Raw genomic sequence first — 57,328 nt, 5'->3', positions numbered from 1 at the left:
CCCGGGGTATCGAGATCCGCCCGTCGGACAGCCATGCCGGGCCTCAAGCGGAGGCCTTGGCGCCACCGTCCGTGACCGGTTCGACGAACCGGTGCAGCTTGGCCGGGTTGCCGCGCCAGATGGAGTAGGGCTCCAGCTCCTCGCCCTTCATCACGAAGGCATCGACATCGGCCACCGAGCCTTCGCCCATCACGACGCCGTAATGGACAAAGGCGGACGGTCCGAGCGTGCAGCCCTTGCCGATGCGGATATAGTCGGACTTGAACGCACCTTCTTCCAGCGAGTGGGCCTGGATGACGCAGCCCTCGTTGAGGGTGACGTCGTCGCCGATCTCCACCAGGGAGCGTTCGGTCAGGTTGGCGCCGCCGTCATAGACGCGCTTGCCCACCTTGACGCCCAGCAGGCGCAGGATCATCGGCCGGAAAGGCGTGCCGCTGAACAGGCGCACGATCGGCGAATCCGCAAGCTTCCAGTGGCGTTCATGGCGCCAGAACGTGACGTCGTAGATCGTCGTCATCCGCGGCTTCAGCCTGCCGAAGCCGAGGCTGGCCCGTTCGACCAGTATGTAGAACGGAATGGTGATCGCGGACGTCAACAGCACGGCGACGAAGAGGGCGACCTCGGCCCATTCGGTATAGTAGTTCAGGGCGCGATCCCAGATCGCCAGCGTGGCGAACAGCATGACCCACTGGGCCGCCACGAACAGCAGCACGGTCACCAGATTGTGCAGGTTCTTGTGCGGGATGCGCTGACGCCGGTCTTCCTCGTCGATGCCGGCGATAAGCTCCTTGTCGCGGTTCACCATGCGGGGGATTTCGAAGGGAGGCGAGCCCAGGAGCCCGACATTCTCGCGCAACGGCCCGTCGACCGGAATCATCACCTTGGTGCCGAGCAGGCAGTTGTCGCCCGTGCGTCCATCCGGCGGATAGTAGATGTTGTTGCCGAGATAGTTGCGTTCGCCGATCTTCGTCGGCTCCAGCCTGAAGGCGGTGGCGGATTTGTGCATGTTGATCATGAACAGCCCGTCCGACACCATGGTCTGGGTGCCGATCTCGCACAGAAGCGGGTTTTCGTGCTGCTGGTTGGAGCCGAAGTTGGAGCCGGTCTGCACCACCTTGTTCAGCTTCCAGCCGATGGCGCGCATGTAGTGCACGATCGCCGAGCTGTCGCCGAACAACAGCCCGAGCACGCGGGAATTGCTGGTGAATTCGGCTACGGTCTGCAGCCAGTAGCGGAAACCGTAAAGCGTGTAGGTGCGGCCTGGCTTCAGGATCAGGTTCGTCAGGCGCGGTATCAGCGTCGCGGCGAGGAAGGCCGCGGCGATGTAGCCGAAGAGCGTGACCGTGGTGCCGATCGCGACCACGCCGATCGTCTCCTGATAGTCGTCGCCGACATTTTCCCAGTAGCTGTGGAACAGCAGCGGCAGGGGGGTGACGATGGCAAACAGGCCGACCAGATGCGCCGCCTCGAAGAGGAAGCGGCGGATGTTGGACGGGTTGACGTTGCGCATCTTGCAATAGTCCGCCGTGGTCGGCACGGCCGGCGACCCATGCCAGTGCTCGCCGTCGGGAATGCTTTGCCCGCGCTGCAGCGAGGAAGAATGGCCGAGCTGGCCGCCGTCGCCGATCGAGGTGTCGATGTCGATCGTGCAGCCGACGCCGACGAAGGCATCGCGGCCGATGGTCAGCGGCCCGGTGTGGATGTAGCCGGACTGGGCGCGGTAGCCGAGGATCATCGATTCCTTGCGCAGGATGGTCCGGGCGCCGATGGAGATCAGATCGGTGCAGACCGGCACGGAGCGGGATTCGATGACCGCGTTCTTGCCGATCCTGGTTCCCAGCAGCTGCAGATAGAGACTGTAGAGCGGGCTGCCGCGGAACAGGACGACCGGCGCCGAGCGGATCAACGTCTTGACCACCCAGAAGCGATAATAGCGCAGGCCCCAGATCGGGAACGCCTCGGCCTTCCAGCGGCCGACCAGCAGCCATTTGGCGGCGACGGCGAAGCCCGATATGCCGAAGAACACACCGGCTGAAAGCGCCACGCAGCGCAGATAGAGCTGGACCGGGTCGTCGAGCGCGTCATAGACCCAGTTGAGCCCGTGATTGACCGCCCAGAGCGCTAGATAGCTGTAGACCCCGTAAAACAGCAGCTGCGCCATTCCACAGGTCCAGTAGGCGAAATTCGATGCCTGGCGGGTGAGGACGGGCTCGTTGGTGGCCGTCGTCATCTCTTCCGGCACGCGCAGGTGCTTGGCCAGGCGCGCCACCGTCGGGTAGAGATAGATGTCGCGCATGGAGGTCGTGGCCCATTCCTTCCTGGTGCGCACGCGCGCGCAGAAATGGGCCATGAGCAGCGAGTTGGCGCCGAGATCGTCGAAGAAATTGTCCTCGACGGACACGTCGTCGAATTTCAGCACGGCGCACAGCGCATCGGCCAGGAAGCGCTCGTCGTCATTGCCGGGCGCCACCATGGTGCGGCCGGCCGAAAGCCGCACGCTTGTCGGCTTCGGCAGCTGGCGCAGGTCGACCTTGTTGGAGACCGTCATGGGGATCGCCGGCAGTTCCTCCAGATAGGAGGGCACCATGTAGTCCGGCAGGCGCCGCTTCATCGTCTGGGCAATGTCGGCGCGCGACAGCGGCGGCTGGCCGGCCTTGGGCGCGTAATAGGCAACGAGCTCGACGCGGCCGGGCTCGATCTCCCAGGTGGTGACGGCGGCCTGCGCGATCTCCGGCTGATCCAGCAGCACCGCCTCTATCTCACCAAGTTCAATGCGATAGCCCCGGATCTTCACCTGGGTGTCGATGCGCCCGTTATACTCGATCTCGCCATTGTCGTTGATCCGGCCAAGGTCGCCGGTGCGGTAGATGCGTTTCGACGGATTGTTCGGCAGGCCGACGAAATCGGCGATGAACTTCTGCTCCGTCAGGTCCTGCCTGTTGAGATAGCCGACAGCGAGCCCGATGCCGGCGATGCCGATCTCGCCCAGTTCGCCGGGCTCGGCGAGTTGCGGCAGGGACGGGTCGAGGATGACGATCGAATAGGTGGGCAGCGGCGCGCCGATGGTCACCGGGCTGTCCGGCGTCAGCGCGCCCATCGTCGCCGTGACGGTCGCCTCGGTCGGGCCATAGGTGTTGAGGATCTGCCGTCCCGGCTTCGACCAGCGCACCACCAGATTGTGCGGGCAGGCCTCGCCGCCGACCAGCAGCGTGCGCAGGCTGGGCACGTCGCTGGTCATGGACGACAGCAGCGTCGGGCTGCAGGCCATGCAGGTGATGTCATGATGGCTCAGGAAATCCGCGAGCTCCTCGCCTACCAGCGGCAGCTGGCCCGGCGCCGGCACAACGGTCGCGCCGGCGGCGAACGGCACCCAGATCTCCTCGGCCGAAAAGTCGAAGGCGATGGTCATGCCCTGGTAGACGCGGTCGCCCGGCTGGTATCCGTAGGAAGCGGCGGCCACCCGTATGAAGTTGACGAAGCTCTGGTGCTTGATGACCACGCCCTTGGGCCGGCCGGTGGTGCCCGACGTGTACAGAATGTAGCAGGTGTCATCGGATGACGCCGCCGCAGGCGGTGGCAGCGGTGCGTCGGACCGTGCGGCAATCTCGGCTGCGGCGCTGTCGATCAGCACATAGGGGACGGGCAGAAGTTCGGCCCGCGACGCGTAGGCGGCGATGGTGACGGTCAGCCCCACGCTGGCGTCCTCGATGATGAGCGACATGCGCTCTTCGGGAAAGGCGGTGGCCAGCGGCACGAAGGCCGCGCCCGCCTTCATCACGCCGAGCAGGGCGACATAGGTTTCCGCCGACCGGTCGAGGATAAGCCCAACCCGGTGACCGGGCCGCACGCCGCGTTCGATCAGCAGGCGCGCGAACTGGTTGGCGCGCTTGTCCATTTCTTCGTAGGTCCAGACACGCCCCCCGGAGATCACCGCCGGCAAGGTGGAGAACGTCGCGGCGAGCTGTTCGAAGACCGCATCGAGCCGCTCACCGGGCTGACCCTGCCGGGCGAAATCGGCGCCCGTCAAAATCTGGGCGCGTTTATCCGTGCCGGAACCGGAGGCAATCCTTACAAGTGCATCGACGCTGTCCAGGCGAGCCCCTTCGGGGTCTCCGCCCGATCTCTCCCTGTCCAGTTCGGCGACATCGACACCGTGATCCATTTCCAAAACTTTCTCGTCCTGACCGAACAGGCACATCTCGCTCATGCCGCCGCGCCGACAGGCATTCGGCTGTGCCGCCGCTGCAATTTGACCGTTGTTGATGGAGGTGGAATGACTGGCGCTTCCATCATGGAAGAGCCTGGAATTCCGACCGGCGATCGATGACCGCCGAGTCGCACCCCTCTTTGGCCGGCCCGATATCACATATTCGGCGCTCTGTCTTCACATGTTCGGGAGCAGGGCAAGGAGCATATCGCCTCGGCGCTGCCGGCGGCGCGCGACATGCCGAACAGCACCCCCATCCTTCCGTTCGAACCTCGTTGCATTGCCCCGTACCAAACCCCGTTCGCCCGCGCGGCGGCCAATTTCCGGTCGCTGAGGGATGGTTATGCCATCCGATCTTTTCGCCAGTTTTTCCGAACTGTTGAATATTGTTTCTGGATTGTGTCTGGGCGCCCTCTCCGCATGGCCGCTGCCACCAGATTCCAGCCTTCCAAAAAAATCTCGCCGCAGCCGGGAATAAAGCGCGGTCTTGCCGGGTCTTCCCTACAGCGGGGCCATTTCAGCGACCCGCGTCGAGGAAACGGGACAAGGAACTTACCGAATGACCAAGCTCGCTCTCAGCGTGGCTGCGATGCTGCTTGCCTCGAGTTCGGCCTTTGCCGGCGGCGCCCATGGCGCGCAATCAGCGGCGGAGGGCAGGGGCCTCCGCCATTTCCATCCGTGACAGCCACCACTCACCTGAGGAGATCCCAATGTTCAGCATGACACGCCGCACAGTGCTTCAGTCCGCCGCCGCCGCTGCCGCCTTCGGCCTTGCCGGCAAGCTTGAATTCACCCGCCCAGCCTCCGCCGAAACGTTGGTGGAACCCAGCGTCGGCTTCTACAAATACACGGTCGGCGACATCGAGGTCACCGCCGTCTATGACGGCATCTGGCGCAAGCCGCACGACCCGGCCTTCATCAAGAATGTCTCGGTCGACGACACCAAGGCGGCGCTCGCCAAGGCGGGGCTGACCACCGACTTCATGCCCATTCCGCTCACCGTCGTGGTGCTCAAGATGGGCGGCCGGCTGATCATGATGGATGCCGGCTCGGGCGTCGGCCAGTGGCAGACCAATGCCACGCATCTGCCGGCCAACATGGCGGCCGCCGGCATCGACTACAAGGCGATCGACACCATCATGATCTCGCATTTCCACCCCGACCATGTCTGGGGCCTGATGGAGAAGGGCACCAACGCGCCGGTGTTCCCCAATGCCGAGCTGATCGTCAACGCCACCGAATACAATTGGTGGACCGACCCCAGCCGGCTGGCGAAACTGCCGGAAGGCCGCAAGCCGGCGGGCAAGCGCATCGCCGAAAACTTCCCCAAATGGAAGAACTGGAAGTTGGTCGAGGATGGCGCCGAGGTCGCGCCCGGCATCCAGATCATCGCGGCACCCGGCCATACGCCAGGCCACTCGGTGTACCTCGCCAATTCCGGCAAGGAGCAGTTCATGGTCTCGGCCGACACGATGTATGTGCCGGCGCTTCTCGCGCCGCATCCGGAGTGGCAGGGCAGCTACGACCAGGATGGGCCGACCGCCATCACCACGCGTCACAAGATCATCGACCGGGTGATCGCGGACAACATCCGCGTCTGCGGTTCGCACTTCCCGTTCCCGGGCACCGGCGTCTTCGTCAAGGACGGCGGTGCCTATGGCTTCACCCCGGTTCAAATTTGAAACCGTTTGGAAACCCTACTCTGGCGGCGCCAGAGCGAATTTCGAAACGGTCTCGCAACCCCAGCACTCAATCAAAGCGAGAAAGACAATGAAACGGTCTCTTTTGGGCAGAAACGCCCTGTTCGGCCTGCTCGGCGCCATTGCCGTGCTGACCGTCGTTCCCGTCGCCACGATCATGCCGGCCTATGCGGTCGATGACATAGAGGGCGCCGATGCGCCGGACCTCACCGCCGTCAAGGCCAAGATCGACGCCAAGGACTACAAGGGCGCGCTGGCCGACCTGCGCGATCTCGCGCAGGACAACCAGCAGGCCGATGTCTACAATCTGCTCGGCTTCACGCTGCGCAAGACCGGCGACACCAAGACGGCGCTGACTTACTACGGCAAGGCGCTGGAGCTGAAGCCCGACCACAAGGCGGCCCGCGAATATCTGGGCGAGCTCTATGTCGAAACCGGCGACATGGACAAGGCCAGGGAGCAACTGGCATCGCTGCAAAAACTGTGCCCCGCCGGCTGCGACGAGCTTTCCGACCTGCAGAAGGCCATCGACACCAAGGTGACGAAATAGCAGCGGCCTTTCTCTCCCCTCGCGGGACCACTTGCGGGAGGGGATAGGGGTGGGGGTACTCGTAGGGCGAAAGCCTTGGCCCATATGCGATTGCCCTGCCCAAGGACGTGGGGGAGAAGGCGGCCGCGAAGCGACCGGATGAGGAGGCCTTGGCGCCGACGCCAGTCCCCACAAAGTTTGGGCGCTCGTGGCTGGCGCCCATTGCCGGAGCCGGCATCCTCTCCCTCGCGCCGGCTCCGGCCCTTTAGCAAAAATGGAGGCTGACCATGATACCGACCGAATCCGCCGCGAGGCTGCACGGCCTCGTCACCAAGCTGTACCTGCGGGACGCGGCCCTGCTCGCCGGCCGGCTGCTGCTTGCCCTCATCTTCCTGCATGAGGGCGCCACGCTTGCCACCCATTTCGACGCCGCCGGCAAGGCGATGGCAGCGCTTGGCGTCGGCCTGCCGCTGTTCGTTGCCACCATCGCGCTGCAACTGGGGGCAGGGCTCTCCATCGCATCCGGCCTGCTGACGCGGCTGGGGGCCATCGGGCTCGGCCTGTTCTGCCTGGCCACGGCCACGCTGTTTCACACCAACCTCGCCAGCCAGAACGAGCTGCTGCATTTCGAAAAGGACCTGGCGATATCAGGCGGCATGTTCGTGCTGGCCACCGCCGGCGCCGGCAGGATTTCGCTGGACTGTCTGCTGGCCCTCTATCTAGGGCAGCGGCAGCGCGACAAGGACATGGTGGCGGCATTGCTGGCGCCCCGACGTCATCAAGGGCCAGGATAGTTGCTTCGGATTGCCAGTTGCCGAAGTCGGCGCTGCCCCTCACCCGCCTGCCGGCGTTCGTTGCTCGAAAAGCCAAGCAGTTGGCTTTCGTCCGCTGCGCGGACCACGCCTCATCTCCCCGTATAGTGACGGGAAGAGGGGGCTGGCCGGCGTTTGCAGCACGCACTTTGCTGGAACCAGCCTTGATGCTCCGCATTTTATGAGCGAGGGCTTACGGAGGGTGACGTGAAAGCGATTTTTGGACTGGTCTGCGGCTTCGTCTTGACTCTTGCCGTTTTCGGCAGCGGGCTGGGCTTCGCCGCCTGGCTGCTTGCCGCCAAAGCCCCGCATGAGGCAAGGCCGACCGTCAGCGTGTCGGAGCTGTGGACAAGAAACGCGCGGCCGGTGGACAAGGCGGCGCAAAATCTCGAACGCGTGCCGGCCGACCAGCCCGCGCCGACTGACCTGGCCCCCAAAGAGCCGGCGCCCGACCCGACCGTGACAAGCGCGGTTCCGCCGGCAGCGGCCGAAAGGCAGGCCGCGCTGCCGCCGTCGCATGTCCAATGGTGCGCCAGCCACTACCGCTCGTACAATCCGGACGACAACAGCTACATGTCCTACAGCGGACGGCAGCGCACCTGCAGCTCGCCCTATCTCGATGCCGGCGACCAGTCCGCGCAGCCTTCGGCCGAAGTCAGCTATGTCGAGGCGGGCGGCACCGGTTCGGCCGCCGCGACGGAGCCTTCCGCCGACCATGTCGATAGCTGTTTCAGCCGCTACCGCTCCTACCGGCCGGAGGACAACAGCTACCAGCCATATTCGGGCGGGCCGAGACGGCAATGCGAGTAGCGGGTCCGAAGGCGATGAAAGGCGCCGGCGCCTTCCCGATCACGCGGATTTTTTGGATCGTTCGCCTCGGCGCGGCGTTCATTCCCCACACGGTGGAGGAAGTGATATGAGCGACGACAGGAACGACAGGATCCGCGAGCGCGCCTACCAGATCTGGCAGCGCGAAGGCGGCGTGCATGGCGACCACGAGCGGCACTGGCACCAGGCCGAGATGGAGATCGACAGGGAGGCCGCGCTGCCGCTGACCGCCGACGACGCATTGCCTCAGACCCGCGAGATCGCCAGCTCGGACGTGCTGGCGGTGGAGGATCTCGCCATGCGCACCGGCATATCGGGCGACGAGGCGCAGGCACTGCTCGACCGCCTGGGCAGCGACCGCGCCGCGATCGAACAGGCCGCACGCAGCCTCGAGGCGAAGAAGCGCGCCGGATCCTGACGCCTTTTCACGCAATTCCGGGCGGACAGGCGCCGCGCACGGTTCCCCGAATTGCTGAAGCAGGCCATGAAAGCGCGGTGCCGCCGGGCAGCCTGGCTGACGGACGAAGCCTGCCTGGACGGCGTCATCGACATAGGCGACAGCTCCTTCACTTGCATCGGAACCCTTGGCCGCCTCGGAGGTTCACCCTGTCCCCCAACCAAGGAGATTGAAGTCATGGACCACACGAACCACGTCAGGCTGAGCCCGGCCGAACTGACCGCGGACACGCTCGAAGGCGCCACCATCTACGGGCCCCGCGACGAGAAGATCGGCTCGGTCGACCATCTGCACGGCAGCCAGGTGGTCATCGATGTCGGCGGCTTCCTCGGCATCGGCGCCAAGCCGGTCGCCGTCGCCGCCAGCGAGCTCGATTTCATGCGCGACGAGGACGGCGATGTCCACGCCGTGACCAACTGGACCAAGGACCAGCTGAAAAAGATGCCCGAGCACCGCGACTGACAATCTGAAGGCCCGGCGACGACCGGGCCGTTCGTCTTTTCGAAGAGGAGAGACCGATGATCAGGAAACTCAAGGACGGAAAATACCGGCTTTATTCGCGCAAGAAGGATGAGAAGACGGGCAAGCGGCGGAACCTGGGCACGTTCGACACGCGCGAGGCGGCGGAGAAGCATGAGAAGGAGGTGCAGTATTTTAAGCGGCATTGAGGGAAATTGCCGAAGCGGCAGCAATGCGCCTCAAGGTGCAGGCCGACCTTCCGGAACGAGCGGAACGACCAGCGGGGTACAGCGGGACCACCGGCTCGAACCAGCTCATCTCGAAAAACGAGGCGGCACGTTTTTCCATGGCACGCCATCCCGGCCCATTTCATAGCCTTTTTCGAACAGAGCCCGCATGAACTTGTTCTCGAACGGGGTTTTCGGCTCATCTGTGAAGTCGGCCGGAACGTCTATGAAGTTGTAGGCGATGCCGTCGCGCCTGGCGATGGCGTAAAGCCTGTAGAGATCGCCGATCCCTTGCGTCTTGATGAGGGACGAGACCGCCTTCTCCGCGATGTCGGGCAGTGTGGCCTTCACGATCCCCGGCACCGGCGTCGTTCGGCCGTTGCGGATGATATAGAGGCGCGCCTTGACCCGGGCGTGGAACGTCCGATCGAGTTCACGCATGCTCAAGCCGGCGGGCATTAGAAAGACCTGGTTGCTGGTGCCGCCGTCGACGTGCATTTCGTGGTACGTTTTGCCGGAGGCGGTCACTTGCAGCTCGACGGGAGGGAATACCCCTGGAATGGCGGTCGAGGCCAGCATGACTTGCTTGAAGAGCTTCAGCCGGTCCGGGCGACGGCTCGCCGCGATAGCGCCCATGTCCCAGATCACGGGCCGATCCGCATCAAGATTGGTCGTACCGATGAAGAGCCTGCGTCCCTTGCCGGACTCCCGAGCGATCTGATCGAGCATGTCCTCGGTGACTTCTTCGTCGAGCATTTTGGCAAGGGGAGCGTTGCTTGTGATCGAGGCGCTCGACAGCACGCCGATGAAGCTGTGCTCGGTGTAGATGTTGGCGTCCTTGATCGTCGTGAAGGCATGCTTCAGGCGATCGTCATAGGCCGGGCCAAGGAACGCGAAGGGCGCGATCAACGATCCGGTGCTGATGCCGGTGACGATGTCGAACCTGGGCCTGGTGCCGGCCTTGGTCCAGCCCGCCAGGATTCCAGCGCCGAAGGCACCGCTGCTGCCGCCGCCCGAAATGGTAAGCGCGTCGAGCTCTCGCAGCTTGATGGAAGGGTCGGCCTTTGCCGCCTTGATTCTCTCGTCGCGGAACGCGATGAGACGATCGGGCGGGAAACTTTCGTCGGAATCGCCCCAGACGCGTATGTCTCGGGGATAGCCGCTCACTTCGGCGGCAGCCATGCGTTCTACAGGCACGCCATCGCGTGGATAGGCGGCGATGCAGCCTGTGAGTTGAATTGCACATAGGCAAAGCAGGATGATCCTCAGCATAGCTATCGGGGCCTGACGTGGTTTCTTTTCAAGCTAAGGCGAAGCTGCGAAAAAGCTGTTCGCCTCCGAGCACGGCGAAGGAGACGACGGTCATCAGCAGGGCGCGGTGGAAACGCGCCTGTTTGATCTCCCTTACGCGTGAGGTCTTCAGCAATTCAGCAGCTATCACCGAGGTCCAATCGGATTGCAGGGCCAGGTGGACCAGGTCGCGCACACCGGCGAAGAATCCAGGATCCACATAGTAGACGGGCGGGACGGCGCAGGCACCGGCCACTTTGCGGTTGAGTTCCTTGTCAGCCCGCCTGCGGCTCGGATAGAGCACTTGCCCGAACTGCACGATCGGCATGATGACGATCCCCCAGACCGCCACGTAAAACAGCGGCCCGAGCGGGGCATGCGACGGCAGCAGGTCCCCGAAGCGCAGGATCAGGTTGAGGGCGAGGATGTAGCCCACGCCCACAATCTGCGCCTTGGTGTCGTAGGAACGCGCCACCGACTGCGCCTCCTGCAGCGCTGCGGCCAGCATCTTGTCGACATATTCGCGCGTCGTCCCGTCGGGTTCCGCGCACCTGACGGCATCGGTCGTGAGAAAGCGGTCAAGGAGAGTAGGGCGTGTTTCCAGCATGGCTGCCTCCTTTATCGATCCGACAAGGCCAGGATCGGGATTGCGTCGGCGCTGGGCTCGGGCGCCGCCAACGGCTCGTCGCTTTCCCGGATTCCGTTCACCATCACATAAAAGGCTGGCAGGAAAACCAGCGTCAGCATGGTGGCGACGGCGAGCCCCCCGACGATGGCGTAGGCCATCGGCCCCCAGAAGACGTCGTGCATGATCGGGATCATGCCGAGAATCGCCGCGGCCGCGGTGAGCATGATCGGCCGGAACCGGTGGACGGTGGCATCGATCACCGCCTTCCACGGTTCTATTCCTTGAGCCCGCTCATGCTCGATCTGGTGCACCAGGATCACCGAGTTGCGGATGATCATGCCGGCGAGCGCAATGATGCCGAGCGTCGCGATGAAGCCCATCGGGGTGCTGGTGGTCAGCAGCGCGATGGCAACTCCGATCAGCCCGAGAGGCGCCACGCTGATAACCATGGCGACCTGCCGGAAACTGCCGAGTTGGACCATCAGCACCGTGAGCATCAGGGTGATCATCAGCGGGAACTGGGCCAGCAGGGCAGCGTTGCTGAGCGCGGTCTTTTCCACCGTGCCGCCGGTCTCGATCGACGTTTCCGCCGGCATCGACTTGGAAAGCGCCTCCAGCGCGGCGGCAACGTGCTGGTGCACGAAGGCCGGCTGCAGTCCCGGCAGCGGCTCTGCCTGGACTGTGATCGTGGGCAGGCGCCGGCGCCTCCAGACATAGCCTTCATCGAGGTCGTATTTGAAATCGGCGAGCTCCCGCAACGGAACGGATGCGCCCGTCGGCGTGGTGATCTGAAGGTGGCGCAGGGCTTCGATGCTGGAACGCTCGTCGTTCTGGGCGCGTGCGACCACGTCGACCAGGTAGATGGAATCGCGCAGTTGCGTGACCGTCGAGCCGTTGAGCACCCGGTTGAGGGCCTGGGAAAGCTGTTCGGAGCTAAGCCCCGCCTGCCGAACGCGGTCCTGGTCGACGACGATGCGCAACGTCTTGTTCTTCTCGCCCCAGTCGAAGTTGACGGTCTGCACGAGGCCGGAAGCCCGCAGGATATCGGCCACCTGCTCGCCATATTTCCTGGCATCGTCGGGAGTAGGCGCGCTCACCCGGTATTGCACGGGCCAGCCGACCGGCGGCCCCAGTTCCAGGCGCGAAATGCGCGCGGTCACGTCCGGAAAATTGTCGGCGAACAGCGCCTGCAGTTTGGCCTGCACACGATCGCGCGCCTGAAGGTCCTTGGCCACGACCACGGTCTCGGCCATGAAGTCGTTGTCGAGCTGCACATCCAGGGGCAGGTAGAACCGGATGGCGCCGCCGCCGACATAGGAGGAGAAGTGGTCGATGTCGGCGTCACCCGCAAGCGCCTTCTCCAGCCGTTTGGTTTGCGTCTCGGTAGCGGTGATGGAGGCATTCTTGGGCAGCGTCATCGTCACCAGCAGTTCAGGCCGGTTGGAGGCCGGGAAGAACTGTTGCTGGACGAAGCCCATGCCGTAAAGCGAGAGGCCAAAGGCAACGAGAGATGCGGCGATGGTGAGAAAACGGTGCCGCATGGTGAACGCCAGCAGGCGTCGGAACAGCCGCATGAGTGGCCCTGGCTCCGCCGCCCCATGCGCTTTCATGTGCTTGGGCAAGAGGGTCAGCCCGAGCACCGGCGCGAAGAGGACGGCCACGAACCATGACGCGATGAGCGCCACGCCTATGACGGCGAACAGCGAGAAGGTGTATTGCCCGGTATTGTTGTCCGCGAACCCGATCGGCAGGAAGCCGAGCAGCGTGATCAGTGTTCCCGTCAGCATCGGGAAGGCGGTGGACGTATAGGCAAAGGTTGCCGCCTTGATCTTCGGCATGCCTTCTTCGATCTTGGAGATCATCATCTCGATGGTGATCATGGCGTCGTCGACCAGAAGGCCGAGAGCGATGATCAGCGCACCAAGCGAAATGCGCTGCAGGCTGATTCCCGCCGCTTCCATGAACGCGAAGACGATGGCGAGGACGAGCGGGATGGACAGGGCGACCACCAGGCCGGCGCGCAGGCCGAGGCTGAGGAAGCTCACCACGAGCACGATGGCGACCGCTTCGAGGAGGGCCTTGGTGAATTCGCCGATGGCCTCACGCACGACCTCGGGCTGGTCCGAGACCAGATTGAGCTCGATGCCGACAGGAAAGCGCTGCTTCAGCCGCTCCGCCACCGCGTGCAGTCCCTTGCCGAAGTCGAGATTGTTGCCGCCGTCGCGCATGTTGATGCCGATGCCGATGGCCGGCTTGCCGTTGACGCGAAACATCTTGCTGGGCGGATCGCTATAGCCGCGCTGCACCTCGGCGATGTCCGAGAGCTTGTAGAAGCGCCCGTTCACGGAAAAATTGAGCTTGGCTATGTCGCCGGGTGCCAACAAGGAGCCGGTCATGTCGACCAGCATGTTCTCGCTGGGCGTGTTGATGATTCCGGAAGGCACGACGGCATTCTGATGGGCGATCGCCGTCAGCACGTCATCGAGGCTGAGCTTCAGGTTGGCGAGCTTCTGCGGTGAGAAATTCAAATAGACCTTTTCGTCCTGGTCGCCATAGATGTCGACCTTGCCTACGTCTGGAGCACGCAGGAATTCGGCCCGCGCGGTCTCGGCGAAGTCACGCGCCTGACGCGGGCTGAAACCGTCATAGGTTATGCCGTAGATGGAGCCGAAGACGTCGCCGAACTCGTCATTGAAGAACGGCCCGACCACGCCTTGCGGCAGGGTCTGACTTATGTCGCTGACCTTCTTGCGGACCTGGTACCAGATGCCGGCGAGGTCGCGCTTGCGAGTGGATTCCTTCAGGTAGACGAAAATCGTCGCCTGGCCCGGCTTGGTGTAGCTCTTGAGGTAGTCGAGGTTCGGAGTTTCCTCGAGCTTCTTCTCGATCCGGTCCGTCACCTGCTGCATCGTGTCAGCCGCGGTGGCCCCGGGCCAGTTTGCCTGGACCACCATGGTCTGCACCGTGAAATCCGGGTCTTCCTGACGACCGAGACGCTCGTAGGAGGTGATACCAGCCGCCACGCAGACGAGCATCAGGAAGACGACGATCGAGCGGTTGTGAACGGCCCATTCGGAAAGGTTGAAGCTGGCCATCACTCGACCTCCGCATTGGGCTTGACCACTTCGCCGTCAGCCAGCGAGTTCACGCCGGCGACCACCACCTTGTCGCCCGCGGACAGTCCCTCGCTCACGGTGACGGAATTTGCATCGAACTGCAGCAGTTGGACCTTGCGACGCTCGACCTTGTCGTCTTTGCCGACCACCCAAACTTGCGGCTCGTTTCCCGACTGCAGCAGCGCGCTCGGGGGAAGTGTCGCAACCATGTGACCCTGGTCGCTTTCGACCCGACCGACGACGATTGCTCCCAGCCGCATTTGCGGGGGCGGAGCAGGCATGGCAACCTTCACCTGATAGGTGCCCGTGGCGCTGTCGGCCTCGGGCGAAATCTCGCGGACCGTGCCGGTCACCGCGATTTCAGGGTGGGCCTGAAGCGCAACGTTCACCGGCATGCCAAGGCTTGCCCTGATGATGTCCTCGCTGGCGACGGCAAAGACGGCTTCGCGCTCGTCATTGCGCGAAATCTCGATCACCATCTGTCCGGCGACCACCACCTGGCCGGGGTCCGCGCCGGTCGCGGTCACGATGCCATCGTCGGGCGCCTTGAGCTCCGTATAGGCGAGCTGGTTCTGGGCGATGCGCAGATTGGCGTCGCTCGCCTGAACTTGTGCCTGCGCGCTCCGCAGCGACTTCAGCGCGTCATCATACTGCGAATGCGTGGCGAAGCCCTTCCCGAGCAGGAGCCGAAACCTTTCCTCCTGGGCGGCGGCCTGGACGAGCGCGGACTTGGCCGCGTCGAGGTCCGCCGCCGTGGCGGTCACCTTGTTCTGGTAATCCACCGCGCTCAGTGTCGCGAGCTTCTGGCCCTTCTTGACCGTTGCGCCGGCGTCGACATCGCGTGAGACGAGCCTGCCGCCGACCTCGAAGCCAACCTGGCTGACATAGCGCGATTGGATGCGCCCGGCGCCTTGCGCCACCAGCATGAACTTGTGGGGCGTCACCACCATCACGCGCGCCGTTCGTGGCGCTGCCGGCGCCTCGGCCTCCTTTTGTGAACAGCCGGCAAGACAAAGGCCGGCGATGCCGGCCAAAAGGGAAAGACGCCACGACAGGCGCATGGAAGCCTCCGCTCGAAAGATCGGGTTGCAGGGAACTGGAAAGGCGAGCCACGGGCCGAACTGAGTGGCTCATTTCGATTTAGACTAGTAAGTCAAATCGACTATCTAGTCAATATGAGTTACGCGCAATCGTGCCATGCAAAAAGGCCATGGCGAATGGAAGGCCACTTCGAACGAGATGGGAAGCGAGACCCGCCCAGGGCGCCAAGCCCATCAACTGGCCGACGTCCGCAACGCTTCACGGCCCCCATGTCTCGTCGCCGGCTTGGTTCCAAAGTCTTGGCTACTGCATGGACCATCCGTGGCTGACCACCAGCGACTGGCCGGTCAGCGCGCTAGACGGGAAGGCCGCGAGAAACAACGCTGCTTCCGCCACGTCCTGAACAGTCGTGAACTCGCCGTCGACGGTCTCCTTCAGCATGATGTTTTTGACGACTTCCGCTTCAGATATCCCGAACTCGCGGGCCTGCTCCGGAATCTGCTTTTCCACCAGCGGCGTGCGAACGAAACCGGGGCAGATCACATTGGCACGAACTCCATGCGCGGCACCCTCCTTCGCTACGACCTTAGCCAGGCCGATCAGGCCATGCTTAGCTGTCACGTAAGCGGCTTTGAGCGGCGATGCTTCCTTGGAATGTACCGATCCCATGTAGATGATGCTGCCGCTGTTCTGCTTGTACATCTGCCGCAAGGCGGCGCGGGTGGTCAGGAAGGCGCCATCGAGGTGGATGGAAAGGAGTTTCTTCCATTTTGCGAATTCGAATTCGACGAGTGGGCCGACGATCTGGACACCGGCATTGCTGACCAGGACGTCCAACCGGCCGAAGGCCTGGATCGCTTGGCCCATGCCGATTTCGACTTGCTCCTCATCGCCGACGTCCATCGCGACTCCGAGCGCACGTTTGCCCGTGGGATCGATCTCAGCCGCGGTCCTTTGGGCCGCCTGCCGATCGAGATCCGCGATGACCACCATTGCCCCCTCACTGGCAAAGGTGAGTGCAATTTCCCTGCCGATGCCGCTGGCGGCGCCAGTGATCATCACGACCTTGTCCATAAGACGGCCGTCCGGATTTGCATGCTCGACCGACAACGTTTCATTCAGCGAATGCATGGGTTTTTCCTTTGCTAAACATTGGCTTCGTGTCGGCAAGATAGTCATGGACCACCGTGCCGAGCGGCAGCGTCAGATCGGCAACGATGTGCATCGCCGATACCACTTCGAGAACCGGCAGCTCTGCCACCGGGGCCAGCGCGTGCGACCAAAGATCGAGCGATGCCGGGCCGTGCCAGGCTTCCTTGAGATCGATGTCTTCCAAACGGTATTCGACCAGCTCACAGATGCGCGGCCTGCCGTCGACATGGGGGATGATCTTGAGCAGGAAATTGGGTCCGCTGAGTGAGGTCCTTACGGAAGCGGGTTCGGCAGCCCGATGCTTGTAGCCCATCGTTGCGGTGGCGACGCGGACCGGGCCGTAGTCGAGCGTGCCCACAAGAGTATCGGTCTCCACGCGGAGCGTGGGACTGGCCAGCTTCTTCGGGAAACCCCACAGTTCGCGGCCACCTGCGATCGGCGGGTGATCGTCAAGAAACATGCAATGGGTGTAGCTGCCATGGCGGCCGCGAAAGGAGACAGGAATGACCTGTCCACTTTCCGTGTAGTCGCCAAAGCCCGAAGAGTCGGGCATGCGTATGAACTCGAACTTCACCAACGGGTCGGGCACATCAAGCGGTTCCGGCACAAGCTCGCGCAACTTCCTCGGATCCGTCCGATAGGTGATGATCAGATACTCGCGATTTCGGAAACGATATGGACCGACTGGATAGGCGGGGTTGGTCAGAGGCATGGCAAAGGCCGTTTCCCTGACAGCGTCTTGGTTCATGGCTGGTGTTCCTTGGGTGAAGCGGTCTGCTGGGTTTCAGGAGAAGCCCGTTTGAGCTTGGAGGATTGGAGCACGATCTCGATCGCGCAGCCGCGTCGCGACCGCTACTCCTGTCCGTCCTCGGCGAGATCGTACGTGCTGACTCCCTCCAGATTGTCCGGTCTGCCCAGTGCCTCTGGCTGACGCAGCGTGCGCACCGCGTCGTGGTAACCGGCTTGCCAATGGTCCTCCATCGACAGCCTGGAAAACTCGTAATCCTTCGAGTGCGTCTCGTACTGTCTGGACCGATAGATCAGGTGAACCAATTTGTAGACCTTGTGGTCGGCAAGGGAGCTCAGCATGGTGGCTTCATCGCTGCCGAGCAGGTCGGCGGGAAGCTTTGCGAGTAAGCCCGCAAGCGCGTGCCGGGACCGCTGCTGCTGCTTGAACTGCTCGGTGTTGGCGCGCGTGCGGCTGGAATACTGGATTTCCTTCTGCCTGGTCGCCACGTCGGCAAGATTGCGAGGAAAATCACCTTGGGCGCTCCATAGGTCCACCTGGAAGGCGAGCGTGTCCTGCCGAGGCCCGTTCTCGGCCACCCATTGCAACGGAGTGTTCGAGATGAGGCCGCCGTCCCAGTAGAACTCCCCCTCGATCTCAATGGCCGGGAAGCCTGGCGGGAGCGAGCCGCTGGCCATCACGTGCTCTGGACGGATCGTATGGGTTTGATTGTCGAAGTAGACGAAATTACCCGTGCACACGTTGACTGCGCCTGCGCTGAAACGCATGCCGCCTGCGTTGATCCGGTCGAAGTCGACGAGCCGCTCAAGCGTGCTCTTCAGGTGGGTGGTTTCGTAAAAGCTTGTGCCCTCGATTGCTCCACCCGGGCGGAGCCAGGGAGCGGGTTGCCGGAGGCTGAAAAAGCCCGGCGCGCCGGCGATTGCCGCGCAGGCTGCGCTGAACTGATTGAAGATCGCGCGGGGCAGGTCGCCTTTGGGAGCCAGCGCGTCCACAGCGGTAGCCCAGTCGAGCAGAGGGTTCGCCGTAATCTCGCGCCAGAACGCACGTAGCTTTGAGACCCGTTCGGAAGGCGCGTTACCGGCAATGATTGCCGCGTTGATGGAGCCGATGGACACGCCGGCAACCCAGTCCGGATGAATGTCGGCTTCCGCAAGAGCTTCATAGACTCCCGCTTGGTAGGCCCCGAGCGCGCCTCCACCTTGCAGCACCAAGGCAATGCATTCGAACGGCAGCGGCCTTGATTTGAAGTGCTGGGACTGAACATTCATTGATGCCATTCCTTATTGTCAGATACGCTTGTGTTGCGAACACCGGAGCTCGAGCTGCTGCCCGGCTCGCTGGGCAAGTTTCGGATTGTACAAATGCGTCAAATCGACTATTTGGTCAATATGAAATTTGCGTAATGGTGCAATGCAAAAAAGGCAGGACGGATGGCAAAGGTTGATTTGGCGCGCAGGGCGGAGATCGGACGGGAGAAGCGGGAAAGAACGCGTACGCTGATCTTGGATGCCGGGATGATGCTGATGGGAGAACGGCCTCGCGAGGCCGTTACGATCGATGCCGTGGTGGAGGCAGCCGGGATAGCGAAGGGTACCTTCTACTATCACTTCCAGAGCATCGACGAACTGGCCGCGGCTGTAGGGGAGAAACTCGGCGAGAGCTTCGACGCGGTGCTGACGGATGCACGCCTCGCACTTGAAGATCCTGTCAAACGCTTGTCTTTCGCCTTCGCGAAGTTCCTGGAAAAGGCGATCTCGGACCCAAACTGGGCACGGCTGGTCGTTCAGAGTTCTCAGTCGCGCGCCGAGTATGCGCGCGGTATTCGAGCGAATCTGAAGGCGGATATTACCCAGGCAATAGCCCAGGATCGAATGAGCATACGCGACGCGGAGCTCGCGGTGGACATCGTCACGGGTATATGGCTGCAGGTGACGCGAGGCATCCTCGATCGTGGCCCCCGGCCCGAATTGACGCAACTGACCATCGAGGCGGTACTACGGGCGCTCGGCGCATCGCGGTCGGACCAGCAGAACGCCTGGAAACAATGGGCATGACCGCACGCGCGCCACACTGGAAAGGCGACTTTCCAGCCAATCTCCCGAAAGCGGACGTTCCGCTTTTTCTCTGGCCCAATGAAGACATTCGCGGCGTCATAGGCAGGCATGCGGTACCGGCACTCGGCCGACCTTGAATTCTCTCCCTGGCTGCCAAGTTGATCGCCTCCATTAACCATTTGTTAACCATTCGGCCGGCACCCTTTAACCATTGAGTAAGGATTCGCCAGCCGTGACCTTTGCCGCCCCCCTCGAGGCCAAATCCATTCGTTTCCGCGCCCGCTCCTTCGTCGCGTTCACGCTGACGCCGGAGGCGCCGATTTCTGACTGGCTGGAGGGGCTGGATCACTGGATCGGCAATTCGCCGGGCTATTTTTCCGGCCGGCCGGTGGTGCTCGATCTCAATGTGCTGAAGCCCGCCGTCGAGGATATCGCGCTGCTGGTCGCCGCGCTTGGGGCGCGCGGCATCCGTGTCTATGCCATCGAGATGGAGGGTGCTTCGCTCGGGCCTGACCTGCCGCCGCTGCTGGCCGGCGCCAAGGAGGCGACGGCGGAGGGGCTGCTTGGCCGGGCCGCGCGCAAGGCGCGGGCGGAAGAGCTGGAAGCGGCGGCCGCCGAGGCGCCGGCCCGGGCGGAACCGTCAGGGCAAAATGCGGTCCATGCTGAGGCCTTGCAGGCCTCGCAGGACGAGATGGCGGATCCCGCGCTGGCAAGGCTCGAAGCGGTCCGGATCGAACCGGCCCGGACGGCGGTGGCCCGGACGGAGGCGGCAACAACGGATGCGGCCGGGACCGAGGCTCCAAGGGTGGGGCAGGGTGCTGTCCAGATGCCCCCCGAACCCGCCGCTGGCACGCTGATGATCAAGGCGCCGATCCGTTCCGGACAGTCGGTCTTCCATCCGCACGGCGACGTCATCGTGCTTGGCTCGGTGGCGTCGGGTTCCGAGATCGTCGCCGGCGGCTCGATCCATGTCTACGGCACACTGCGCGGCCGGGCGATCGCGGGCTCGGAAGGCAATATTTCGGCGCGCATCTTTTGCCGCAAGAACGAGGCGGAGCTGCTCGCGGTCGACGGCTGGTACACCACGGCCGAGGAAATGGAAGGGGTGTCGCGCGGCAAGGCGGTGCAGGCCTTCCTCGAAAACGATGCGCTGTGCGTGTTGCCGCTCGGCTGAGGCCGGCTCCCGAGGCGCAAGCTTCGGGCCGGCTTCGCGTGCGAGTGTCGGCGGTTCTGATCAGGCGCCGTGCTGGCCACGGCGAAACGAAAACATAAAAACGCCAACGGAGGCTGGATTTATATGGGCAAGGTAGTGGTGGTCACTTCGGGCAAGGGGGGCGTCGGCAAGACGACCTCGACGGCCGCACTCGGCGCTGCCGTGGCCAAGACCGGCAAGAAGGTGGCGCTGGTCGACTTCGACGTCGGCCTCAGGAACCTCGACCTCATCATGGGCGCCGAGCGGCGCGTGGTGTTCGACCTCGTCAACGTCATCCAGGGCACCGCCAAGCTGTCGCAGGCGCTGATCCGCGACAAGCGGCTGGAGACGCTCTATCTGCTGCCGGCCTCGCAGACGCGTGACAAGGATGCGCTGACCGAGGAGGGTGTGGCCGAAGTCATCGCCCGACTGCGCCAGGTGTTCGACTATGTGTTCTGCGACAGCCCGGCCGGCATCGAGCGTGGCGCGCAGCTCGCCATGCGCTTCGCCGACGAGGCGGTCATCGTCACCAACCCGGAAGTGTCGTCGGTGCGCGATTCCGACCGCATCATCGGCCTGCTCGACGCCCGCACCATGCGCGCCGAACAGGGCGAGCACATCGCCAAGCACGTGCTGGTCACGCGCTATGACGCGGCGCGCGCGGCGCGCGGCGAGATGCTGTCGATCGACGACGTGCTCGAGATCCTCTCGGTGCCGCTGCTCGGCATCATTCCCGAGAGCCAGGACGTGCTGAGAGCCTCCAACCTCGGCGCGCCGGTAACGCTCTCCGAACCCACCAACGCCGCCGCCAAGGCCTATCTCGAAGCGGCCCGGCGCCTGGAAGGCGAAGACCTGCCGGTAATCGTGCCCTTCGAGCGCAAGGGCTTCCTCGACCGGCTTCTCGGAAGGAGGGCCGCATGAGCATCCTCGACCTCTTCAAGCGGCGCACCAGCGCGCCGGTGGCGCGCGAGCGGCTGCAGGTGCTGCTCGCCTATGAGCGCCGCAGCCGTGGCCAGCCCGATCTCGTTTCCGTTCTGCGCGAAGAGATTCTGGCTGTCATCGCCAAGCATGTGCAGATCGACCAGGACTACATCCAGGTCTCGATGGACCGCGGCGAGACCATGTCGACGCTGGAAATCGACATCCAGATCCCCAACAAAAGCGCCGTGCCGCTGGCGATGGCGGGGTAAAAACGCCGCGCTTTTTCCTCGCCCCACGCCAGAGGGGGCGAGGAACCCAGATTCGCCGGGGCCCGGCACCGCCGGCATTCGTCCAGATCAGTTCAGCGAAAATCTCGACCTGAAGCTCTCGGCGGCGTTGCGGTTGGGATAATCCTGATCCGGTATCGCAACGCCGAGATGGCTGCACAGCGGTTCCCAGCCATCGCCGAGTGCATGGACCAGCAGCCGCTCCGGTGCAACCCTGGCGTACACCGCACGGACATTGGCCTCGTAGCAGGCAATGGCATGCGCCCGATCGCCGGGCCGCCCGCCGAACACCTGCCTGGCGATCAGGGTAACGCCCAGCGATTCCTGATCCACGCTTTGCTTAAGTGCCGCCACGATCGTTTTTTCAAAACTCTCCCACCAGCTTTCGGCCGAGCGGTAGGTCAGGATCACTCTGGCATCCGGATAGAATTCGATCAGTTCACGCCAGTAGTACGCCGAGGGCCAGTCCAGACAGGAGGCATATCCCGAGAGCAGCTGGTTCCAGTCCGGCGCGGCACCTTGGGCCAGCGCACGCCACATCCGTTTCTGCTCCTCGTTGCCCATCACTTCATGCATGTGATGACAGGGGCCGAAGCCGAGAATGGCCAGCGCCTCGCGCATTGAATCCGTGCCCGTGCGGCCGAAGCCAGTTCCGATTACCTTGATCGACATCTCCGCGCGCTCCCATTCGATCCGCAAGCCGTTGCCGGGAGCATATCAGTCCGCACGCCGAAGATGCACGAGAAGTAGACGCCGGTCGCCATCGGCTTCGGGCGGGGCGAACGGCGCCGACGCTCACGCCACCTCAAACATCACCGTCTGTGCCAGTCCGCCGCCCGTGCGGTTCTCCAGCGTGACCGTGCCGCCGTAGCGCTCGATGATTTCCTTGGCGATGGCGAGGCCCAGTCCGGCGCCGGGAATGGATTGCTGGCGGCCGGGGTCGACGCGGAAGAAGGGCTCGAAGGCCTTGTTGATGAGGTCGGACGGAATGCCCGGGCCGTTGTCGAAAATAGTCAGGACCGCGCGCCTGTTGGTGACGGCAAGGGTGATGGTGCAGGCCTTGCCGTGGGTGGCGGCGTTGACGATCAGGTTGCGCAGCGCGCGGCGCAGGCCGAGCGCGCCGGCACGGATCGAGACCTTGTCCAGATGCCCGATCGAGACGGCATGGCCGAGCGAGGCCATTTCGGCTGATATGTCGCGCACCATCTTCTCCAGGTCGATCGGCTCGACGGCATCCTGGTTCACCTCCTCGCGCACGAGGCGGATGGCGCTGTCGGCGATGCGGTCGAGCTCGTCGAGGTCGTGGAGCCATTTGTCGCGCTCCTCGTCGAGGAATTCTGCGCGCAGCCGCATGCGCGTCATCGGCGTGCGCAAATCATGGCCGGCGGCGGCGACCAGCCGCATGCGGCTTTCCATTGATGTCTTCAGCCGCGACGAGAGTTGGTTCAGCGCGTGCGCCGTCGCCTTGACCTCGGCCGAACCGACTTCCGGCACCGCGGCCAGCATGCCGTCGCTGCCGATCTTGGAGACGGCGGCCTCCAGCATTTCCAGCGGCCGGATCAGCACGGCGGTGAAATAGACCGAGACGGCCGTGGCGCCGGCCACGATCAGCGAGATCCAGCCGGCCAGCACCAGCCATTCGCGCCGCGGCGGCTTGAGGTGCGGCACCTCCATGATCGCCCAGCGGCTGTCGGGCAGTTGCACCGATGCGATCTGGCCGGGTTGGTCCGGCTTCGCGCTGATGATGGCCAGCAAGTCGAGGCCGCGGCGGTGCAGGATGTCGTTGAGCATCGCCGTTTCCGCACGATCGACCTTGCCGCCGGCCGGACGCTCGGCGAACTGCACCCGCAGCACGTCCGGAATGGGCCCCGGCAGCAGCCGCGCAACGAGCTCCATCTGCTGGGCGACCCACGGCACGGTCAGTTCCGGCGGCGGCCCGCCGCCGCGCACGCTGAGCACGGCCGCTGTCGCCAGGCCGACGACGCCGACGATCGAGATGACCAGCAGCAGGATGAGGCGGCGGCGCAGCGAATTCACGCCTGCGCCTCCACCGCCTCGACGCGCGCGGTGAGTTGGTAGCCGCCATTGCGCACGGTCTTGAACAGCGGCCCGTCGCCGGTATCGGCGAATTTGCGGCGCAGCCGGCTCATCAGCACGTCGACCGAGCGTTCCAGCGGATCACGCTCGCGCCCCTGGGTGAGATCGAGCAGCTGGTCACGCGACAACAACCTGCCGGGGCGGTCGAGGAAAACCTGCAAGAGATCGAACTCGGCGCCGGTGAGGTCGATAAGCTCGCCTCGGGCATCCGTCACCTTGCGGGTGTCGGGCTCCAGCCGGTAGCTGGCGAAGCGGTAGATGCGCGGGCGGGGGGCCGGCGCCTCTTCGGGCACCGCGCGCCGCAGCACGGCGCGGATGCGGGCGATGAGTTCGCGTGGGTTGAAGGGCTTGCCGAGATAGTCGTCGGCGCCGAGTTCCAGGCCGATGATGCGGTCCACATCTTCCTTCAGCGCCGTGAGCAGGATCACCGGGATCTGCGGCTTGCGGTCGCGCAAGGCGCGGCAGATGTCGAGCCCCGAACCGTCCGGCAACATGACGTCGAGCACGACGAGGTCGAACTGGCCGGAGGCCAGCTTCTGCTCGCACTCGCGCCGGTCCGCCGCCACCGAGACGCGGAAACCCTGGCCGTCGAGATAGCGGCCGAGAAGCGTCCTGATCTCGCGGTCGTCGTCAACGACAAGGATGTGGGGATGTGACTGCATGATCGTGCCCTTGCTCGACCGTGATTATAGGAAGAGCGCGCGCGAGCGGCATGGAAAATTGCAACGCAATGTTGCCAGCGGGCCGCTGGAAACATTCGGAAACAAATTGCCCCGTTGCGGAAACCTTCGGCAACATGCCGACGCGAAGCGGACAAACAGCCTTCCTATCGTCATGGCCATCCGATGCATGAGAGAAAGGAACACCGTCATGCGAAGCAGACTTCTTGCGCTCGGCCTGTTTTCCGTCGCCGCTATCCACCCCGCTCTGGCCGCCCAGCCAGATCCCGACGGCGCCCCTGGTGGGCCGCCAGCCATGGCTATGCAGGATGGGCCTGACCACGGGCCGATGGCCTTGTGCGGCCAGAACGGGCCGGGCCCGCAGGGCTTTGGCCCGCATGGGCCGATGCGGCACGGTCCACGGGGTTGGGGTCCGCAGGGTTGGGGCGGGCAGGGCTTTGGCCCGGAAGGTTTCGGCCCCCGCCGCATGGGACTGCCGCCGGATTTCATGCTGGCGGCCCGGCTGGCGGTGCTGGAGACGCGCGTCGGCATCCGCAGCGAGCAGCTCGACGCGTGGCGCGACTATACCAGCGCGCTGCAGGCGCTGCTTGCGCGTCACGATCATGGTCCTGGCGGCTCCGAGGCCAAGGGCCCCGATGCGGGTCCGGGCGGCAAGGCCGATCCCTTCGCCTTCCAGGAGAGGCTGGCCGACGACGTCACGGCGCGCTCGGCCTCGGCCGCCAAGCTGAAGGATGCGATCGCCGTGCTGCGCGCCAAGCTCACGCCCGAACAGCTCGAAATCCTCGCTTCGGCGGAACGCCCGCATGGACCACCCCCCGGTCCCCTGGGCGGCCCGCCGGATGACGCAGCCGGCCAAGGCGGCCTGCCCAATGATGGCCCGCCGCCGCCCCAGCCCGGGAACGGCGGATAATCCTGGCCGGCCGCGCCGGCCGGCCCGGTGTCCAACCCGTTCTCGGGCCGGCCGGTCTTGTGGATGGCGGTCCTGTACCGCCGTCCACCCTTCGATACCCCAATGGAAGCACGGCAATGTGGGAAGCCCTGATGATGCTGCGGCTGATCGCGTCGGTCAGCCCGAAATTCTCGCTCGGCCGCGCCGGCCGCCGGGCGGCACCGCCCGGGCGCGGCGTGCCGCTGGCCCTGCCGGCCGATACGCTGAAGGGCGCGATCCGCCTGGACTTCGCCGCCTGGCGCCTGTCGCTGCCAGTCTCGCGGCCCCACCGCCACGGACACTATCGCCGCAAGATCGCGCAGGGCGCCCGGCAAGGTGCTTGGCATGTCGTCGATCATCGGCATAATGCCATGGATGGGCATCGCGGCCGCCAACTCGAAATTCATCGGGTGTTCTCTGGCCGAGAAGAAGGAGCGCAGCATGAGCCGCTTCGAAGTTTTGTTCGACGCCGTACCGGCGTGGCCTTTGCCATGACATCGGGCGCCATGACATCGGGCGCCGTGGCACCGATCGTCACCACATCGCTCGCCATCGCCGGCACTCTCGTCGATCCTTTCAACCCCACCTTCGCGGACAGCCAGACGGCGACCGAAACTCCAGGGAAAGATCCAGGCCATGCCGATCCAGTCTAATCATCCGCGCCGCTTCGCCCCCTGGACGGTGGCGCTCACTGCCGCCCTTCTGCTGGCGGCATGTTCGCAGGAGCAGGGCAAGACGCCGGCCGGCATGGGTGGCGTGGGCAAGCCGGAGGTCGGCGTCGTCACGCTGCATCCGCAATCGGTCGCTATCACGGCCGAATTGCCGGGACGCACGGCGGCTTCGCTGATCGCCGAGGTACGGCCGCAAGTGGACGGCATCATCCAGCAGCGCCTGTTCGAGGAGGGCGCCGAGGTGGTGGTGGGGCAACCGCTCTATCTCATCGACCCGGCCAGCTACCAGGCCGCCTACGACAGCGCCGTAGCGGCCCAGCAGAAGGCGGAAGCGGCGGTGCCGACCGCGCAGGCCAAGTTCGACCGCTACGCCGGGCTCTTGAAGCAGAACGTTGTTTCCAAACAGGATTATGACGATGCCGCCGCCACGCTGGCGCAGGCCCAGGCGGATGTGGCTTCGGCCAAGGCCAGCGTGGAGACGGCGCGCATCAGCCTCGATCGCACCTCGATCACCGCGCCGATCGCCGGCCGCATCGACAAGTCCACGCTGACGCCGGGCGCGCTGGTCACCACCAATCAGGCAACCGTGCTGACCACCATCCGTTCGCTCGACCCGATCAATGTCGACGTTACGCAGTCGAGCACCAATCTGCTCGATCTGCGCCAGGCGATCACGGAAGGGCGGCTGAAGTTCAGCGGTCCCAATGTCAGCGTCAAGCTGAAGCTCGAGAACGGCACCATCTACGCGCAGACCGGCAAGATGGAATTCGCCGGCGCCAATGTCGACCAGACGACCGGCACCTTCGCGCTCAGGGCCGAGTTCCCCAATCCCGATCGCCTGCTTCTGCCGGGCATGTATGTGCGGGCACTCGTCGAGGAGGGCGTCGCCCAGAACAGCTTCCTGGTGCCGCAGCGCGCCGTCACCCGCAACACCAAGGGCGAGGCGACCGCCATGGTCATCAACGCGCAGGGCAAGGTCGAGACGCGCGTGCTCGCGGTGCGCAACAGCGTCGGCAACAACTGGCTGGTGGATTCGGGCGTCGGCGACAACGATCGTGTCATTGTCGAGGGCCTGCAACTGGTGCGGCCCGGCGGCGATGCGACGGGTGTCGAAGTGACAATCGACGAGGCGACCGGCGAGATCAAGGATCGCGGGCAGACATCGGCCGCATCCGCCCCCTCCAAGATGGCCAGCGCCGGCCAGCAACCGGCGCCCGCCGCCTCGACCGGAAACTGAGCCGATGTCCACATTCTTCATCAACCGGCCGATCTTCGCCTGGGTGATCGCCATCGTGATCATGCTGGGGGGCCTGCTCGCGCTCACCACGCTGCCGATCTCGCAATATCCGCAGATCGCGCCGACCACGGTCAACATCAGCGCCACCTATCCGGGCGCGGACGCCCAGACGGTGGAAAATTCGGTGACCAAGGTCATCGAGCAAGGCATGACCGGCATCGACAATCTCGATTACATGACGGCCACATCGACCTCGACCGGTTCGGCCTCGATCACGCTGACCTTCACCAGTGCCGCCAATCCCGACACCGCCCAGGTGCAGACGCAGAACAAGCTGCAACTCGTCCAGTCGCAGCTGCCGCAAGTGGTGCAGAGCAACGGCATCACCGTCTCCAAATCCTCGACCGGCTTCCTGATGGTCATCGGTTTCGTCTCCAGCGACGGCAAGATGAACTCGACCGATCTGGCCGATTATATCGACGCCACCATCAACGACACGCTGAAGCGCGTCGAAGGCGTCGGCTCGACGCAGCTTTTCGGCTCGGGCTATGCCATGCGCATCTGGCTCGATCCCGACAAGCTCGCCAAATATGCCTTGATGCCGAGTGACGTGGCGGCCGCGATCCAGGCGCAGAACACGCAGGTCTCGGCCGGCCAGCTCGGCGGCCTGCCGGCGCGCAAGGGCCAGGAACTCAACGCCACGGTGACCGCCAAGAGCCGGTTGCAGACCGCGGAACAGTTCCGCAACATCATCCTGAAGAGCCAGACGGACGGTTCGCTGGTCCGCCTCAACGATGTCGCCACGGTCGAGCTCGGCGCCAAAAGCTACACGACGCAAGCCCACTACAACGGCAAGCCGGCGGCCGGTGTCGCCATCAATCTGGCGACCGGCGCCAACGCCATCAACACCGCGGAGGCGGTGCGCTCGACGATCAATCGCCTGAGCTCGACCTTCCCGCAAGGGGTCGAGGTCGTCTATCCCTACGACACCTCGCCCTTCGTGCGGCTTTCGATCGAGGAGGTGGTCAAGACGCTGGCCGAGGCGATCGTGCTGGTGTTCCTGGTGATGTTCATCTTCCTGCAGAATTTGCGGGCGACGATCATCCCGACCATCGCCGTGCCGGTCGTGCTGCTCGGCACGTTCGGCGTGCTGTCGCTGTTCGGCTATTCCGTCAACACACTGACCATGTTCGCCATGGTGCTGGCCATCGGCCTGCTCGTCGACGACGCCATCGTGGTGGTCGAGAATGTCGAGCGCGTCATGCAGGAGGAAGATCTGTCGCCGAAAGAGGCGACGGAAAAATCGATGAACGAGATCACCGGCGCGCTGGTCGGCATCGCCACCGTGCTTTCGGCCGTGTTCGTGCCGATGGCTTTCTTCGGCGGTTCCACCGGCATCATCTACCGGCAGTTCTCGGTGACCATCGTCTCGGCCATGGTGCTGTCCGTGCTGGTGGCGCTGGTGCTGACACCGGCGCTTTGCGCCACGATCCTGCGGCGGCCGAAGAACCATGCGACGCAGACCGGTCCATTCGGCTGGTTCAACCGCATGTTCGACCGCGGCACGACAGCCTATCGCGATGGCTCGCATGGCATCATCAACCGGTCGTGGCGCTTCCTCGCCGTGTTCCTGGCCATCGTCATCGGCGTCGGCTGGTTGTTTGCCCGGCTGCCGAGTTCGTTCCTGCCTGAAGAAGACCAGGGCATCCTGATCACCAGCGTGCAGCTGCCGGTCGGCGCCACGCAGGACCGCACCGAGCGCGTGCTGGCGCAGGTGACCGACCACTATCTGAAGGACGAAAAGGACGCGGTCGCGGGCGTCTTCACCGCATCGGGCTTCGGCTTCGGCGGCGCCGGGCAGAATGTCGGCATCGCCTTTGTGCCGCTGAAGGCTTTCGACCAGCGCAAATCGCCGGCCATGGCCGCGCAGGCGATCGCCGGTCGCGCCATGGGCGCGTTCAGGAAGATCAGGGACGCGCAGGTCTTCGCGCTTGCGCCTCCGGCCATCCAGGGCTTCGGCAACACCAATGGCTTCGACTTCTACCTGCAGGATGTCAACGGCGCCGGTCACGACGCACTGATCCAGACGCGCAACCAGCTTCTGGGCCTCGCCGCGCAGAGCAAGTTGCTTGCCAATACCAGGCCCAACGGCCAGGAGGACCAGCCGCAATTCTCCATCGACATCGACCAGGAAAAGGCAAGCGCGCTGGGCGTCAGCCTCGCCGACATCAACAACACGCTCTCGACCGCCTGGGGCAGCAACTACGTCAACGATTTCATCGATCGTGGACGGGTGAAGCCGGTCTATTTGCAGTCGGACGCCAACTTCCGCATGCAGCCGGAAGACCTGGACAAATGGCAGGTGCGCAATCCGAGCGGCGACATGGTGCCGTTCTCGGCCTTCGCCTCCAGCCACTGGACCTTCGGCTCGCCCCGGCTCGAACGCTACAATGGATCGGCCGCGGTCGAGATCCAGGGCGCCGCGGCGGCCGGAGTGAGTTCGGGCGCGGCGATGGACGAGATCGACAGGCTGGTCGCCCAACTGCCGCCCGGCTATTCGCATGAATGGACCGGGCTGTCGCATCAGGAACGGCTTTCGGGCAACCAGGCGACGTCGCTCTATGCGATTTCGGCGCTGGTTGTGTTCCTGTGCCTTGCGGCACTTTATGAAAGCTGGTCGATCCCGTTCGCGGTCATGCTGTCGGTGCCGATCGGCATCTTCGGCGCGCTGCTGGCGGCAAGCCTGTTCGGCCAGACCAACGACGTCTATTTCAAGGTCGGCCTGCTGACCACGATCGGCTTGGCTGCCAAGAACGCCATCCTGATCGTCGAATTCGCGATCGAGCGGCAAGCGGCGGGCATGGGGCTCGTCGAGGCGACGCTGGAGGCGGCGCGACAACGGTTGCGGCCGATCCTGATGACGTCGCTGGCCTTCATCCTCGGCGTCACACCGCTCGCGATCGCCAGCGGCGCCGGCTCCGGCGCGCAGAACTCGGTCGGCATCGGCGTCATGGGCGGCATGATCGCGGCGACCGTGATCGGCGTGTTCCTGGTGCCGCTGCTGTTCGTGACGGTGCGACGCATTTTCAAGGGCAGGGCGGCCAAACAAGATCCCGGGCAGGATACCGACGAAACGCCGGTGACGGCCACCCAGCAATAGGGAAACGTCCCATGACAGGTTGAAACGTGGCCCGGTGCCACGGGCACCTCATTTCGCCTGTGATATCGGAACGGCTTTGTCGACAGCAACAAGCCCGAAATCATCGACATCAAGACCGGGCCAAGGCTGGCCGACCAACTCGTCACGCAGTGACTAAAATGTGTAAGCCGAAGCATCAGATGTTCGTTTATAGTATCGTCGAGGCCATGAAATGTCGCGCACCTACGATCTTGCATCCGATGTGATCCGGCGTGTCTACGAAAAACGGATAGACGCGCCGGCTATCCTTGATGTAGCCACCGAATTTCCGAACGCGGCGAAATTCACCAGTGCCTGGCGCGGCATCCGCGACGAAGCGCTTGCCGTGCGACTGAACAAAGTGCCGCGCTTCCACGACATCATGCCGGAGCAGGCCGAAATCTCGGCCAATGACGGTCTCGACTGGCGCATGTTCGTGCTCAAGGCCTATGACCTCGCGGTGCCGGAGAACCTCGCACGGATGCCGGTTCTTGCGCGGCTGCTGGCCGAATGCCCGGAAGTCAAATCGGCGGCGGTTTCGTTCCTGGCACCGCGCAAACACATCCCCAGCCATCGCGGGCCTTTTCGGGGCATCATGCGATTTCACCTTGGCCTGGCCATTCCGCGGCAGGCGGATGGCCGCCCGGCAACCGTCATGATGATCAATCATCAGGAGAGGCGGATCACCGACGGCGAGGGCATGCTGTGGGATGACACCTACCCGCACGAGGTGATGAACAACGCCGATGAGGCCCGGGTGGCGCTGCTGCTCGACGTCTGGCGCCCAAGCATGCCGCTGGACATGGAAATCCTGTCCCGGCTGATCCTGCTTGGCGTGCAGGCCGGGATGCGCCGCAGGGGCGTGTCATTTGCCGGCTGAGGCGGCGGCTGCAGGCTGTTCGCCTCGCGCACCGGTCCTGACCCCATCAAGCCGTTTCCGCTGCCTCACGACAGGCGGGCCGGTTCGGCCTATCCCCAGGCCGCCAGGGAGCTGACGCCCGCGGCATGGAGGATAGCATCAAGTGACATTGACCCCGGTTGCCCGTCGCGAAGCGGCGCCCTTGCCCGTCGCGGCGCTGATGGGCGCCATGGTGTCGATCCAGATCGGCGCCACCTTCGCCAAAACGCTGTTTCCGGTCATCGGCGCGCAGGGCACGACGACGCTCAGGCTGGTCATCGGCGCGCTGATGCTGATCGCGGTGCTGCGGCCGTGGCAGGTGCGGCCGTCGCGCGCCACCCTGCCGTGGCTCATCGCCTATGGCGTGACGCTTTGCGCGCTCAACCTGCTGTTCTATGCGGCACTCGCCAGGATTCCGCTCGGCGTCGCGGTGGCGCTGGAGTTTTCCGGGCCGCTTCTGGTGGCGACGCTGACCTCGCGGCGCGCCAGCGACTTCGCCTGGATCGCGCTGGCCGTGGCCGGCATCGTCCTGCTTTCGCCCTTTGTCCACTCGCTGCAGCCGCTTGATCCGACCGGGGTGATGCTGGCGCTGGCGGCCGGCGGCTTCTGGGCGCTCTACATCGTGCTCGCCCAGAAGGCGGGCGCGGAACTCGGCTCGCGCACCACGGCCTATGGCATGGCTATCGCCGCGGTGCTGGTGCTGCCTTTCGGCGTGGCTGAGGCCGGAACGGGGCTGCTCGCGCCGTCGATCCTGGTCAGCGCGCTGCTGGTCGGCCTGTTCTCCAGCGCGCTGCCGTTCTGGCTCGAGATGGTGGCGCTGACCCGGATGCCGGCCCGCATCTACGGCACGCTGACCTGCCTGGAGCCGGGACTGGGCGCACTCGCCGGCTTCCTGTTCCTGCACGAGAGCCTCACCGTGCCGCAACTCGCCGGCATCGCCGCCGTCATCGTCGCGGCCGCCGGCACCGCGCTGACATCGAAGCCGCCGGTGCCTTCGCCGGAGTAGGATCGACTGACGTGCCGGCTCAGGCTGCAAAAGCCGGCCCTAATCAAAGAGACATGATGTCACACTTTTCGGCATCATGCTCTGGGTCAGAACCGCAGGCCCAGATTGATCTTGGCGCCCTGGTCGACCGTGCCACCGCCGAATTGCCCGGTATAGGAGAGGCCGAGCGTGGCATTGGCCGACATGTCGAGGTCGAGACCGGCCTCGACTACCGCCGCGTCCCTGGCGACAGGCACGCCGGCGATGGTGAAGGCGTCTCCGCCCGCGAAGGCGAAGCTGGACGTCGGCGCGACATCGCCGAAGGCATGGCGCCAGCCGAGCATGCCGCGCGCGGTGGCGTCGACGCCGCCAAGCATGAAGCCCGTCGAGCCTCGCAGGCCCAGCGTGGTGAAGGTGGCGTTGGTGCTTGTGCCGGCGCTGGTCAAAGCCGACGCACCGTCCGTTTCGGTGAAGCCGTCGGTATGCAGACTGACATAGGCCAGATTGGCGAAGGGTTCGACCTTGAAGCGCCCGGCATCGGCCTTGTAGGCGAATTCGCCGAACGCTTGCGCCGTGCCGGCATCGTAATCGGCCGAGAGCTGATCGGCAAAACCGTCGAAGGCGACGGAGCGCCTTGTCGAGAGGCTGCTCCAGCTGTAGGCCGCGCCGCTGCGGAAGGCGATGGCACCCCAATTGGTGCCGCCATAGAGGCCAAGATGATAGCTGTCGCTCTTGCCGGAGGCGTTGCGGGCGTCCGCATCGAAAGAGGAATGGCTGTAGCCGCCGATGAGGCCGACGCGCCAGCCGCCGACCAACGTGTCGGCGCCGGCCAGCAGGCCGCCGGTCGAGCGGTCGAAGGCGGCGGCGTTACCATCGCTGTCCTTGTTGCCCCACGAACCAAAGGCCTGGCCCCAGACGGCGAAGCGATCGGTGTCGGCGGCGACCATCTCCGGTCCACCCTCGCCATAGGCCATGACCGGCAGTGCCGCCGCACCACCATCGCCGAAAGCCGCGGCGATGCGATTGCTGGCGGCGTCGCGGACGAAACGGCTGTCTTCGAGCAGCATGCCCTTGGCCGAGGCATGGATATCACCCGAGAGCTGGTCGAAGGCTGCCTGGGCAGCGGTTTCGCTCGGCAGGCCCATTATGGCATCAAAGAGCGGATTGCCGCCGCCAAGGCTTTCGGCGCCGCCGCCGGTGGCGATCTGGTTGGGCGTCAGGCCGACCGAGGCGAAAGACTTTGCCTGCACCACATCGAGATAGACATGCGTCGGGTCGTAATTGGCGACAAGTCCGATGAAGGGGCCGGCCCCGCTGAGCGTGTAGGTGCCGATGACGCCGGTATCGGCCTGCAGCACGGTGTAGTGTGTGCCCAGCACATAAGGCGCGGCATCCGTCTTGACCACGTCGAGGACCGCGCCGGCGGCGATGGTCGCCGTGCCCGTCGCCTGGACGAGGTCGGACTGGCCGGTCGATGTCAGTTCGACCTGGTAGGTCGAGCCCGCTGCCTGGTCGATGCCGCCCGCGACGTCGAGGGTGCCAATCGAATTGCCCGGTGCGATGATGCCGCCCGACTGTACGACGATGCCGCCAACCGTACCGTTGCCACCAAGTGTGCCACCCGCAACTGTTACCGCCGAATTGGCCAGCGAGCCGTTCACCGCCAGCCGGCCACCCGTGACGTAGGTCGCACCTGTGAAGGCGCTGGAATCGGCGGTCAGGCTCGTCGTGCCGGCGATCTGGTTGATCGTGCCCGCGCCGTTGATCGCCGACGCGAAAGTGTAGTTCGTGTCGGTATGATTGAAGTTGATTGCGCCAGCACCCGGTCCGAACTGGACACTTGCCGCATTGAGCGCGCCCGCGGCCGCCGCGGGCGATCCGCTCGCCGCGCCGATGTTCAACGTGCCGACAGAGCCCGCCATGACGGCGATGTTGACCACGCCGCCGGCCGACACCGTGCCGCCATTCGCGATCGTCAGCATGCCAGTGCCGCTGATGCCGACATTGAGATCTCCGCTATTGGTCCAGGTCGAGCCGGTGCCGTCGACATTAGCGGTACCGGTGACCCCGGCATAAAAGCCCAGATAGCCATCGGTGTCGGCGATCTTGCCGCCATTCGAGACGATCAATGAGCTCGTGCCGCGCTGACCGACAATAAGAAGGCTGCTGCTGGTCCAGCTTGAGCCCGCGCCGCTAACGATAGCCGAACCCGTCGACCCGACATCAAAACCAAGATAGCCGGCATTGCTGGTGACGGTACCACCGTTCGAGATCGCCAGCGTGCCGGTGCCGTAATCGCCGACAACCAGCAATCCGCTGTTGGTCCATGTCGAGCCCAACCCGTCGACGAATACCATGCCGGTCGAGCCTGCTTTCGCGCCAATGGTCCCCGCGTCATTGCTGACGGTGCCGCCATTCGAAATCGTCAACGTGCCCGTGCCGGCGTCCCCGACAAAGAGGCTCGACGCGATGCTCCAGATCGAACCTATGCCATCGACCGTCGCCGCGCCGGTCGAGCCCGCTTCGGCGCCGACAAAGCCGATGTTGCTGCTGACGAGGCCGCCGTTCTGGATCCTCACTATGCCAGTGCCGTAATTTCCAACGTAGAGGCCGTCCGTGTCGCTCCAGGTCGATCCGCTTCCGGTGACCGTAAGGGTGCCGCTCGAACCGGGATTGACGCCGATGTAGCCCGACGCAGCGCTCACTGCGCCGCCGTTCTGGATCATCAGCGCGCCGTCACCGAAATAGCCGATGGAGAGAAAGCCGGAATTGGTCCAGTGCGAGCCCGCGCCTTCCACCGTCGCGGCGGCAGCCGGGCTGAAATTGGCGCCGATATAGCCGTTGGTGTTGCTCACCATGCCACCGCTCTGGACCGTCAGCGTGCCGGCGCCGTCCCAGCCGACATAGAGCTCGCCGGAATTGGTCCAGGACGAGCCGGCGCCGGCGACTGTCACAGCGCCGGTCGTGCCGGATTTGGCGCCGACGATGCCACTGTCGTTGCTCACCGCGCCGCCGTTCTGGATCGTCAGCGTGCCGGCGCCGCCCCAGCCGACAAGGAGATTGCCGGAATTGGTCCAGGACGAGCCGGGGCCGGTGACCGTCGCTGCGCCATTGGAACCGGCCTGCTCACCGATCGAGCCGAAGGAATTGCTGACAGCGCCGCCATTGGAGATCGTCAGCGTGCCGGTGCCGGCATCGCCGATGAAGAGCGCCCCGCTGTTGGTCCAGGTCGAGCCGGCTCCGTCGACCGTCACGGTGCCGGTGCCCAGACCGTAGCCGACATGACCCATGGTGTCGCTCACAGCGCCGCCGTTCGAGATCGTCAGGGTGCCGGTGCTGTTCGTACCCAAGGCAAGGAAAAGGTCGGAACTGTTGCTCCAGACCGAGCCTGCTCCAACGACGCTCACCGTGCCGCCCGCGTTCGAAACGTAGCCGAGATAGCCGGCCGTGTCGGAGAGGGTGCCGCCGTTCGTAATCGTCAGCGAGCCTGTGTAATCGGCAATGGTGCCGACAAACACATAGTGCGCGGCTGCATTCGGCGCATTGACCACCGCCGGATGCGGGAACGTGGCATCGAGAGTAACGTCGTCGCTCGATGTCGGAACAGCGGCGGGGTTCCAGTTTCCGGGGGTAAACCAGTTCGTGGAGGCGGCGCCGGTCCAGCTATCGGCGGCCGATGCGGAGATCGACTGGCCAAGGCCGATCAGCGCCGTCGAAGCCAACGCCAGATATTTCAACGCCTTCATCTTGCGGCCTTCAAATCCATTCTGCGGCATTCAATCCCCTGACCTGGCAGTCGTTGCACCCTGAGGCTGACATGTCATCGGCGCCCGGCTGTTGTCTTGGGCAGGGCAGCACTGGAATTGGACTGGAGTGAAATGCCGTGCCTTTTCCGCGCACTGTGGCCGTTTGGTCCCATCGATCGCCGCCGGCGCCATGGCTTTTCGGCCTTTCAAGGAGAGGGAATCAGACATGGCGCGCCGGTTTGCCGGTTGCCGGAGGGTGCCCAGGTCTATCTGGCCCCGGTCGGCGTGTGGCCGAAGCGGCGACGGAAGCAGCGGTTGAAATAGGACACATCGCTGAATCCGCTTATCATGGCGATGTCGCTGACCCGCATGTCGTCATTGTGTCTGTGCGAAAGCATCTTGTGGGCTCGCTGCAAGCGCAGTTCAAGAACGCGTTCGGTAAAGCTGGTGCCCGTCTCCTGAAGCAGATCGTGGATGTAGCGCGCCGACAGGCCGAGTTCTTGCGCGACACCTTGGGCGGAGATGCCGGGGTCGGCAAAATTGTCGGCGATCTTGGCCAGGATCGCCTGCAGCCTGGCGGCGCGCAAGCCGCGAAGGCCGGCCAGTTCGGCAGCCTGACCTTTCGCGCCGGTCAGCAGGCCAATCAAATCGACGATCGTCTCCGTCGCGTGGGCTATGAGATCGGGTGAGCCGAGCGGGCGGCCGGTTTCAAGAAGCAGGCAATAGCGCTTGAGAAGATCGAGGGCTTCGTTGTCGGCGCCGATCTTCAACGCCAGCTTGTCGTCGATCTGCGGGAAGGCCTTGGAAAGGATGGCGCGCGGGACCACCACATTCGCCCACACATTCCTGTCCGCACCACCCATTTTCAGCGCTTCCGACGCGGTGACCAGGACGGCTTCTCCCTGACCGATGCCATATTCGCGGCCGACCTGAGCCCCGGCCAACACGGTGTCGGCCTTGTTGATCAGCAGCAGATAGCCGTCATTGTCGTCTTCGGCGATGTTGCTCGCCTTCCTCGTCGCATGCTTGATGGTTCCAGACATCTGGCCAAGAACGAGCGGCCCGACAGCCGTGGCTTCGATCGCGGCTTCGAAAGGCAGGTTTTGCGATATGCCGTACTCGACCGACCATATTTCCGCGACATGAATGTCTTGCCAGAGGGAAAATCGTTCGCGTTCGTCAAGATGTGATGGCAATTGAGCCGATGAAAACACCGTCTTTCGTGACAATGTAAGACCTCAACAGAGCACCCAGTTTCAAAAAAATCGAACGCGATGCTTTCCATTGTGAGAATAACCGGCAACAGTGGCCGCTTGGCGTTCAATTGATCGAATTGAACCTTTAATTGACAGCGACCGCGCCTGGCGTCATCCGAAAGTATGACGCCGCAAGATCCGCCAGCGGCGGGATCGGGGGCATGCTTGGAGGCGTGATGGAGAGACCAAGCAGCGAAGTCCTTTCTTCGATTATCGGCGATATCTATGATTGCGTTTTGAACCCCGACGGCTGGGCCGGGGTGATGACCCGGATCACAACGGCTGTCGACGCCGCCTATACCACCATCGCGCTTGCCAGCACCGACGGCAATCACGGCCGCTTCGCGGCCCAATCGCCCTGGGATCCGGAGCAGATGCGCGTGCTCCAGGATGACTATGACTTCGACACGATTCCGGGGCTGAAGGCCGCGGTCGTCGGCGACGTCGACACCCCTGTCGCCACGCTGTCGCGGATGAGCGAGGCCGAACTCCAGCAGACGCCGTTTTTTAAAAATTGGGCCAAACCGCAGGGATTGCGTGAGGGCTGTATCACCAAATTCGTTCATACATCGGACCGGATCGGGCTCGTGGGCTGCACCACGCGGGCCACGAGGGCGGTCATCTCAGCCGAAGATCAGCGTTTCCTGGCATTGCTCTCGCCGCATCTACGCCGTGCGTCGCTGATTGGAGACCTGCTCGATCAGACCCGCGTTACCGCCAATCTTTATCGCCAGGCGCTCGACCATCTGGCCGTGCCTGTTGTTCTGACCGGCGCCAATGGCGCCATCCTCTACGCGAACGGGGCCGCCGAACGGATGTTTTCGATGCAGGGCCCGATTCTTTCCAGGAAAGGCCTGCTCCAGGTGCAAAACCCGGCGGTGGCCCGTCCGCTTCTGGATGCGATCGCCAATGCCGCCAGCGCGGATGCCTCGCTTGGCGCCCGAGGCATAGGCCTGCCCATTTCGGCCCCGGGGCAGCCGCCGGCAGTCGCCTATGTATTGCCGTTGACCGAAAGAACCGCCCGCGCGGTTTTTCGGCCCGCTTGCGCCGCCGTCTTCGTGTCGACCACGACGTCCGCTTCGCCACTGCCGGAAGCCGTTCTCACCACATTGTTCGAGCTTACGCCCGCGGAGGCGCGGGTGCTGCTGCGCATCGGCAGCGGATTGTCCGCCTCGAAGAGCGCATCGTCGCTCGGCATCGGCGAAACCACGCTGAAGACACACCTCAACCGCATCTTCGCCAAAACCGGCACGAGACGCCAGGCCGATCTCGTCAAACTGGTTTCGGACATCGGCACGCCGCTGGCAGCTGATTGGCGCTGAAGCCGCCGATCTGCTCCGCAGGGGAGACCGGCGGTTGCGCGCGTTCGCGGACCCAAGCCTGCTGATTTGCGCTCGCTCCTGAAGAGCGTCGCGCCGAACGGATTCACGCGCCGCGCCGAGGGCTGGGATTCTGGCGTGTCTCCTCTGGCCTGCCCGCCATCTTGCCCTTCCGGCCGTCGATTCGGCCGTCACGATCGCCGATGTCGCGTCGTCTATGGACTCGCCCAAATACAACCCCATATTGAATCCATGGAGCTTTGAGCGTGACCTTCGCGCGGGTGGCCCTTCTTGCCGCGGCCTTCGTCGTCGCGGCTGTTCTTTGTCCCTTCTCTTCGGCCGAGAGCGAGAGGGTCGCCTTGAGCGTCGCAATTGACGGCGCCATCGGGCCGGCAAGCAGCAGGCAGCTCGAGGAAGCGCTTGATGTCGCGGCCAAACGGGACGCGGCAGTCCTCATCCTGCAGCTCGATACGCCGGGCGGGCTGGTCACCTCGATGCGCGAGATGATCGCCGATATACTGGCGTCGCCGGTGTCGGTCATCGGCTATGTCGCGCCGGCCGGCGGCCATGCGGCGAGCGCCGGCACCTATATCCTCTACGCCACCCATGTCGCTGTCATGGCGCCCGGCACCAATGTGGGTGCCGCGACGCCGGTGGAGTTTGGCGGGCTGCCGTCGCTTCCGGGCGGCGAGAAGGGCGACCAGAAGGACGCCAGTGGACGGCCCGCGGGCGACGCGATGATGGCCAAGGTGACCAATGACGCCGTCGCCCTGATCCGTTCGCTCGCCGAACTGCGCGGTCGCAATGGCGACTGGGGCGAGAAGGCCGTGCGCGAGGCGGCGAGCCTTTCGGCCAATGCGGCGCTGCAGGAACATGTGATCGACTTCGTCGCCCGCGACACCACCGAACTCCTGCAGATGGCCGATGGGCGCACCGTCGATGTGGCCGGCAGGAAAGTCGTGCTGGCGACGAAAGGGCTGCCGGTCGAGACGCTGGAGCCCGGCTGGTTCATCCGGCTGCTTTCCATAATCACCGATCCCAACACCGCCGTCATCCTGATGCTGGTCGGCGTCTATGGCATCGTCTTCGAGTTCACCAGCCCGGGTGCCGTGGCGCCCGGCGTCATCGGCACCATCTGCCTCGTGCTCGGCCTCTACGCGCTCGATCTCCTGCCGATCAACTATACCGGCCTTGCCCTGATGCTGCTCGGCGTCGTTTTCCTCATCATCGAGGCCTTCAATCCCACCGTCGTGCTTGGGCTCGGCGGCGTCGCCGCCTTTCTGTTCGGCGCAACCATGCTGCTCAGGGTCGAGGGGCCGGGCTTTGCCATGTCATGGGCGGTCATCGGTCCCGCCGCCGCGCTGACGTTTGGATTGGCGCTGCTGAGCGGCACCTATCTCTGGGCGGCGCGCAAGAACCCGCCGCGCGTCGGCGGCGAGGCGATGCGTGGCCAGCTGGCCGAGATCCTCGATTGGCAGGGTGGCGAGGGCCATGTGCTGGCCCTGGGCGAGCGCTGGCGGGCGAAGGCCGATGAACCGATCGCGGCCGGCGACAGCGTCGAGGTGACCGACATCGCCGACCTCGTGCTGACCGTGCGGCGGCGCGACGCGGGAAGGAATGGAGCAAGACAATGATGATTGGTTACGTGGCCTATCTGATCGTTGCACTGGTCGTGATCATATTCCTGTCCGCGTCCATACGCATTCTCCGGGAATATCAGCGCGGCGTGGTCTTCACGCTCGGCCGCTTCACCGGGGTCAAGGGGCCGGGTCTCATCATCCTTGTCCCCTTCATCCAGCAGATGGTGAAGGTCGACCTGCGCGTGGTGGTGCGGGATGTGCCGCCGCAGGACGTGATTTCGCGCGACAATGTCTCGGTCAAGGTCAACGCGGTGCTCTATTTCCGCATCGTCGACGCCGAGCGGGCGGTCATCCAGGTCGAAGACTTCATGGCCGCCACCAACCAGCTGGCGCAGACCACGCTGCGCTCGGTGCTCGGCAAGCACGAACTCGACGAGATGCTGGCCGAGCGCGACAGGCTCAACAGCGACATCCAGGAAATCCTCGACCAGCGCACCGATGCGTGGGGCATCAAGGTGTCCAATGTCGAGATCAAGCATGTCGACCTCAACGAAAACATGATCCGCGCCATCGCCAAGCAGGCCGAGGCCGAACGGCTGCGGCGCGCCAAGGTGATCAATGCCGATGGCGAGCAGCAGGCGGCGGCGAAACTGGTCGAGGCGGGCCGCATGCTGGCGGCCGAGCCGCAGGCCATGCAACTGCGCTATTTCGAGGCCTTGCACGACATCGCCGGCGAGCGCTCGTCCACAGTGGTGTTCCCGCTGCCGGTGGATCTGCTCAGCCAGTTCCTGAAGGGGCAGGGGACGTGATGGCGGGTGAAGTGTATTCTCTGCCTTGGCTATCGTATACGGATTTTGTTGACGCTGACCCCAATCCCCGGCCCCCAACTCCCCGCAAGGGAGGAGACTTCATTGGTGCTAGTGGGGGCAGATCGCGACGTGGCAATGCCGGGAAATGAGGAATGACACCACCGCCTACGGCATGGCGGCTGCAGCTGCCGTTCGGCGTGGGAGAGGCAGGAATAGGGCTGCTCGCGCCTCGATCCTAGTCAACACCCTGTTCATCGATCTGTTCTCCAGCGTGCTAACCTGCCTGGAGCCCGGGCTGGGCGCGCTGGCCAGCTTTCCTGTTCGAAGCCGCCGGCCGTCGCAGGAGTAGGCCACCTACATCGCACTATTCTACTGCGCTGGTTGTTGTTCTTGGGTCCCAAGTGTGTCTGGTGCGTACCCGTTCCCCATTTCAGTCGCAAAGGCCGGCCAACGAGGAATGTGCGTCTGCTCTCGAATTGTTGATTTGGAATCCACCTGCCACCATTGTGCTTTTTATTTTAATAAGACAATACTATAAGGAGAAACTGAATCCACAAATAGTGTTGTTTTTTCGCGCCGTGTTTCGAGATTCCGAGCAGATATGATGAAATCGCTGTTGCGCGCAACTACATGATTTTTCTACTGTTTGCGGTAATTGAAGATGATTTTACATGCTTAATTTTCCAACTTTGACGTGCCGATAAAGCTGTTTTCGGAGGGGGTCGTGGGGAAAAGAGCGCGAGTAATCGTGGCGCTGTTGTTATCAATCGCACTGACAGCCTGCGGAACTGTTACGCCAAGCATACAGGAGTTCTGGGGCAACCCCGATAATGCCGGAGCGCTCGAGTCTGATGTCGCTCAGCAGATCGAATGTGAACTCGCTGGTGCGTTGAGCGAATTGCACGGCAACATCCAGGGCAAGCCGCTGCTCGAAAGCCAATATGGCTTTGTCTTCGGGTGGAACGCCCAGGTCAATTTGACCTTCGCCGCCGATGAGCAGTCCACGCTCAATCCGACACCATCGTTCATCACTGCCCTGCATCCGCTGGCCAAGTCGCAGACATTCACACTCGGCCTGTCGGGCACCTACAAGAACCAGGCCACCCGGACAGACAAATTCACGATCACCTATAAGGTCAAGGACTTCATCGGCGGCAAGAAATTCGACTGCAAGACCGGACGGCCTGAGCCGGGAACCTTGTTCGTGCGCAGCGACCTCAAGATCAAGGAATGGCTATACCAGGCGCTGAACATTACCGTCAGCCAAGGCGGTCAAAGTGAAGTCTCGGCGCATCCTAAATATCCGTCCAAGATCGACGCCATCTCACACGATATTCGATTCGATATCGTGTCGTCAGGTGGCGTCGCGCCAACTTGGAAACTGGTCCGGTTCGGCACAGGCGGCAATCCACTGCTTAGCGGCCAGCGCGACCGAAGCCAGGATCTGGTTTTGACCATGGGTCCCCCCGACAAAGCCAACCCCGACGAACTAGGACCGGCGGCACAAGTGTCCAGCCTATCTTCGCAACTCGCAAACTCCATTAACGCTGGAAGGTTACCGCAATGAGCACCGCAGCTAAGTCTGCAAAGGCCGCTGGAAGACTAGGCAAACGACGCGCTCCGACGCTGGCCATGGTGACAAACCTGGTCCTGAAGCAGGCGGATGGGAAGCACCGGGCCCAAGTCATCGGCCCCGATGGAAAGATCAAATACTGCTCCATCGATCCGGATACAGGTGGGATAGATCTCAACGACTGCATCGGTTCTCCCGACTAGCCACCTAGCTAGATCAGCTTCTCCAGCGTGATCGGCAAATCCCGCACCCTTTTCCCCGTGGCGTGGAACACCGCGTTGGCGATCGCCGGGGCGACGCCAACGATGGCGAGCTCGCCGACGCCCTTGCCACCGAGCACCGAGGAATGCAGGTCGGGGATGCCGACCGAGATCACCTCGATGTCGGGAATGTCGGCATTGGTCGGCACCAGATAATCGGCGAGGTTGTTGTTGACGATGCGGCCGTGGCGGCGGTCCATGATGCCTTCCTCGAGCAGCGCCTGGCCGATGCCCATGATGATGCCGCCCTTCCACTGGCTTTCGGCGAGTTTCGGGTTGTAGAGCCGGCCCGAATCCAGCGCCGACACCACGCGCGACACGCGCACCGTGCCGAAATCCTCGTCGACACGCACCTCGACGAAATGCGCGCACCAGGAGTGGCGGGAGTAGTCTCCCTCGGTATGCGGCAGCGCCATGGCGATGGTGGTGTAGTTCTTGTAGCGGTCCTCGGCGCTCGAATTGGCCGGCATGGTGTCGCCTGTCGCCTCGATGCGATCGCGGCCGACGCTTTTGAGCAGTTCGGCGATCGAGACATCGGGGCCGTCGCCGCGCGGCGCGGTGATACGGCCGTTGGCGACGACCAGCGTGTTGGCCTGCAGGGCGTGGAAGGGCGAGCGCGGATCGCTGATCGCCAGGCCGATCAACTGGTCGAGCGCCGCGGTCGCGGCCTTGTAGACGGCGCCGGTCATGACGCCGGCCTGCCGTGAGCCGCCGGCGACGCCGGCACGGGGAAAGCGGGAATCGCCCAGCCTCACCACCACGTCGTCGGCTGGCACGCCGACCGTTTCGGCAGCGGTCTGCGCCAGGATGGTGTAGGTGCCCTGGCCCATGTCGATCGAGGAGCTTTCGACCTCGACCGAGCCGTCGGCCAGGATGCGCACGATCGCCTCGCCATAGGCGCGCCGCACCGGATAGGTGCCGGCGGCGACGCCCCAGCCGATCAACTGGTTGCCGTCGCGCATCGAGCGGGGCTCCGGCGTGCGCCTGGCCCAGCCGAAGCGCTCGGCGCCCACGGCAAAAGCCTCGCGCAACTGCCTGGTCGACCAGGCTTTTTTCGCTTCCGGATCCTGTTCGGCGTAGTTCCGCAGCCGGATCTCCAGCGGATCCATGCCGACCTCGTAGGAGAGTTCGTCGATGGCGCTTTCGATGCCGAAGGCGCTCGGGTTTTCGCCCGGCGCGCGCATGGCGCCCGGCACCACCGAATTCACCCGCACGACATTCTGTTTGGAGGAAAAATTCGGCGTCGCATACATGATCGAGGTGACCGATCCGAGCGGCTCGACCCACATGCCGTCGATCGATGTTTCATTGACGCCGCGATGCACGATCGACTGTATCAGGCCGTCATGGTCGGCGCCGATCGTCACCGTCTGCCGGGTCGCGGCGCGGCCGCCATAGCCGGTGAACGTCTGCGAGCGCGTCATGACCAGCCGCACCGGCCGGTCGAGCATCTTGGCGGCACATGCGGCCACCGCGCCATGGCTGAGCGCCAGCGCCTTGGAGCCGAAGCCGCCGCCAATATAGGGCGAGACCAGCCGCACATTCTCGAACGGCACGCCGAACCATTCGGCATAGGTGCGGGCCATGCCGTCCAGCCACTGGCTCGGCTCCCACACGGTCAGCCTGTCGCCCTCCCAGCGCGCGATCAGACCATGCGGCTCCATCGGCGCCTGGTATTCGCGCGGCGTGTTGTAGGCGGCGCAGATCCGCACCGGGGCCGAGGCGAAGGCGGCCTGGGCGTCGCCCCATTCCTTTGTCATGGCGTCGATCGGGATGCCGTCGCCGGCCTTGCTATCGCTGAGGTCGACGATTGCCGGCGTCTCGTCATAGCTGACCTTGACGAGTGCCGCCGCGGCGACCGCCTGCTCGAAGGTCTCGGCGATGACAGCGGCGACATGCTGGCCCGAGAAGGTGATGTCGCGCGCCAGCGGGCAATAGGGCTTGTCGGGCGGCGGCGTGCCGAACCAGTCCGACGCGCTCCTGAGGCTGATGATGGTGTCTGGTGTGAGCACTCGCAGCACGCCCGGTGCCGCCTCGGCCGCCTTGGTGTCGATGGCGCGCACCTTGCCCGATGCGATCGTGCTTTCGACCAGCACGGCGTAAGCGAGGCCTTCGAGCTGCTGCTCGACGGCGTATTTCGCCGCGCCGGTGATCTTGGCCGGGCCGTCGACGCGCGACAGCCGGCCGCCGACGGCTTCCGCCAGCGCGCCGTCGGACGCATCGCCATGTCTTGTGTGAACGGTCATGCCGCTTCTCCCAATTTGAGGATGGCGCGCGCGACGACGCGCGGCGCGAGCTCGATCTTGTAATGGTTGGCGCCATGGTCGACGGCGCCCTCGACCGCGAGCAGGCTGGCGGCCCGCACGGTATCCGGCTCCAGCACCTTGCCTTTCAGGGCGTCTTCCACCGCCCGCGCGCGCCAGGGTTTGGTGGCGACGCCGCCGAGCGCCACGCGCAGGTCGCGGATGGTGCGGCCATCGGCTTCCAGTTCGAGCCCGACCGCGGCACTGGCCGCGGCGAATTCATAGGACTCCCGGTCGCGGATCTTCAGATAGGTCGAGCGGCGGGCCGCGGCGGAGGAGGGGATTTCGATGGCGGTGATCATCTCGCCAGGCTCGATCGCATGCTCCCTATCCGGCGTGGCGCCGGGCAGCAGGAAGAAGTCGTCGACTAAAAGCTGACGCTCGCCGAGACGGACGGTCGCGTCGAAGGCGACCAGCGCGGTGGCGAGGTCACCGGGGTACATGGCGATGCAGGCCGCGCTGGTGCCGAGCACCGCGTGTCCCCTGGTGACGCCGCCGATCGCCGAACAACCGCTGCCGGGCTGCCGCTTGTTGCAGGCCGGAAAGTTCGCGGGATCGCGGAAATAGGGGCAGCGTGTGCGCTGCATCAGATTGCCGCCGATGGTCGCCATGTTGCGGATCTGCGCCGACGCCGCTTGCCACAGCGCCTCCGAGACGGCGGGGAAGCGGCTCTTGATGTCGGCGTGGTCGGCGACATGGCCCATGCGGGCGAGCGCGCCGATGGTGGCGCCGCGCTCGTCGACCGAGATCCGGTCGAGCCCCTTGAGGTGGGTGATGTCGACCAGCGTGTCGGGCTCGGCGACGCCGCATTTGGCGAGGTCGATCAGCGTGGTGCCGCCAGCCAAGAGCATGGCGCCGGGCAGGGCGGCCGCCTGGCGCGCGGCGTCCGTCGAGCTGGCTCGAAGATAGGAAAAATCCTTCATGACGCGACCTCCAGGGCTGCCTGGCGCACGGCGGCGACGATGTGCGGATAGGCGCCGCAGCGACAGAGATTGCCGGCCATGTATTCGCGGATCTCATCATCCGAGCCGGCATGGCCCTCGCGGATGCAGGCCACCGCCGACATGATTTGCCCGGGGGTGCAATAGCCGCACTGGAAGGCGTCCTGTTCGAGGAAGGCAGCCTGCACGGGATGCAGTTCGCCCTCCCGTGCAAGCCCCTCTATGGTGGTGATGGCGCGGCCCTCGGCCTGGGCTGCCAGCGTCAGGCAGGCCAGCACGCGCTCGCCGTCGACATGCACGGTGCAGGCACCGCACTGGCCGTGGTCGCAGCCCTTCTTGGTGCCGGTCAGGCCGAGGCGGTCTCGCAAGGCATCGAGCAGCGTGACACGCGGCTCGAGTTGCAATTCGTGGTGCTGGCCGTTGATGTCGAGATGGACGGGGATTGTGTTCGTCATGGGCGCCTGGCTCCAGTTGCTTGACGCGGGGCGGATAGGGTGAAGACGGCGGAACTGCTGATCTCTCTCCTTGAGGGGGAGATGGCCGGCAGGCCAGAGGGGGTCGGTTCGACCGGATGCAACCTCCTGCGGCGGAAGGAAGTTGGCGCTTCATGCGGGGCGACCCCCTCTGTCGCCTTCGGCGACATCTCCCCCTCGAGGGGGGAGATTACACGCTCGGCAGTTTGCGGACGTGACATACCGGTTCCCCTGATTATATGATAAAGGCACTCCACTAAAACGGAGGCGCCTCCGTTTATTACGTGGGGGCTGACCCGGCCGGGTTCAAGCCCCATATTTCGACAGTGGAGAAAAAATTGGCCGCAGAGCCGTCGATCATTGCTGAACAGACCGCCACGGAGAGCAAGCCGCTGCGCGCGGATGCCCGGCGCAATCGCGACCGGCTGGTCGAGGTGGCGGCGGAGCTGTTCGCCGAGCGCGGCATCGATGCCTCGCTGGAGGAGATCGCACGGCGCGCCGGCGTCGGCATTGGCACGCTCTACCGGCATTTCCCGACGCGCGAGCATCTGGTCGAGGTGGTCTATAGGCGCGAGGCGGAGGGGCTGTGCGCGGCCGCCGGCGAGCTTGCCCAAAAACATTCGTCAGATGTCGCGCTGGAAGAGTGGATGCGGCGTTTCGTCGATTACATCGCCACCAAGCGCGGTCTGGCGACCAGCCTGCGCATCCTGCTCACCACCAATTCGACGCTGTTTTCCGACACGTCGGGCCGGGTCTCACAGGCGCTGCGGCAATTGGTCGAGGCGGCGGTGGCCGACGGCACCATCCGCGGCGACGTCGACGCCTCGGACGTTCTGCACGCGCTCGGCGGCATCTACTCCGCGCCGGACACGCCGGAGTGGCGCGACCGCTCGCGCCGGCTGGTCAAGCTGTTGATGGACGGCTTGCGGTTCGGGGCGGGGACGTCGACGAAGGCCGATCGCTGACCGAGGCCAGCAGCGGCCAACGCTGCGATCCGCTCGCCGGGCCACAAGGCTCGCACAAGCGCCGGAGCCCAAAGTGCCACTTGCACATCGTGCAGGCGGCGTGGAGGCTGAACCGGCCGTAACCACCGCGTGGCAGAAGGCTTGAGGGCTTGAAAAGCGCGGCAGTTCAAATCGAGACATTCGACGATCAGAATCTCATCACGGGCAAGGCGCCCATCGTGCGGGCCGTCTTCGAGGGGCGGGATATCTCGCCATTGTGGAACGGGCTGTTCGGACGCATTTCCGCCGATGTCACCGATGCCGCGGCATTCCTGGACGTGTCGATCCTGCTTCATGCGATCGGCGAGGAAGACAAGGCGGCGCTCAGCCAGAAGGCGGCGCTCGAGATCAGCCGCCAATACCGGGTCCGCAACGGACGCGGCACGGGCCTGAACGTCCTTGTCTTCATGACGGCCGGCGACTTCATGGCCAACACGCCGATCGAATTCCTGCTCGAGGATTCCGACACGAACCTGCTGCTCTATTATGTCGATGCCGACACGGCCGATCTGAAGGACGTGCCCGAGCATGATGTCGCGTTCGTGGCTGTCGGCGAGTCGGCGGCGAACCTGGCCGTGCTGGTGAACCTCGACCGGCTGCTGCGCCATTGGGCCGGACCGATAGTCAACAACGCACCGCGCCGCATCAAGGCGCTGTCCAGGGACGGCGTCGCCGAGGCGCTGAAGGACGAGCCTTCGATCCTTGCTCCGCCCGCCGCGCGCGTTGACCGTGCCGTTATCGAGAGGCTGGCTTGCGGGGAAATCGAGGTCGGGGCAATCCTCGCGGCGAAGGCGTTTCCGGTGATCGTGCGCCCGGCCGGCACGCATGCCGGCAAGGGCATGGAGAAGATCTCCACGCGATCGGAGCTTTCGGCCTATTTGAGTTCGCACGCCGAGGCCGAATTCTATGTCACGCCATTCATCGACTACAGCGGGACGGACCGCAAATTCCGCAAGCAGCGCGTCGCGTTCATCGACGGGCGCCCCTACGCCAGCCATCTCGCGGTTTCCGAACATTGGATGGTCCACTATCTGAACGCCGGCATGACCCAGCACGAAGACAGGCGTGCCGAGGAAGCGGCGTGGATGGCCAGCTTCGACAACGACTTCGCGGTGCGCCACGCACACGCCTTCGAAGCCCTTCACCGGCGCCTCGGGCTGGACTATTTCGCCATCGATTGCGCTGAACTCGCCAATGGCCGGCTGCTGGTGTTCGAGGCGGATGTGGCGATGATCGTCCATTCGATGGATTGGGAGAGTGTCTTTCCCTACAAGAAGAGCGCCATGCGCAAGCTCTTCGCGGCATTCGAAAACGCGCTGGCACGGCGCGCGGCGCGCGTGAACTCGACGCCGCTTTGATCGCAACCAACTCACCACCGCCCTGACTTCGGAGACCATCATGCCTGCAATTCAGCGCGGGATCCTGCCGGTGCCGATGCGCCCGGACCTGGAAACGGTTGGCCTCCGCGCGGATTCGCCGGCATCCGTTTCATTCCTGCTGCAGACGGGCGGCGACAGACGTATCTGGCCGGACGCGATCACGCGGCGCAACCGGTATGGCACGCGCGCCACCCCGACGGACGACGAGATCTCATTCTCGTCGACGACGGCAAGCAACATCTCCCGCGAAGGGTTCCAGGCGGCCGGTGCCGAGCTCGCGCGTCTCATCGACATCGCGTCGCCTTCCCCTGTCGCCTCCGAGCAATGGTTCGCCGACATCCGGGACCGGATCGCCGGCAATCTCGGCTGCGCGGGCGCGCATGTGGTGCTCGCGGCATCCGGAACGGATGCGGAGCTTCTCGCTCTCTGCATGGTCGCGGGCGTCTCCAGGCGCCCCTTGACCAATGTGCTTGTCGCGCCCGATGAAACGGGAAACGGCGTTCCACGGGCGGCGGCAGGGTTCCACTATTCGGATTTGACCGCCCTCGGCAGTACCGTCGAGGCTGGTGCGCCGCTCGAGGGCTTGCCGCCGGACCGCATCGAGGTGCGCACGATCGCCATCCGCAACGAGACGGGCGAGCCTCGCCATCAGCATGACATCGATGCCGACATCATTGCCACCGTCGAGATGGAGCTGAGGCGGGATCGCGATGTCCTCGTCCATGTGCTCGATGCGTCCAAGACCGGGCTGCCGGCCGTAACCCGACAGGCGGCGCGCCACGTCGCGGCCCTTGCCCCGGGCCGGGTGCGGGTCATCGTCGACGCCTGCCAATTCCGCGGCTCGATCTCGCGCTTGAGGCAGGATCTCGCGGACGGTTTTCTGGTGGCCTTGACCGGATCCAAATTCGTCGCTGGCCCGCCTTTCTCAGGCGCTCTCCTTATCCCTGCGGCTTTTGCCGAGGAACTTGCCGCGAGATCCGACATTCCAGCAGGCCTTGCGGAATACAGCGCGGCGCAGGACTGGCCCACGGCCCTTCGCCAACGGATGCGGTTCGGCTTCAAGTCGGAATTGAACCTGGGACTGGGGCTGCGCTGGGTCGCGGCGCTCGCCCATCTCGACCGCTACGCCGCGATCGACGAATCGCGGCAAAGCCTCGTCAAGGAGCAGTTTGTCCGCCTGGTGCGATCTCGAATCGGTGCGGTGAAAGGCGTCTCGCTGCATCAGGATGATGAAGGCGACCACCTCGGCTCCCGCGCTATGGTCCCGTTGACCGTCATGAACGGGGCCGGCGCTTTTGCGTCGTTCGAGGAGTGCCAGAGCATCCAGCTGTCGATGCGCGGTCTCGATGGGTGGCCGATCTGCCATGTCGGGCAAGCCGTGCGGCTCGGTTCGCGCACGGTCCTGCGCGTCGCCGCCTCGGCTCCCGATGTCATCGGCGTTGCGCAGGCGATATCGGCCGGCCACTCGCTGCATCAGGCCTTCGCTTCGATGGAAGCCAGGCTCGACGTCTTCTTCCACAAATTGTCGGCGGTCCTTCATCATCGGCGAGGCGCCTGATGCCGCGGGCGATCGAGCAGGAGCGCGTGGCGGCAGCAGAAGCGGCCGACACCTCCGGCAGCCTTGATCCATCGGACTGGGATCAGTTTCGCGAACTCGCGCACGGCTTGCTGGACGACATGATCACCCATGTCGAGACGATCAGGCAGAGACCGGTATGGCAGCGGCCCAACGATGAGGCGCGCGCCAGGTTTGTCCGCCCGCTGCCGAAGCAGTCCAGCGAACTGGGCGATGTCCTGGACGACGTGCGCACGCACATCGTGCCGTTCGCCACCGGCAACCTGCATCCGGCGTTCATGGGATGGGTCCATGGCGCGGGCACGCCGATCGGCATGGTGGCGGAAATCGTTGCCAGCGGCCTCAACATGAATTGCGGCGGCCGCGACCATGCCGGTCTGGTCGTCGAACAGCAGATCGTGCGCTGGATGAGCGAGGCGCTCGGCTACCCCGCTGGGGCAAACGGCCTGTTCCTCACCGGCTCGTCAATGGCAAACTTCGTCGCGGCGACGATCGCCAAGACCGAGGCGCTCGGCCAGTCGGTCCGCGAGACCGGGCTGCGCGACTGCAACCGCCAGCTGGTCGCCTATACATCGGCCGAAGCCCATTCCTGCATCGCGCAGGCAATGCAGCTGTCCGGCATCGGATCGGCAAATCTGAGGACAATCGCGGTCGACGATGCCGGGAGGATGCTGCCTGGCGCGCTGTGCGACACTATCGGGGAAGATCGGGCGGAAGGCTTCCTGCCGTTCCTGGTCGTGGGCACGGCGGGAACGGTAAACACCGGGGCGATCGATCCGCTGGCCGAAATTGCTGAAATCGCGTCCAGGGAGAAACTCTGGTTTCATGTCGACGGAGCGATCGGTGCACTCGCCGTGCTGTCCGATTCGCTGCGCGACCTGTTCAGGGGCATCGAGAATTCGGCATCGGTGGCGCTCGATTTCCACAAATGGGGCCAGGTTCCCTACGATGCCGGCTTCCTGCTGGTGCGCGACGGCGATGCCCAGAAGCGCACGTTCGCGCAGCCGGCCGCCTATCTGCAGCGTGGTGACCGCGGACTCGCCGCCGGCGAAACCTGGCCCTGTGATCTCGGTCCGGACCTGTCGCGCGGGTTCCACGCCTTGAAAACGTGGATGACGATCGAAGCGCTTGGAACCGATCGCATCGGCGGCTCGATAGCACACACATGCAGGCTCGCCCGCCATCTCGCCGAAACCCTGGAACGCCACCCTGCAGTCCAGCTGAAAGCGCCCGTGGCGCTCAACATCGTCTGTTTCGGCATTCACGGGGCGGGTTCTGAATTCATCCGCAACCTGGTGCTGGATCTTCAGGAATCCGGCCTGGCCGCGCCTTCGTGGACGAGCCTCAACGGCGAGCTGGTGGTGCGCTGCGCCATCGTCAACCATCGCACGACAAAGGCCGACATCGACGGGTTCGTGGATACTCTCGACAGGTATCTGGCCGATCGCGGCTTTCATCCCGCCGCTGCACCGTCAATTCGCCATCGGTGATCGACGATGCCACGGCGCGAAGGGCTCTATCGGACCTGCCGGCCGGAGATCACCCTCAGCCACGGCGCCAGATGGAAAGCGCTCATCAGCAGATACATCGCCGGCATTCCGGTCAGGGTCGGGCCGGTCAGGGTCGGGCCGGTCAGGATTGGGCCGGTCAGCGGCGAAGCGCCCATGCACAGCATGGCGCCGTCACCCCCTTGAAGGCAGGAGAGCAAGGCCATCAGCGCGAAAGTGGGCGCCGCGGCGAGGCACAGCCAGTCGGCGATGCCGAGGGGCGCGGCATTTTCTTCGGGAGTCGCGCTGCCGATGCCGGAATGGGTATCGCTCATGGTCTTTCCCTTGGCGGTTGCGAGCAGTCGGAATATGGTTTCCTCGACCTGCCGAAGGGGAGAGGAAACCAAGCTGCATACCCCTCTACTTGTCGCCCTTGTCGCGGAAGGCGGCTTCGCCGGCGGCGGCCACTTCGGCCCATTTCTTGTCGGCTCCGGCCTCGTAATTGTCGTGCCAGTTCCACCAGCTGTAAAGCGGGGTCTGGGGGTAGCCTTCGGGCGAGTCTTCCCAGACCTCCTGGCGGCCGAGCGGCGTTGCGTCGAGATAGCTCCAGACCGTGCCCATCGCCTCGTCGCCGCGGTTGTTGATGAAATAGGTGCGGAAGATGCGCTCGCCGTCATGGATGAACACGTTGTGGCGGTGCCATTCGTCGACGCCGAAATCCTTGTCGAAGCTGTCGGTGATCGTGTACCAGGGCATGTCCCAGCCCATCCGCGTCTTCAGCCGCCCGATGTCGGCCTGCGGTGCGCGCGAAGCGTAGGCAAGCGTGGTGTCGCGGGCGTTGAGATGGGCGAGGTGGCCGACCTGGTCGGCGCCGAGCGAGCAGCCGCGGCAGGCATGGTCGGGCCAGCCATAGACGCCGGGCTCGAAGAAGGCGCGGTAGACGATCAGCTGGCGGCGGCCTTCGAACAGGTCGAGCAGGCTCGCCTTTCCATTGGGGCCTTCGAACACATAGGCCTTGTCCACTTCCATCCATGGCATGCGGCGGCGTTCGGCGGCGAGCGCGTCCTTGGCGCGCAGCGTCGCCTTTTCCTTCACCAGCATCTTTTCGTGCGCGGCGTCCCATTCCTGCCGTGAAACGACCGGCGGGGTCTTCATCGTCGTGTGCTTGGTCATTGGTCTTCTCCTTTGTCAGTCATGGCGTCGTTGCGGACTGTCGTTGCCTGGACGTCCTGAGCCAGAATGGAGCCGCGCGGGGCGGGCGGTGCAAAAGCAATGGCATCCGCATCCTCGGGGCCGGCACAGCAGGGGTGGCGCTGGGCACGCCCGGTGCTGCCGTTGGTTGCGTCGGTGGACATTGAGTGTTCTCCGTTGTTGCGCCGCGCTGCCGATGCGGCTTGCTGCTTGGCTGCGGTGACTTAAGTTAGGGCGGTGCTTTGCGGGGGTGGGAGTTACAAGTTTGACGGGATTTGAATGGACTCGCTGATCACGGCGGCGGCGCTGGCACTGGCGGGAGGCGATCCGCTTGGCGCGCTTGACCGGGTCGCCTTGCGCGAGGACGCGCCGGCTCTGGCGTTGCGCGGCATCGCCATGGCGCAGCTCGGCGACTTCGAGCGCGCCAAGCAGCTGTTGCGGCGCGCCACGCGCGCCTTCGGCCCGAAAGAGGCTGTCGCGCGCGCCAGATGCGTCGTCGCCGAGGCCGAGATCGCCCTGGTCTCGCGCGACCTCGGCTGGCCGGCGAAGGCGCTCGACGCGGCGCGCGCGACGCTGGAAAAGCATGGCGACCGGCTGAACGCAGCGCATGCCGGCCACCTCAAGGTGCGGCGCCTGCTGCTGATCGGCCGTCTCGACGAGGCCGAGCATGTGCTGGCGGGGCTCGACCCGACGCCGCTTCCGCCCGCCGCCCGGGCCGCGCATGAGCTTGCGGTCGCCGGTATCGCCATGCGGCGCCTGCGGACCCGGCCGGCGCGCGCGGCGCTGGAATGGGCCCGTAATGCCGCCCTGCAAGCCGGCATTGGCGGCCTCATGGCGGAGGTCGACAGCGCATCCCTTGCCTTGGAGACACCCGCGGCAAGGCTGATCGCGCAGGGCACGGAGCGGCCGCTGCTGCTCGAAGAGGTCGAGGCATTGCAGGGATCACCAGCGCTGATCGTCGATGCCTTCCGCTATGCGGTGTGCAGCGGCGAGACCACGGTTTCGCTGGCGAGCCGGCCGGTGCTGTTCGCGCTGGCGCGTGCGCTCGCGGAATCATGGCCCGGGGATGTGTCGCGCGAGGAGCTCGTGGCGCGGGCCTTCGGCGGCAAGCATGCCGATGAATCGCACCGCGCCCGCCTACGCGTCGAGATCGGCCGGCTGCGCGCCGAGCTTGGCGTGCTGGCGGATATCAGCGCCACCAGGCGCGGCTTCACGCTGGCGCCGCTTCAGGCGCGCGCCGTGATGGTGCTGGCGCGGCCGATCGAGGAACGGCACGCGGCCGTGCTTGCCCTGCTTGCCGATGGCGAGGCCTGGTCGAGCTCGGCCCTGGCGCTGGCGCTCGGAACCGGCCAGCGCAGCGTGCAGCGGGCGCTGGAGCCGCTCGCCGAGGCCGGCAAGGTGCAGTCCTTCGGCCATGGCCGTGCGCGCCGCTGGATGACGCCGCCAGTGGCGGGATTCACGACCACCTTGTTACTCCCGGCACCGCTGCCGAACGGCTAGAACATGGTCCTGAAAGTGGAATCCGTTTTGGGAACGGATCATCTTCCAAAGAAACGGACACGGAAAATGACCACGGTTGAGGACCAGGACATGAAACATTCAGCGGCCGAAATCCTGCGCGAATACGGGCCTTTTTCAGGGGTGGACCAGGTCGCGGGCGTGAGCTTCGACGGCAGGAATGTCTGGTTCGCCTCAGGCGACAGGCTGAACGCGTTCGATCCGGAAAGCGGGCAGGTGCTGCGTTCGATCGACGTCGCCGCCCATGCAGGCACCGCCTATGACGGCCGGCATTTCTTCCAGCTCGCCGGCGACCGTATCCAGAAGATCGATCCCGATACTGGCGGAGTGCTCTCCACCATCCCGGCCCCCGGCGGCGGCCGCGACTCCGGGCTGACCTGGGCCGAGGGCACGCTCTGGGTCGGGCAGTACCGGGAGCGCAAGATCCACCAGATCGATCCCGAGAGCGGAAAAATCCTGCGCACGATCGAGTCCAACCGCTTCGTCACCGGGGTGACCTGGGTGGACGGCGAACTGTGGCACGCCACCTGGGAAGGCGACCAGAGCGATATCAGGCGCATCGATCCGGAGACCGGAAAGGTGCTCGAAAGGCTCGATATGCCGGCCGGCAAGAACGTGTCGGGGCTGGAATCCGATGGCGGCGACTGCTTCTTCTGCGGCAGCGGCCCCGCCGGCGTGGTGCGCGCGGTGCGCCGGCCGCGGTGAGGGTGCAGAGACAAAAGGGCGGACTACGAACCAGCGTCGCGTTCCTTCACACTCCCGTCTGTCAGGCAGGACAGAGGGGGTGCTTCGCGCCACTATCCACAATTGGCATAGTTATATCTCTCGCGAATTTGCCGCCGGCGACTGGCCGTCGTCCCGGGTCGTGCCTAGATAGGCTGCGTCGGGCGATCGCCCGGACATTCCTACGCAAAGGACTCCCCATCATGCCCGAACAAATCACGTTGAACGACGGCGCGACCATTCCTCAACTTGGCCTTGGCGTGTGGCAGGTCGATCATGACATCACCGCGCAGGTGGTGGGCTGGGCAATCAAGGCCGGCTACCGGCTGATCGACACGGCCGAGGGTTACCAGAACGAGGAAGGCGTCGGCGAGGCGATCCGTGGTGCCGCCGTGCCGAGAAGCGAACTGTTCATCACCTCGAAGCTGCGCAACGGCGCGCATCAGCGCGACGCGGCACTTCGCGCCTTCGACGATACGATGACGAAGCTCGGCATCGAGCAGCTCGACCTCTTTCTCATCCACTGGCCGGTGCCCAGCCAGGACAAATATGTCGAGGCCTGGAAGACCCTCATCGAGCTGCGGCAGGCCGGCCGCATCAAGTCGATCGGAGTGTCCAACTTCAACAAGGATCATCTGGAGCGGATCATCGGCGAAACCGGCGTGACGCCCGTCGTCAATCAGATCGAGCTGCATCCGCGTTTCCAGCAGCGCGCGCTGCGCGAGTTCCACGAAAGCCATGGTATTCATACCGAAAGCTGGAGCCCGCTCGGCAGCGGCCGGCTGATCGGCGACGCCACCCTGTCGGCCATTGCCAAAAAGCACGGCAAGTCGACGGCGCAGGTGATGATCCGCTGGCACCTGCAGCAAGGGCTGATCGTCATCCCGAAATCGATCCACCAGGACCGCATCGCGGCCAATTTCGACGTCTTCGATTTCGAACTGGACGCCCAGGATTTGAAGGCGATCGCGGGGATGGATGCCGCTGACGGCCGGACGGGGCCGAACCCGGCGACCGCGGCGTTTTTGTTCTGAGAGGGCGAAGCTGCCAATCTCCCCCCAAGTGGGGGAGATGTCCGGCAGGACAGAGGGGGGCGCGAAGGATCGCCAGCCTATTCGGTCGGTTCAGCCAATCCCGCTGTAACAACAATGTGCTGGCAAACATTGTCGATGTCGCGGATCACATCTTCATTCCAGAACCGCAGCACAGTCCAGTCGTCTTCTTCCAGGCGTTTCGTCCTAAACGCGTCAGCCGCAGCAAGATCCGCATCGCCGTGCTGTGAACCATCGACTTCCACAATCAGTTTCTTCTCCGGACAGGCAAAGTCGACGATATAGCCGGCGATCGGGAATTGCCTGCGAAAGCCCAGGCCCATCAAACGATGCGCGCGAAGCTCGTTCCAAAGCCTCAACTCTGCATCGGTCATGACCTTGCGCATCGATTTGGCGTTTGCGCGGTTCTGTGGAGGCATGGGCGTATGCGGCATGGCTGTCCGGTCGGTTATTGGGGCAGCGCTCTACGGCGCCCCCTCTGTCCTGCCGGACATCTCCCCCACTTGGGGGAAGATCAGCAGCTCCGCCGATGGCCCTTAAATCCCCGAGCCGTCCAACTGCCCGGCGTCATCGCCTTCCCAGGGGGCAGGCATGGAGGCGCGGGCGAGGTTGGCCGAGGGCAGGGGCATCCAGCATTTCAGCTCCGGCTCGGCATATTCGATGACGCGGCCCGGGGAAGAATCAGAGGCGCGCCAGCCCTCTTCGGCAAACTGGTCGGCGCGCGACCAGTAGGCGAGGTCGACTTCCGCCGGTCCCTGTTCGGAGGGACGGACCGTGACCAGAATCCGGCTGCCGTCCTTCGGCGCCGTCGACATG

General features: G+C 64.6%; 51 protein-coding genes (1 of these 51 cut by a window edge). 30 read left to right on the top strand and 21 right to left on the bottom strand.

Annotated elements, in window-relative coordinates; genetic code table 11:
- Positions 1-43: 43 nt before the first annotated feature.
- Complete coding sequence (locus FJ548_RS10280; protein WP_181168757.1) at positions 44-4,162, bottom strand: Pls/PosA family non-ribosomal peptide synthetase; 4,119 nt, start codon at positions 4,160-4,162, stop codon at positions 44-46.
- A gap of 604 nt (positions 4,163-4,766) precedes the next feature.
- Here FJ548_RS10280 and FJ548_RS30705 point away from each other — a divergent pair.
- From FJ548_RS30705 to FJ548_RS10245, 8 genes are all read left to right on the top strand, one after another.
- Positions 4,767-4,889, top strand: coding sequence for a hypothetical protein (locus FJ548_RS30705; protein WP_281407062.1), 123 nt, complete (start codon positions 4,767-4,769; stop codon positions 4,887-4,889).
- A 28-nt stretch (positions 4,890-4,917) separates the two neighbouring features.
- Complete coding sequence (locus FJ548_RS10275; protein ID WP_140777804.1) at positions 4,918-5,889, top strand: MBL fold metallo-hydrolase; 972 nt, start codon at positions 4,918-4,920, stop codon at positions 5,887-5,889.
- Between the two features lie 88 nt (positions 5,890-5,977).
- Positions 5,978-6,457 carry a tetratricopeptide repeat protein gene (locus FJ548_RS10270; RefSeq protein WP_140777803.1) on the top strand — a complete coding sequence of 160 codons (480 nt, stop codon included), beginning with the start codon at positions 5,978-5,980 and terminating at the stop codon, positions 6,455-6,457.
- Between the two features lie 266 nt (positions 6,458-6,723).
- Entirely contained in the window at positions 6,724-7,230 is a 507-nt protein-coding gene (locus FJ548_RS10265) for a DoxX family protein (protein WP_140777802.1), read from the top strand.
- A 225-nt stretch (positions 7,231-7,455) separates the two neighbouring features.
- A complete protein-coding gene (locus FJ548_RS10260; protein ID WP_140777801.1) occupies positions 7,456-8,058 on the top strand; it encodes a BA14K family protein in 603 nt (200 codons plus the stop codon).
- Between the two features lie 106 nt (positions 8,059-8,164).
- Positions 8,165-8,494, top strand: coding sequence for a DUF2934 domain-containing protein (locus FJ548_RS10255; protein WP_140777800.1), 330 nt, complete (start codon positions 8,165-8,167; stop codon positions 8,492-8,494).
- Positions 8,495-8,710: 216 nt separating this feature from the next.
- On the top strand, positions 8,711-8,995 hold the full coding sequence (locus FJ548_RS10250; protein WP_140777799.1) for a PRC-barrel domain containing protein: 285 nt from the start codon (positions 8,711-8,713) through the stop codon (positions 8,993-8,995).
- Positions 8,996-9,051: 56 nt separating this feature from the next.
- Complete coding sequence (locus FJ548_RS10245) at positions 9,052-9,201, top strand: hypothetical protein (RefSeq protein WP_010910556.1); 150 nt, start codon at positions 9,052-9,054, stop codon at positions 9,199-9,201.
- A gap of 105 nt (positions 9,202-9,306) precedes the next feature.
- Here the strand turns inward: FJ548_RS10245 and FJ548_RS10240 are convergent, their stop codons facing one another.
- The 7 genes from FJ548_RS10240 to FJ548_RS10210 form a co-directional block, all read right to left on the bottom strand.
- Complete coding sequence (locus tag FJ548_RS10240; protein WP_140612082.1) at positions 9,307-10,491, bottom strand: patatin-like phospholipase family protein; 1,185 nt, start codon at positions 10,489-10,491, stop codon at positions 9,307-9,309.
- Positions 10,492-10,519: 28 nt separating this feature from the next.
- Complete coding sequence (locus FJ548_RS10235) at positions 10,520-11,116, bottom strand: hypothetical protein (protein WP_140612080.1); 597 nt, start codon at positions 11,114-11,116, stop codon at positions 10,520-10,522.
- An 11-nt stretch (positions 11,117-11,127) separates the two neighbouring features.
- Entirely contained in the window at positions 11,128-14,232 is a 3,105-nt protein-coding gene (locus FJ548_RS10230; protein ID WP_281407061.1) for an efflux RND transporter permease subunit, read from the bottom strand.
- Positions 14,232-15,314 carry an efflux RND transporter periplasmic adaptor subunit gene (locus FJ548_RS10225; protein WP_140777797.1) on the bottom strand — a complete coding sequence of 361 codons (1,083 nt, stop codon included), beginning with the start codon at positions 15,312-15,314 and terminating at the stop codon, positions 14,232-14,234. The genes FJ548_RS10230 and FJ548_RS10225 overlap by 1 nt, the downstream gene beginning before the upstream one ends.
- 283 nt (positions 15,315-15,597) lie before the next feature.
- Entirely contained in the window at positions 15,598-16,368 is a 771-nt protein-coding gene (locus FJ548_RS10220) for a 3-hydroxybutyrate dehydrogenase (protein WP_246678612.1), read from the bottom strand.
- Positions 16,369-16,408: 40 nt separating this feature from the next.
- Positions 16,409-17,194, bottom strand: coding sequence for an acetoacetate decarboxylase (locus FJ548_RS10215; RefSeq protein WP_140777795.1), 786 nt, complete (start codon positions 17,192-17,194; stop codon positions 16,409-16,411).
- Positions 17,195-17,298: 104 nt separating this feature from the next.
- Entirely contained in the window at positions 17,299-18,462 is a 1,164-nt protein-coding gene (locus tag FJ548_RS10210; RefSeq protein WP_140777794.1) for a patatin-like phospholipase family protein, read from the bottom strand.
- Positions 18,463-18,624: 162 nt separating this feature from the next.
- Here FJ548_RS10210 and FJ548_RS10205 point away from each other — a divergent pair, with 162 nt between their 5' ends.
- The 4 genes from FJ548_RS10205 (at position 18,625) to minE (ending at position 21,630) form a co-directional block, all read left to right on the top strand.
- Entirely contained in the window at positions 18,625-19,248 is a 624-nt protein-coding gene (locus tag FJ548_RS10205; RefSeq protein ID WP_140612068.1) for a TetR/AcrR family transcriptional regulator, read from the top strand.
- Between the two features lie 232 nt (positions 19,249-19,480).
- Positions 19,481-20,422, top strand: coding sequence for a septum site-determining protein MinC (gene minC / locus FJ548_RS10200; RefSeq protein WP_140777793.1), 942 nt, complete (start codon positions 19,481-19,483; stop codon positions 20,420-20,422).
- A gap of 123 nt (positions 20,423-20,545) precedes the next feature.
- The gene (gene minD, locus FJ548_RS10195; RefSeq protein ID WP_140612060.1) at positions 20,546-21,361 is read left to right on the top strand and encodes a septum site-determining protein MinD; all 816 of its coding nucleotides are present in this window, start codon (positions 20,546-20,548) and stop codon (positions 21,359-21,361) included.
- A complete protein-coding gene (gene minE, locus FJ548_RS10190) occupies positions 21,358-21,630 on the top strand; it encodes a cell division topological specificity factor MinE (RefSeq protein WP_140612058.1) in 273 nt (90 codons plus the stop codon). Before minD ends, minE begins: the two co-directional genes overlap by 4 nt.
- A gap of 87 nt (positions 21,631-21,717) precedes the next feature.
- On the opposite strand, the gene FJ548_RS10185 is transcribed toward minE, so the two are convergent.
- The 3 genes from FJ548_RS10185 to FJ548_RS10175 form a co-directional block, all read right to left on the bottom strand.
- Positions 21,718-22,347 (bottom strand): sulfotransferase family protein, encoded by a 630-nt coding sequence (locus FJ548_RS10185; protein ID WP_246678609.1) that lies wholly within the window; start codon positions 22,345-22,347, stop codon positions 21,718-21,720.
- 96 nt (positions 22,348-22,443) lie between these two features.
- Positions 22,444-23,685: an ATP-binding protein gene (locus tag FJ548_RS10180; RefSeq protein WP_140777792.1), complete on the bottom strand. Its 1,242-nt coding sequence runs from the start codon at positions 23,683-23,685 to the stop codon at positions 22,444-22,446.
- On the bottom strand, positions 23,682-24,407 hold the full coding sequence (locus FJ548_RS10175) for a response regulator (RefSeq protein WP_140777791.1): 726 nt from the start codon (positions 24,405-24,407) through the stop codon (positions 23,682-23,684). Before FJ548_RS10175 ends, FJ548_RS10180 begins: the two co-directional genes overlap by 4 nt.
- 208 nt (positions 24,408-24,615) lie before the next feature.
- Here FJ548_RS10175 and FJ548_RS10170 point away from each other — a divergent pair, with 208 nt between their 5' ends.
- From FJ548_RS10170 to FJ548_RS10145, 6 genes are all read left to right on the top strand, one after another.
- Positions 24,616-25,335 carry a hypothetical protein gene (locus FJ548_RS10170; RefSeq protein ID WP_140777790.1) on the top strand — a complete coding sequence of 240 codons (720 nt, stop codon included), beginning with the start codon at positions 24,616-24,618 and terminating at the stop codon, positions 25,333-25,335.
- A gap of 116 nt (positions 25,336-25,451) precedes the next feature.
- A complete protein-coding gene (locus FJ548_RS30370) occupies positions 25,452-26,006 on the top strand; it encodes a hypothetical protein (protein WP_246678608.1) in 555 nt (184 codons plus the stop codon).
- Positions 25,990-27,261 (top strand): efflux RND transporter periplasmic adaptor subunit, encoded by a 1,272-nt coding sequence (locus FJ548_RS10160; protein ID WP_140777789.1) that lies wholly within the window; start codon positions 25,990-25,992, stop codon positions 27,259-27,261. The genes FJ548_RS30370 and FJ548_RS10160 overlap by 17 nt, the downstream gene beginning before the upstream one ends.
- 4 nt (positions 27,262-27,265) lie before the next feature.
- Positions 27,266-30,421 carry an efflux RND transporter permease subunit gene (locus FJ548_RS10155; protein ID WP_140777788.1) on the top strand — a complete coding sequence of 1,052 codons (3,156 nt, stop codon included), beginning with the start codon at positions 27,266-27,268 and terminating at the stop codon, positions 30,419-30,421.
- A 211-nt stretch (positions 30,422-30,632) separates the two neighbouring features.
- Positions 30,633-31,319 carry an aspartyl/asparaginyl beta-hydroxylase domain-containing protein gene (locus tag FJ548_RS10150; protein ID WP_140612044.1) on the top strand — a complete coding sequence of 229 codons (687 nt, stop codon included), beginning with the start codon at positions 30,633-30,635 and terminating at the stop codon, positions 31,317-31,319.
- Between the two features lie 142 nt (positions 31,320-31,461).
- Entirely contained in the window at positions 31,462-32,343 is an 882-nt protein-coding gene (locus FJ548_RS10145) for a DMT family transporter (protein ID WP_140612042.1), read from the top strand.
- A gap of 86 nt (positions 32,344-32,429) precedes the next feature.
- Here the strand turns inward: FJ548_RS10145 and FJ548_RS10140 are convergent, their stop codons facing one another.
- Together FJ548_RS10140 and FJ548_RS10135 are read right to left on the bottom strand one after the other, a co-directional pair.
- Positions 32,430-36,098 carry an autotransporter domain-containing protein gene (locus tag FJ548_RS10140; protein WP_140777787.1) on the bottom strand — a complete coding sequence of 1,223 codons (3,669 nt, stop codon included), beginning with the start codon at positions 36,096-36,098 and terminating at the stop codon, positions 32,430-32,432.
- A 236-nt stretch (positions 36,099-36,334) separates the two neighbouring features.
- Positions 36,335-37,282 (bottom strand): AraC family transcriptional regulator, encoded by a 948-nt coding sequence (locus tag FJ548_RS10135; RefSeq protein WP_246678607.1) that lies wholly within the window; start codon positions 37,280-37,282, stop codon positions 36,335-36,337.
- Between the two features lie 218 nt (positions 37,283-37,500).
- On the opposite strand from FJ548_RS10135, the gene FJ548_RS10130 reads away from it, so the two are divergent.
- The 5 genes from FJ548_RS10130 to FJ548_RS10110 all read left to right on the top strand — a co-directional run bounded on the left by FJ548_RS10130 (position 37,501) and on the right by FJ548_RS10110 (position 42,808).
- Entirely contained in the window at positions 37,501-38,646 is a 1,146-nt protein-coding gene (locus FJ548_RS10130) for a helix-turn-helix transcriptional regulator (protein ID WP_140777785.1), read from the top strand.
- Between the two features lie 263 nt (positions 38,647-38,909).
- On the top strand, positions 38,910-40,277 hold the full coding sequence (locus FJ548_RS10125) for a nodulation protein NfeD (protein ID WP_140694574.1): 1,368 nt from the start codon (positions 38,910-38,912) through the stop codon (positions 40,275-40,277).
- On the top strand, positions 40,274-41,032 hold the full coding sequence (locus FJ548_RS10120; protein WP_140612031.1) for a slipin family protein: 759 nt from the start codon (positions 40,274-40,276) through the stop codon (positions 41,030-41,032). The genes FJ548_RS10125 and FJ548_RS10120 overlap by 4 nt, the downstream gene beginning before the upstream one ends.
- A gap of 748 nt (positions 41,033-41,780) precedes the next feature.
- Positions 41,781-42,599 carry a hypothetical protein gene (locus tag FJ548_RS10115; RefSeq protein ID WP_140777784.1) on the top strand — a complete coding sequence of 273 codons (819 nt, stop codon included), beginning with the start codon at positions 41,781-41,783 and terminating at the stop codon, positions 42,597-42,599.
- Complete coding sequence (locus tag FJ548_RS10110) at positions 42,596-42,808, top strand: hypothetical protein (protein WP_140777783.1); 213 nt, start codon at positions 42,596-42,598, stop codon at positions 42,806-42,808. The genes FJ548_RS10115 and FJ548_RS10110 overlap by 4 nt, the downstream gene beginning before the upstream one ends.
- Positions 42,809-42,816: 8 nt before the next feature.
- Here the strand turns inward: FJ548_RS10110 and FJ548_RS10105 are convergent, their stop codons facing one another.
- Genes FJ548_RS10105 through FJ548_RS10095 form a run of 3 tightly spaced genes read right to left on the bottom strand, consistent with a single transcriptional unit; the run spans position 42,817 to position 46,564 of the window.
- Positions 42,817-45,111, bottom strand: a complete 2,295-nt coding sequence (locus FJ548_RS10105) for a xanthine dehydrogenase family protein molybdopterin-binding subunit (protein ID WP_140777782.1) — start codon at positions 45,109-45,111, stop codon at positions 42,817-42,819.
- Entirely contained in the window at positions 45,108-46,091 is a 984-nt protein-coding gene (locus tag FJ548_RS10100) for a xanthine dehydrogenase family protein subunit M (RefSeq protein WP_140777781.1), read from the bottom strand. The genes FJ548_RS10105 and FJ548_RS10100 overlap by 4 nt, the downstream gene beginning before the upstream one ends.
- Positions 46,088-46,564: a (2Fe-2S)-binding protein gene (locus FJ548_RS10095; RefSeq protein WP_140777780.1), complete on the bottom strand. Its 477-nt coding sequence runs from the start codon at positions 46,562-46,564 to the stop codon at positions 46,088-46,090. The genes FJ548_RS10100 and FJ548_RS10095 overlap by 4 nt, the downstream gene beginning before the upstream one ends.
- A 356-nt stretch (positions 46,565-46,920) precedes the next feature.
- Between FJ548_RS10095 and FJ548_RS10085 the strand changes: the two genes are divergently transcribed.
- The 4 genes from FJ548_RS10085 to FJ548_RS10070 all read left to right on the top strand — a co-directional run bounded on the left by FJ548_RS10085 (position 46,921) and on the right by FJ548_RS10070 (position 52,031).
- The gene (locus FJ548_RS10085) at positions 46,921-47,547 is read left to right on the top strand and encodes a TetR/AcrR family transcriptional regulator (RefSeq protein ID WP_140777778.1); all 627 of its coding nucleotides are present in this window, start codon (positions 46,921-46,923) and stop codon (positions 47,545-47,547) included.
- Between the two features lie 149 nt (positions 47,548-47,696).
- Positions 47,697-48,944: a tetratricopeptide repeat-containing protein gene (locus FJ548_RS10080; RefSeq protein ID WP_140777777.1), complete on the top strand. Its 1,248-nt coding sequence runs from the start codon at positions 47,697-47,699 to the stop codon at positions 48,942-48,944.
- 40 nt (positions 48,945-48,984) lie between these two features.
- Positions 48,985-50,523, top strand: a complete 1,539-nt coding sequence (locus FJ548_RS10075) for a hypothetical protein (RefSeq protein ID WP_140777776.1) — start codon at positions 48,985-48,987, stop codon at positions 50,521-50,523.
- Positions 50,523-52,031, top strand: a complete 1,509-nt coding sequence (locus FJ548_RS10070; protein WP_140777775.1) for an aminotransferase class V-fold PLP-dependent enzyme — start codon at positions 50,523-50,525, stop codon at positions 52,029-52,031. The genes FJ548_RS10075 and FJ548_RS10070 overlap by 1 nt, the downstream gene beginning before the upstream one ends.
- A 26-nt stretch (positions 52,032-52,057) precedes the next feature.
- Here FJ548_RS10070 and FJ548_RS10065 read toward each other — a convergent pair whose 3' ends face one another.
- From FJ548_RS10065 to FJ548_RS10055, 3 genes are all read right to left on the bottom strand, one after another.
- Positions 52,058-52,363: a hypothetical protein gene (locus FJ548_RS10065; protein WP_140777774.1), complete on the bottom strand. Its 306-nt coding sequence runs from the start codon at positions 52,361-52,363 to the stop codon at positions 52,058-52,060.
- An 85-nt stretch (positions 52,364-52,448) separates the two neighbouring features.
- A complete protein-coding gene (locus tag FJ548_RS10060; RefSeq protein WP_140777773.1) occupies positions 52,449-53,201 on the bottom strand; it encodes a thioredoxin family protein in 753 nt (250 codons plus the stop codon).
- The gene (locus tag FJ548_RS10055; protein WP_140694546.1) at positions 53,198-53,383 is read right to left on the bottom strand and encodes a hypothetical protein; all 186 of its coding nucleotides are present in this window, start codon (positions 53,381-53,383) and stop codon (positions 53,198-53,200) included. The genes FJ548_RS10060 and FJ548_RS10055 overlap by 4 nt, the downstream gene beginning before the upstream one ends.
- 115 nt (positions 53,384-53,498) lie before the next feature.
- Between FJ548_RS10055 and FJ548_RS10050 the strand changes: the two genes are divergently transcribed.
- The 3 genes from FJ548_RS10050 to FJ548_RS10040 all read left to right on the top strand — a co-directional run bounded on the left by FJ548_RS10050 (position 53,499) and on the right by FJ548_RS10040 (position 56,494).
- Entirely contained in the window at positions 53,499-54,719 is a 1,221-nt protein-coding gene (locus FJ548_RS10050) for a helix-turn-helix domain-containing protein (RefSeq protein ID WP_140777772.1), read from the top strand.
- A 90-nt stretch (positions 54,720-54,809) separates the two neighbouring features.
- Complete coding sequence (locus FJ548_RS10045) at positions 54,810-55,442, top strand: PQQ-binding-like beta-propeller repeat protein (RefSeq protein WP_140777771.1); 633 nt, start codon at positions 54,810-54,812, stop codon at positions 55,440-55,442.
- 221 nt (positions 55,443-55,663) lie between these two features.
- Positions 55,664-56,494, top strand: coding sequence for an aldo/keto reductase (locus tag FJ548_RS10040; protein WP_140777770.1), 831 nt, complete (start codon positions 55,664-55,666; stop codon positions 56,492-56,494).
- Positions 56,495-56,571: 77 nt separating this feature from the next.
- Here FJ548_RS10040 and FJ548_RS10035 read toward each other — a convergent pair whose 3' ends face one another.
- Complete coding sequence (locus tag FJ548_RS10035) at positions 56,572-56,946, bottom strand: endonuclease domain-containing protein (protein WP_140777769.1); 375 nt, start codon at positions 56,944-56,946, stop codon at positions 56,572-56,574.
- 102 nt (positions 56,947-57,048) lie between these two features.
- On the bottom strand, positions 57,049-57,328 hold the 3' portion of the coding sequence (locus tag FJ548_RS10030) for a hypothetical protein (RefSeq protein WP_140611998.1). 26 nt of this gene lie beyond the right edge of the window; the window shows 280 of its 306 coding nt (coding positions 27-306); the start codon falls outside the window, past its right edge; it ends in the stop codon at positions 57,049-57,051.

The organism is Mesorhizobium sp. B2-4-17 (assembly GCF_006441275.1).
GTDB lineage: Bacteria > Pseudomonadota > Alphaproteobacteria > Rhizobiales > Rhizobiaceae > Mesorhizobium.
Note: the sequence above shows the minus strand (reverse complement) of the source record. Positions and strands in the feature narration are given on the sequence as shown.

Excerpts from the sequence above, each read along its gene's own strand:
- FJ548_RS10280 (WP_181168757.1), bottom strand. The coding sequence starts at position 4,162 with ATGGATCACGGTGTCGATGTCGCCGAACTGGACAGGGAGAGATCGGGC.
- FJ548_RS30705 (WP_281407062.1), top strand. The coding sequence starts at position 4,767 with ATGACCAAGCTCGCTCTCAGCGTGGCTGCGATGCTGCTTGCCTCGAGT.
- FJ548_RS10275 (WP_140777804.1), top strand. The coding sequence starts at position 4,918 with ATGTTCAGCATGACACGCCGCACAGTGCTTCAGTCCGCCGCCGCCGCT.
- FJ548_RS10270 (WP_140777803.1), top strand. The coding sequence starts at position 5,978 with ATGAAACGGTCTCTTTTGGGCAGAAACGCCCTGTTCGGCCTGCTCGGC.
- FJ548_RS10265 (WP_140777802.1), top strand. The coding sequence starts at position 6,724 with ATGATACCGACCGAATCCGCCGCGAGGCTGCACGGCCTCGTCACCAAG.
- FJ548_RS10255 (WP_140777800.1), top strand. The coding sequence starts at position 8,165 with ATGAGCGACGACAGGAACGACAGGATCCGCGAGCGCGCCTACCAGATC.
- FJ548_RS10250 (WP_140777799.1), top strand. The coding sequence starts at position 8,711 with ATGGACCACACGAACCACGTCAGGCTGAGCCCGGCCGAACTGACCGCG.
- FJ548_RS10245 (WP_010910556.1), top strand. The coding sequence starts at position 9,052 with ATGATCAGGAAACTCAAGGACGGAAAATACCGGCTTTATTCGCGCAAG.
- FJ548_RS10240 (WP_140612082.1), bottom strand. The coding sequence starts at position 10,491 with ATGCTGAGGATCATCCTGCTTTGCCTATGTGCAATTCAACTCACAGGC.
- FJ548_RS10235 (WP_140612080.1), bottom strand. The coding sequence starts at position 11,116 with ATGCTGGAAACACGCCCTACTCTCCTTGACCGCTTTCTCACGACCGAT.
- FJ548_RS10230 (WP_281407061.1), bottom strand. The coding sequence starts at position 14,232 with ATGGCCAGCTTCAACCTTTCCGAATGGGCCGTTCACAACCGCTCGATC.
- FJ548_RS10225 (WP_140777797.1), bottom strand. The coding sequence starts at position 15,314 with ATGCGCCTGTCGTGGCGTCTTTCCCTTTTGGCCGGCATCGCCGGCCTT.
- FJ548_RS10220 (WP_246678612.1), bottom strand. The coding sequence starts at position 16,368 with ATGGACAAGGTCGTGATGATCACTGGCGCCGCCAGCGGCATCGGCAGG.
- FJ548_RS10215 (WP_140777795.1), bottom strand. The coding sequence starts at position 17,194 with ATGAACCAAGACGCTGTCAGGGAAACGGCCTTTGCCATGCCTCTGACC.
- FJ548_RS10210 (WP_140777794.1), bottom strand. The coding sequence starts at position 18,462 with ATGAATGTTCAGTCCCAGCACTTCAAATCAAGGCCGCTGCCGTTCGAA.
- FJ548_RS10205 (WP_140612068.1), top strand. The coding sequence starts at position 18,625 with ATGGCAAAGGTTGATTTGGCGCGCAGGGCGGAGATCGGACGGGAGAAG.
- minD (WP_140612060.1), top strand. The coding sequence starts at position 20,546 with ATGGGCAAGGTAGTGGTGGTCACTTCGGGCAAGGGGGGCGTCGGCAAG.
- minE (WP_140612058.1), top strand. The coding sequence starts at position 21,358 with ATGAGCATCCTCGACCTCTTCAAGCGGCGCACCAGCGCGCCGGTGGCG.
- FJ548_RS10175 (WP_140777791.1), bottom strand. The coding sequence starts at position 24,407 with ATGCAGTCACATCCCCACATCCTTGTCGTTGACGACGACCGCGAGATC.
- FJ548_RS10170 (WP_140777790.1), top strand. The coding sequence starts at position 24,616 with ATGCGAAGCAGACTTCTTGCGCTCGGCCTGTTTTCCGTCGCCGCTATC.
- FJ548_RS30370 (WP_246678608.1), top strand. The coding sequence starts at position 25,452 with ATGTGGGAAGCCCTGATGATGCTGCGGCTGATCGCGTCGGTCAGCCCG.
- FJ548_RS10160 (WP_140777789.1), top strand. The coding sequence starts at position 25,990 with ATGCCGATCCAGTCTAATCATCCGCGCCGCTTCGCCCCCTGGACGGTG.
- FJ548_RS10155 (WP_140777788.1), top strand. The coding sequence starts at position 27,266 with ATGTCCACATTCTTCATCAACCGGCCGATCTTCGCCTGGGTGATCGCC.
- FJ548_RS10150 (WP_140612044.1), top strand. The coding sequence starts at position 30,633 with ATGTCGCGCACCTACGATCTTGCATCCGATGTGATCCGGCGTGTCTAC.
- FJ548_RS10140 (WP_140777787.1), bottom strand. The coding sequence starts at position 36,098 with ATGCCGCAGAATGGATTTGAAGGCCGCAAGATGAAGGCGTTGAAATAT.
- FJ548_RS10130 (WP_140777785.1), top strand. The coding sequence starts at position 37,501 with ATGGAGAGACCAAGCAGCGAAGTCCTTTCTTCGATTATCGGCGATATC.
- FJ548_RS10120 (WP_140612031.1), top strand. The coding sequence starts at position 40,274 with ATGATGATTGGTTACGTGGCCTATCTGATCGTTGCACTGGTCGTGATC.
- FJ548_RS10110 (WP_140777783.1), top strand. The coding sequence starts at position 42,596 with ATGAGCACCGCAGCTAAGTCTGCAAAGGCCGCTGGAAGACTAGGCAAA.
- FJ548_RS10105 (WP_140777782.1), bottom strand. The coding sequence starts at position 45,111 with ATGACCGTTCACACAAGACATGGCGATGCGTCCGACGGCGCGCTGGCG.
- FJ548_RS10100 (WP_140777781.1), bottom strand. The coding sequence starts at position 46,091 with ATGAAGGATTTTTCCTATCTTCGAGCCAGCTCGACGGACGCCGCGCGC.
- FJ548_RS10095 (WP_140777780.1), bottom strand. The coding sequence starts at position 46,564 with ATGACGAACACAATCCCCGTCCATCTCGACATCAACGGCCAGCACCAC.
- FJ548_RS10075 (WP_140777776.1), top strand. The coding sequence starts at position 48,985 with ATGCCTGCAATTCAGCGCGGGATCCTGCCGGTGCCGATGCGCCCGGAC.
- FJ548_RS10070 (WP_140777775.1), top strand. The coding sequence starts at position 50,523 with ATGCCGCGGGCGATCGAGCAGGAGCGCGTGGCGGCAGCAGAAGCGGCC.
- FJ548_RS10065 (WP_140777774.1), bottom strand. The coding sequence starts at position 52,363 with ATGAGCGATACCCATTCCGGCATCGGCAGCGCGACTCCCGAAGAAAAT.
- FJ548_RS10060 (WP_140777773.1), bottom strand. The coding sequence starts at position 53,201 with ATGACCAAGCACACGACGATGAAGACCCCGCCGGTCGTTTCACGGCAG.
- FJ548_RS10055 (WP_140694546.1), bottom strand. The coding sequence starts at position 53,383 with ATGTCCACCGACGCAACCAACGGCAGCACCGGGCGTGCCCAGCGCCAC.
- FJ548_RS10050 (WP_140777772.1), top strand. The coding sequence starts at position 53,499 with ATGGACTCGCTGATCACGGCGGCGGCGCTGGCACTGGCGGGAGGCGAT.
- FJ548_RS10045 (WP_140777771.1), top strand. The coding sequence starts at position 54,810 with ATGAAACATTCAGCGGCCGAAATCCTGCGCGAATACGGGCCTTTTTCA.
- FJ548_RS10040 (WP_140777770.1), top strand. The coding sequence starts at position 55,664 with ATGCCCGAACAAATCACGTTGAACGACGGCGCGACCATTCCTCAACTT.
- FJ548_RS10035 (WP_140777769.1), bottom strand. The coding sequence starts at position 56,946 with ATGCCGCATACGCCCATGCCTCCACAGAACCGCGCAAACGCCAAATCG.